Raw genomic sequence first — 54306 nt, 5'->3', positions numbered from 1 at the left:
CACAGCGCCGCCCGCCGTGCTCCCCGCTCGCGCGTCGCCACCTGCCCCATGCGCCCATCATCCTCGCGCCCGCCCCGCCGCGCACGCGACGACCTCCACCCTCGCGCCCGCGCCCCAGCCTCCGCCCCCTCGCGGCGCTGGTCGCGCGGTCTGCGGGGTGTCGAGTTATGACGAAGGCCGGATGCCCCTCGCGGGCATCCGGCCTTCGTCATTGTCTGAGCTGAGGAGCAGACCGCGCGACCAGCGCGCTACCCCCTCACTCCCATTCGATCGTCCCCGGCGGCTTCGACGTCACATCGAGCACGACGCGGTTGACCTCCGCCACCTCGTTGGTGATGCGGTTCGAGATGCGTGCGAGCACGTCGTAGGGCAGGCGCGTCCAGTCGGCCGTCATGGCGTCCTCGGAGGAGACGGGGCGCAGCACGATCGGGTGGCCGTAGGTGCGCCCGTCGCCCTGCACGCCCACCGAGCGCACATCGGCGAGCAGCACCACGGGGCACTGCCAGATCTCATCATCGAGGCCGGCGGCGGTGAGCTCGGCGCGCGCGATCGCGTCCGCGCGGCGCAGGGTGTCGAGGCGCTCCTCGGTGACCTCGCCGATGATGCGGATGCCGAGGCCCGGCCCGGGGAAGGGCTGGCGGCCGACGATCGCCTCGGGCAGGCCCAGCTCGCGACCGATCGCGCGCACCTCGTCCTTGAACAGCGCCCGCAGCGGCTCGATGAGCTGGAACTGCAGGTCGTCGGGCAGGCCGCCGACGTTGTGGTGGCTCTTGATGTTGGCGGTGCCGGTGCCGCCGCCCGACTCGACGACGTCGGGGTAGAGCGTGCCCTGCACGAGCCAGCGGATCGGCTCGCCCTCGCTCGCGGCCTCTGCGGCGAGGTCGCGCTCGGCCTGCTCGAAGACGCGGATGAACTCGCGACCGATGATCTTGCGCTTCTGCTCCGGGTCGGTGACGCCCGCGAGCGCCTGCATGAACCGCTCGCGCGCGTCGACGGTCACGAGCCGCACACCGGTCGAGGCGACGTAGTCCTCCTCGACCTGCCGGCGCTCGTCCTGCCGCAGCAGGCCGTGGTCGACGAAGACGCACACGAGCTGGTCGCCGACCGCCTCGTGCACGAGTGCGGCGGCGACGGCGGAGTCGACGCCGCCCGAGAGCGCGCACAGCACCTTGTCGCTGCCGACGGTCTCACGGATGCGCGCGACCTGCTCCTCGATGATGTTCCCCGAGTCCCAGTCGCCCGGGAGCCCCGCGATGCCGTGCAGGAACGACTCGAGCACCTTCTGGCCGTGCTCGGAGTGCTTGACCTCCGGGTGCCACTGCACGCCGGCCATCCGCCGCTCGCGGTCCTCGAAGGCCGCGACCGGGGTGTCGGCGGTCGTCGCGAGCACGGTGAAGCCCTCCGGCGCTTCCGAGACCGAGTCGCCGTGGCTCATCCACACCGTCTGCGCGCCCGGCTGGCCCTCGAGCAGCGCGCCCGAGGCATCCACCGACATCGCCGTGGAGCCGTACTCGCGGCGGCCGGTGCGGGCGACGGTGCCGCCGAAGTGCGACGCCATGACCTGGAAGCCGTAGCAGATGCCGAGCGTGGGGATGCCGAGGTCGAGGATGCCCTCGTCGAGCCGCGGGGCGCCCGGCTCGTACACGCTCGAGGGGCCGCCCGAGAGCACGATCGCCGCGGGGTCCTTGGCGCGCACCTCGTCGGCGGTGATGGTCGAGGGCACGATCTCGCTGTAGACGTCGGCCTCGCGCACGCGTCGCGCGATGAGCTGCGCGTACTGCGCGCCGAAGTCGATCACGAGCACGGGCCGCTGAGCGGTGTCGGACATCAGGCCTCCTGGGGCGTGGATGCGGCGGCGGTGGCGGATGCGTCGTCGCGCCGGGCCCTCTCGGCCTCCAGGCGCGCGAGGTCGTCGAGCGCGACGCGGTGCATGCGGTGCTCGACGATGAACGACAGGAAGGGCACGACGCCGCCGAGCGCCATGGCCAGCAGACGGCCGAAGGGCCAGCGCAGCTTCGACCAGAGGCGGAAGCACGCGAGCAGGTAGACGACGTAGATCCAGCCGTGCACGATGAGGATCGCGAGCGAGACGTTGAAGCCGTCGCCGAGCGAGGCGATCTCGCAGCCCATGCCGCCGGGCACGAAGAGCGAGTACCACTGGCAGCCCTCGGCGGGCACGACGGGCGCGAGGGCGAGCGGCCCGCGCGAGCCGCCGGCGAAGACCTCGACGTGCGTCGGCGAGTACTTGAGCACCATCTCGGCGACGAGCAGCAGCAGGAAGACGCCCGTCACCCACGACATCACGCGGTAGAAGCCGACGGCCGAGCGGATCTGGGGCAGCTGTTCGATGGGGCGGGGCACGGGTGCCAGTCTATCGGCGCGGGCGATCGCCATCGGCGGGCCCGGCGACGGCGCCGGGGCCGGGGCCGGCTTCGGCCGCCGCTTGCGCATCCTCGATCGCCTCGACCTCGCGCTCGACCGCATCCTTCACGAGGCGGTACCAGAGGTAGAAGGCGAAGAGCATGAAGGCGACCCACTCGATCGCGTAGAAGATGTTGAGCGCGTTGAGCTGCGTGTCGACCTCGGGCCGCATCGAGACGATCGGCTCGGCGTCGCCCTCGAGGGCCCCGGATGCGGCTGCCGACGGCTCGTCGAGGATCGCGTACGACCCGTAGACGAGCCCGTTCCAGTCGCTCCACTGGTTGATGAGCGCCGCGACGCTCATGGCCTCGCGCGTGCCGTCCCTGAGGTCGCCCATCGTGGGCGCCTCGGGCGGCATGAGCCGTCCGACGAGGTCTGCGGGCGCATCCGCCGCGTGCGTCTCGGCGAGCACGGCCGCCGCCCGCTCGGCCTCACCGGCGTCGGGGTACCAGGCGAGCGCGACCGGGAGCGAGGCGGGCTCGCCCTGCGGCTGCTCGACGAGCACCCGGCCGATGACCCAGGTGCCGGTGTCGCCGTGCTGGTCGCGGCCCGCGATCGTGTCGAAGTCCTCGGGCACCCACGCGCCGCGGAAGGCGACCATGCGGCCGCCCGCCTCGGTCGTGAGCGTCGACGCGGGCTCGGCGACGGTCTCGAGCGGCACGGCGGTCTCGGTGTCGCGGTCGTCGGCGCGGCCCTGCTCGACGGCCCGCTCGATCTGCCACTGGCCGAGCAGCGCGAACACGCCCGCGACGGCGATGCACAGCACGAGCACGCCGATCCACCGCGGGCGCCGCGCGACGTCCTTGAAGGTGGGGGTGGGGGTGCTCATGTGCCCCCTCAGTCTATCGGCGCGAGGCGCCCCGGCGGCGGCCGCTCGACGACCGCCGCGGCAGGCGGACCGTCGCCGAGGGGCAGCGCGCTACCGCGCGGCCGGCTCGGGGCGCGTGCCCACGGTGTCGCCCGTCGGCAGGGCGCTCAGCGGCACGATGTCGGGCGCCTCGAGGCGGGCGCGGTCGGCGGAGGCGTCGTCGGGCAGCTCCTGGCTCGCGAGCTCGGCGGCCACCCGCTTGTTGTAGTGGTTGACCTCCTTCTCGATCCGCGCCTCGTCCCAGCCGAGCGCATCCGCCATGATCCGCGCGGCGACCGGCGCGGCCTTGACGCCGCGGTCCCACGACTCGATCGAGATGCGCGTGCGCCGCGTGAGCACGTCGTCGAGGTGCAGCGCGCCCTCGTGGGTGCACGCGTAGCGCACCTCGACGCCGAGGTAGTCATCGGCGCCCGGCAGCGGCTCGGCGAGCGACGGGTCGGCCCGCAGCATGTCGAGCAGCTCGTCGGTGAGCACGCCGTAGCGGTTCAGCAGGTGCTCGACGCGAGCCTTGTGCACCCCGAAGGCGCGGGCGATCTTCGCGCGCTTGTTCCACGCGGCGCGGTAGCCCGTGGCTCCGAGCAGCGGGATCTGGTCGGTGCACGACTCGGGCACCTTGCCGTCCATCGCGCTCACGGCCTCGTCGATCGCATCCTTCGCCATCACGCGGTAGGTGGTCCACTTGCCGCCCGCGACGAGCACGAGGCCCGGCACGGTGTGCGAGACGTGGTGCTCGCGCGAGAGGTTGGCGGTCGACGAGCCGTCGCCGGCGGCGAGCAGCGGCCGCAGTCCCGCGTAGACGCCCTCGACGTCGGCGCGCGTGAGCTTGGTCGCGAGCACCGAGTTGACGTGGTCGAGGATGTAGTCGATGTCGGCGGCGGTCGCCGCGGGATGCGCCTTGTCGAGATCCCAGTCGGTGTCGGTCGTGCCGATGATCCAGTGGCGCCCCCACGGGATGACGAAGAGCACGCTCTTCTCGGTGCGCAGGATGAGGCCCATCTCGGAGTGGAAGCGGTCGCGCGGCACCACGAGGTGCACGCCCTTCGACGCGCGCACCTTGAACTCGCCGCGCTCGCCGACCATCGCCTGCGTCTCGCCCGTCCACACGCCCGTCGCGTTCACGACCTGCTTCGCGCGGATCTCGAACTGCTCGCCGGTCTCGTAGTCGTGCGCCTGCACGCCGACGACGCGCTCGCCCACCTTGAGGAAGCCCTCCGCGCGCACGCGGCTCGCGACGTGCGCGCCGTAGAAGGATGCGGTGCGCGCGAGCTCGGCGACGTAGCGGGCGTCGTCGACCTGGGCGTCGTAGTAGGTGAGTCCGCCGACGAAGGCGTCGGGGTCGAGCGACGGGATCTGCTTGAGCACCTGCTTCTTGGTGAGGTGCCGGTGCAGCGGCACGCCCGGCTTCATGAAGCCCGTGTAGCTGAAGACGTCGTAGAGCGCCATGCCCGCGCCGATGTAGGCGCGCTCGACGAGCGGCGTCTCGAGCGGGTAGAGGAAGCGCACGGGCTTCGCGAGGTGCGGGGCGATGCGCTGCAGCAGCAGGCCGCGCTCGATGAGCGCCTCGCGCACGAGCCCGAAGTTGAGCTGCTCGAGGTAGCGGATGCCGCCGTGGATGAGCTTCGACGAGCGGCTCGACGTGCCCGAGGCGAAGTCGCGCGCCTCGATGAGCCCGACGCGCAGGCCGCGCGTCACGGCGTCGAGCGCGGCGCCCGTGCCGACGATGCCGCCGCCGATCACGAGCACGTCGACCTCGCGCTCGCGCATCGAGCGCAGCGCGGCGGCGCGCTCCTCGGGGCCGAGCTTCCTCGACCGACTCACACTGTTGGTGGTCTCAGCCATGGATCCTCCTTCGGTGCGCCGCCCGGCGGGCGGCCTAGCGCGGTGGGTTGGCCTCCACGACCACGTCGATCCGCTGGAACTCCTTGAGGTCCTTGTATCCCGTGGTCGACATGGCCTTGCGCAGCGCTCCCATGATGTTCGCCGTCCCGTCGGCGACGGGCGACGGGCCGTTCAGCACCACGTCGAGCGGGCCGACCTGGTCGACCTGCACGCGGTTGCCGCGCGGCAGCTTCTGGTTGTGCGCCTCCGGGCCCCAGTGCCAGCCGCGACCGGGCGCATCCGTGGCCCGTGCGAGCGCCGTGCCGAGCATGACGGCGTCGGCGCCGCACGCGAGCGACTTGACGACCTGGCCGGAGGTGCCGAGCGAGCCGTCGGCGATGACGTGCACGTAGCGCCCGCCCGATTCGTCGAGGTAGTCGCGGCGTGCCGCGGCCACGTCGCTCACGGCGGTCGCCATGGGCGCCGCGACGCCGAGCACCTTCTCGCTCGTCGACGCCGCTCCCCCGCCGAAGCCCACGAGCACGCCGGCCGCGCCGGTGCGCATGAGGTGCAGCGCCGCCGTATAGGTCACGACGCCGCCGACCACGACGGGCACGTCGAGCTCGTAGATGAACTGCTTGAGGTTGAGGGGGGCGGATGCGTCGGCCGAGACGTGCTCGGCGCTCACGGTCGCGCCCCGGATGACCATGAGGTCGACGCCCGCGGCGAGCACCGTCTCGTAGTGCTCCTGCACCGCCTGGGGGCTCAGGCTGCCGGAGACCACGACGCCCGCGTCGCGCACCTGTGCGAGCCGGTCGCGGATGAGCTCGGGCTTGATCGGCTCGGCGTAGATCTCGCGCATGCGGCTCGTCGCGAGGTCGGCCGGCAGGCCCGCGATCTCGGCGAGCAACGGCTCGGGGTCGTCGTAGCGCGTCCACACGCCCTCGAGGTTGAGCACGCCGAGGCCGCCAGCGCGCCCGAGCGCGATCGCCGTCGCGGGGCTCATCACCGAGTCGGTGGGCGCGCCGATGACGGGGATGTCGAACTTGAAGGCGTCGATCTGCCACTGGAGCGAGACCAGGTCGCTGTCGCGCGTGCGGCGGGAGGGCACGATGCTGATGTCGTCGAACCCGTACCCCGTGCGCGCCCGCTTGCCGCGGCCGATCTCGATCTCCGTCACGCTGCCAGCCTATCGCCGCCTTCCCACGAGACCGCCCAGGGCGGCGCGGGCAGCTCCTGCGAGGGGCTCGGGCGCGAGCGCGGCGCCGCCGCTGCCGCGCGGACGTCGCGCGGGCGACGGCGCCGGGCTCACCCGCCGAGCACGCTCTTGATCCGCAGGAGCGCGGCCTCGAGCTCGTCGCGCACGGTCGCGGCCTTCGCCGTCGTCATGTGCTCGCCGCCGGATGCGCGCGCCGCCTCGCGCACGCGCTGCCGGAAGTCGGTCAGCGCGAGGTCGATGTCGTGGACCGCCATGCGCGCCGCGGCCCGCTCGCCCGGATGCCGCGCATCCGCCCCCGTGCTGTCGTGCGAGCGCCACGGGGCCTCGGCGTGCGGCCACGGCTCGGCCGGAGGCACCGCGGCCCCGGACGTCGCGCTCGGCCGCGCGGCGTCGGGCGCCGACGGCGTCGGCGTCGACGGCGTCGATGGCCGGGGCGGATGCGGCGCCGACGCGGGCGTGCGCCGCGCGTCGCGCTCGGCCGCCGCGAGGTCGGCCCGCAGCGCCTGCATGGCGCTCCGCACCCCCGCGCGCACGTCCGAGGCCATCCGCCGCACCGAGTCGGTGATCTCGCTCTCGAGGTCGCGCAGCTCACCCTCGCGCCCCGCGAGCTCGGCCCGGCCGGCGTCGGTGATCGCGTACGTCGCCTTGCGGCCCTCGACGGCCTTCGTGACGAGCCCCTCCTCCTCGAGCTTCGCGAGCCGCGGGTAGATCGTGCCCGCGCTCGGCGAGTACGTGCCGCCGAAGCGCTGCTCGAGCGCCTGCATGAGCTCGTAGCCGTGGCGCGGCGCCTCGGCGAGCAGGCTCAGGAGGTAGAGGCGCAGCGCGCCGTGGCCGAACACGGGCGTCATGACTCGCCCCGTCGCACGACCGTGACGTCGCCCGAGACGGTGTTGGCCGAGAGCGCGAACGCGTTCGTGCCGTCGATCGTCTCGCTGCCGCCGCGCTTGGGCATCGCCCGGCCGGCGATCGTGCCGCGGCCCGAGACGGTGCGCGTCGTCGCCCGCACGCCCTGCCCGGCATCGAGCCGCACGGTGATGTCGCCCGAGACCGAGTTGGCCGAGAGCGCGCGCGGCGAGCCGTGCACGTCGAGCAGCACCTCGCCGCTCACGGTGTCGATGCCGATCTCGCGCAGCTCGCCCGACGCGGTCACGCTCGCCGAGACGCCGTGGACCGAGAGCCGGCCGGCGCCGCCGGAGACCTCCACGTCGCCCGAGACGGTGTTGAGGTCGAGGTCGCCGCGGTGCGACTCGATCTGCAGCGGCCCCGAGACGGTGCTCAGGCTGCTGCTCGCGCTCAGGCCCGACACGAGGGCGGATGCGCTCACCTGGCCGAGCGACAGGGCGACCTGCCGGGGCACGACGATGCTCAGCTCGACGCGGGCGCGGACGCCCACGAGGGCCTTCACCGACTCCCACACGTCGTCCCAGCTCACCCTCGGATGCGCGATCGAGAGGCGCCCGCGCTCGAGCGTGACCGTGAGGTCGCGGCCCTCGACGCGGTGCACCTCGACGCGCGCGGTCGGCTCGTCGTGGCCGACGATGTCGACCGAGCCCCCGACGATGCCGACGCGCAGCGCCGTCACCGCATCCAGGTCGATGACCCGGCTCTCGCCCTCGCGCACCGTCCACCGCTCGGTGATGCTGTCGGCGCCCGAGGCGCTCGCCCCGGATGCGCTGCGGGGCGTCTCGTCGCCCGGCCACCCCTCGCCGCGCGCGCCGTAGCCCGCGCCGCCGTCCCGCTGCTGGTCCATGCTGGCTCCCTCGCCTCCTGCCGGGACGCCCCGGCGGCGCCCTCTCGCGATATATCGCGTCTGTGGCACTCACGATATATCGCGTCTTCGCGTCCCGCAACACCCAGTTCCCCGCCCCTTCCAGCCGAGAGGTAGCGCTCCGCCCAAGGGGTAGCTGCGCGCCGCTCCCCCTCGGGCGCGCGGCTACCCCTCGCCGACGCGACGAGCCGCTCGGCGCGCGCCCGCCTGGCCGTCCACAGCGCGTCGGGTGCTGCGCGCGATCGCGCCCGGCTATCGCCGATCATGCGCGCATGGCCCTCGACCTGATCCCCGCGAGCGACGCCGACCCGGCACGCGCCCGGCACGACCCGTCGCTGCTGCGCGTCCGCCGTGGCATCTACGTCGATCGCGCGGCGGCCGAGGCACTCACGCACGAGGCCCGCCACGTGCTGCGGGTGCGGGCGGTCGCGGCCGCGCGGCCGGACGCGATCTTCGCCCGCGAGTCCGCGCTCGCCCTCGCGGGCGCACCGCACGGGCGCCCCTCCGACGTCTTCACGATCGGCGACCCCAACATGCCGGGCGTGCTCGCCGGCGTGCGCAACTCCCACGTGGCCGTCGCCGACGCCGACATCGTGCGCGAGGACGGGATCGCGCGCTGCACCCCGGCGTACGCGCTCGCGCACCTGGCGCGCGTCGGGCGGCAGGTCGACGCGGTCAGCGCCCTCGACTGGGCGCTGCGGCTCGAGGTCGTCACGAAGGACGAGGTGACGGATGCGCTCGGTCGCCAGGGCCCGCGCGGCCGGCGACGCGCGGCGTGGGCGATCGGCTTCGCCGACCCGCTCGCCGGGTCGGTCGGCGAGTCGTGGAGCCGGGTCGCGATCCATCGGGTGGGCGCGCCGCCGCCGCAGTTGCAGGTGCGGGTGCTGACGCGCCTCGGCGCGCGCTTCCCCGACTTCCTCTGGGAGCGGCCGGGGCGACGGCCACTGGGCGGGGAGTTCGACGGCGCGTGGAAGTACGGCGTGATCGCCGACGCGAACGGCGTGCAGCCGGTCGACGCCGTCATCGAGGAGAAGCGCCGCGACGACGCGCTCCGCGAGCACATCGACACGCTCCACTGGATGTGGGATGCCGCGCAGCGTCCGCTGATGCTCGGCCGGCTGCTCGCCGCGCACGACGTGCCTGTGCGCTCCGCGCTGCTGCCCGGCTGGTGAGCGAGCGCGCGCCGCCGATCGCCGCACGCCCGGCAAGCGCGGCGAGGGGTAGCGGAGCGCCCGTCAGGGAACCGCGCGCCGCTACCCCTCGGGCGCACGGTTACCCCTCAGCGAAGCGCACGCGAGCGCGCGACGCGACGCGCCCGCGGGGCGCGAGCGGTCAGCGGCGGTAGTTCGGCGCCTCGACGACCATCTGGATGTCGTGCGGGTGCGACTCCTTGAGCCCGGCGGCCGTGATCTGCACGAAGCGGCCCTTCGCGCGCAGCTCCTCGATCGTGCGCGCGCCTGTGTAGAACATCGACTGCCGCAGCCCGCCGACGAGCTGGTAGGCGACGGTGCCGAGCGGGCCGCGGTAGGGCACCTTGCCCTCGATGCCCTCGGCGATGAGCTGCTCGTCGCTCGGCACGTCGGCCTGGAAGTAGCGGTCGCGCGAGTAGGAGGTCTTCTTGCCGCGCGTCTGCATCGCACCGAGCGAGCCCATCCCGCGGTAGGACTTGAACTGCTTGCCGTTGACGAGCACGAGGTCGCCCGGGCTCTCGTTGGTGCCGGCGAGCAGCGAGCCGAGCATGACGGACTCGGCGCCGGCGACGAGCGCCTTCGCGATGTCGCCCGAGTACTGCAGCCCGCCGTCGGCGATGATCGGGATGTCGGTGCCGGCGTCGTGCGCGGCCCGCGCGGCGTCCCAGATGGCCGTCACCTGCGGCACGCCCACGCCCGAGACGACGCGGGTGGTGCAGATCGAGCCCGGTCCGACGCCGACCTTCACCGCATCCACGCCCGCCTCGATGAGCGCGGCGGCGCCCTCGTAGGTCGCGACGTTGCCGCCGATGATGTCGACGTCGTCGAACCGCGCGTCGCCCTTGAGCTTCGCGACCATGTCGAGCACGCCCTGGCTCTCGCCGTTGGCGGTGTCGACGATGATGACGTCGACGCCGGCCTCCGCGAGCGCCACCGCGCGATCGAAGGCGTCGCCGAAGAAGCCGATCGCCGCGCCGACGCGGAGGCGCCCCTGCGGGTCCTTCGTGGCGTTCGGGTACTGCTCGACCTTGTCGAAGTCCTTGACGGTGATGAGTCCGCCGAGCCTGCCCTCGTCATCCACGAGCGGCAGCTTCTCGAGCTTCGTCTGCTCGAAGATCTTGAAGGCGTCCTCGCGCGAGATCCCGATCGGCGCCGTCTTGAGCGGCGACGGCGTCATGATGTCGCGCACGAGCGTCGTGGCGAACTCGCTGCGGGGCACGAAGCGCATGTCGCGGTTGGTGACGATGCCGACGAGCACACCGGACTCGTCGACGACGGGCAGGCCCGAGACCTTGAACTCGCCGCAGACGCGGTCGACCTCCTCGATCGTCGCTTCGGGGCGGGTCGTGACGGGGTCGGTGATCATGCCCGACTCCGACCGCTTCACGCGGTCGACCATCATGGCCTGGTCCTCGATCGAGAGGTTGCGGTGGATGATGCCGATGCCGCCCTGGCGCGCCATCGCGATCGCCATGCTGTCCTCAGTCACGGTGTCCATCGCGCTCGAGACGAGCGGGATCGACAGCCGGATGCGGCGGGACAGGCGGGTGCCGGTGTCGGCCTCCGAGGGGATGACGTCGGTGCGGCCCGGGAGCAGCATCACGTCGTCGTAGGTCAGGCCCACAGGACCGAAGGGGTTGCGCATCTCCATCGCTCTCCATCGTATCTATTCGGTAACGGTCCCGCGGCATCCTGGCGTTCTCGCCACCGCTGGCATCGAATTGGACGCGAGCGGGCGTGAGCGGCCGCTACTGTGTCACCACCGATGTAACGGGCAACCTGCACACGGCATTCCCAGGGCAACGATGCCCGCCGACATGGAGGACATGTGAAGACGTCCAGCAGACCTCGACGGAGAGGGCTGCGGCGCGCCATCGCCGTCGCTCTCGCCGCGATCGCGTTGGCCGCCGGAGGGGCGGCCTCGGCAGCGGCGACCCCCCTGCCACAGACCGACCCCAGCGGCTACGGGTTCAACGGCGTCGTGCGCGACGGCCAGACCCCGCTCGAGGGCGTCGAGATCACGGTGAGCGGCGAAGGGGTCGACGAGACCGTCGCCACGGGCGCCGACGGCCGCTGGGCCGTCGAGGTGCCGGGCGCCGGCACGTACACCGTCTCGATCGACACCGCGACGCTCCCCGAGGGGGTCTCGCTGCGCGATGCCTCCTTCGAGAGCCGCGAGCTCGAGCTCACGCGCGCGACGTCGCAGGGCGTGCTCTTCCCGCTCGGCGCGGGCGGCGGCGGGTCGGGCGGCACCGGCGGCGGCACCGGCGGCAACACCGGCACGGGCGGCGAGGGCGGCACCGGCGGCACCGGCGGCACCGACCCCGGTACGGGCGGCGGCGGCTCGACCGAGCCCGGCGCCGACACCGGCGCCCGGTCGAACGACCTCGGCTCGCAGGTGCTCGCCCGCATCATCTCGGGCCTCAACTTCGGCCTGCTGCTCGCGCTCGCCGCGATCGGCATCACGCTGATCTTCGGCACCACGGGCGTCAACAACTTCGCGCACGGCGAGATGCTGACCTTCGGCGGCATCGTCTTCTACGCCTTCACGACGCTGCTCGCGTGGCCCGTGTGGATCGCGGCGACGCTGACCCTCGTCGCGGCCGCGGTCTTCGGCTGGTTCCACGACGCGGCGATCTTCAAGCCGCTGCGTCGCCGGCGCGTGGGCCTCGTGCAGGTGCTCATCGTCACGATCGGCCTCTCGATCGCGCTGCGGTACTTCTACCAGTTCCTCATCGGCGGCGGCACCGAGCAGCTCGCCGTGAGCCGCGGCGCCATCGTGCAGGTCGGGCCGGTCAACATGACCGTCTCGAACCTCGTCTCGACCGGCATCGCGATCGTGGTGCTGCTGGGCGTGGGCTACTTCCTCACCCGCACCCGCATCGGCAAGGCCACGCGCGCCGTGAGCGACAACGCGGGCCTCGCCGCCGCATCCGGCATCGACGTCGACCGCGTCATCCGCATCGTCTGGGTGCTCGCGGGCATCCTCACCGGCGGCGCCGGCATCCTCTACACCTACTTCATCGGCGCGAACATCAAGTGGGACGTCGGCTTCACGATCCTGCTGCTGCTGTTCGCGGGCGTGACGCTCGGCGGCCTCGGCAGCGCGTTCGGCGCGCTCGTCGGCGCCGTGCTCATCGGCCTCACGACCGAGCTGTCGACGCTCTTCCTCGCACCCGACCTCCGCTACGCGGTGGCGCTGCTGGTGCTCATCCTGGTGCTGCTGTTCCGACCGCAGGGCATCCTCGGACGTGCGGAAAGGATCGGCTGACATGGACTTCCTCAGCGTGCTCAACTCCTCGGCAGCGGAGATCCTCTCGCCGACGACCGCCGCGTTCGCGCTCGCGACCATCGGCCTCAACGTGCACTTCGGCTACTCGGGCCTGCTCAACTTCGGGCAGGCGGCCTTCATGGCCGTGGGCGCCTACGCGTTCGCGATCTTCACCATGCAGGCCGACCCGACGGCGACGCTCGGCTGGCCGGCGTGGCTGTCGTTCCTCGTCGCGATCCTCGTCGCGGTCGCGGCCGCGGTCGCCTTCGGCCTCGTGCTCGGCATCCCGACCCTGCGCCTGCGGGGCGACTACCTCGCGATCGTGACGATCGCGGCGGCGGAGATCATCCGCTTCACGGTGCGCACGCAGGATCTCACGGCCGTCACGGGCGGATCGCAGGGCCTGCGAGGGCAGGACTTCAAGGGCGACTTCACCGCGATGAACCCGCTCTCGGGCGGCACGTACGGCTTCGGCCCGTGGACGGCGACAGCGTACGACACGTGGGTGCGCATCGTCGCGTGGTCGCTCGTGATCGTCGCGCTCCTGCTCGTCTGGCTCCTCATGCGCAGCCCGTGGGGGCGCGTCATCAAGGGCATCCGCGAGGACGAGGACGCGGTGCGCTCGCTCGGCAAGAACGTCTACGGCTACAAGATGCAGGCGCTCGTGCTCGGCGGCGTCATGGGCGGACTCGCCGGCGTGATGTTCGTGCTCCCCCGCGCGGTGCAGCCCGACAACTTCGCCACCACGATGACCTTCTACATCTGGACGGCGCTGCTGCTCGGCGGCGCGGCGACGGTCTTCGGCCCGCTGCTCGGCTCGGTGCTCTTCTGGGTGCTGCTCGCCTTCACCGGCGGCATCATCAACCTGCTGCACCAGACCGGCATCTTCGGCGACATGTCCGGGTCGCAGGCGGGGCAGATCCGCTTCGTGCTCGTCGGCCTCGCCCTCATGGCCCTCGTGATCTTCAGACCACAGGGCATCCTCGGCAACAAGAAGGAGCTGTCGTTCAATGTCTGAGACGACCACGCCTCCCCAGACGCACCCGCTCGTCGACGGCACCGTCGGCCCCGGCTGCAAGAAGGTCGACCCGATCGTCGTGGCCGACGGCGTCGTGCGGCAGTTCGGCGGCCTCACGGCCGTCGACGTCGAGCACGTCGAGATCCCGCGCGGTGCGATCACGGCCCTCATCGGCCCGAACGGCGCCGGCAAGACGACGTTCTTCAACCTGCTCACCGGCTTCGACCGGCCCAACAAGGGCCGCTGGTCGTTCGAGGGGCAGTCGCTCGCCCACATGCCGAGCCACAAGGTGGCCCGCCGCGGCATGGTGCGCACGTTCCAGCTGACGAAGTCGCTCGGCCGCCTCACCGTGCTGCAGAACATGCTGCTCGGCGCCCGCGATCAGCGCGGCGAGGGCATCTTCGCCGCGATCCTCAGGCCGCTGTGGAAGGCCCAGGAGGAGGCGAACACCGTCAAGGCCGACACCCTGCTCGCGCGCTTCAAGCTCGATGCGAAGCGCGAGGACTACGCGGCCTCGCTCTCGGGCGGCCAGCGCAAGCTGCTCGAGATGGCGCGCGCGCTCATGAGCGACCCCACGCTCGTGATGCTCGACGAGCCGATGGCCGGCGTCAACCCGGCGCTCACGCAGTCGCTGCTCGACCACGTGCTCGGCCTCAAGGAGGAGGGCATGACGGTGCTCTTCGTCGAGCACGACATGCACATGGTGCGCCACATCTCCGACTGGGTGATCGTCATGGCCGAGGGCCGCATCGTCGCCGAGGGCCCGCCCGAGACGATCATGCAGAACCAGGCCGTCGTCGACGCCTACCTCGGCGCCCACCACGACACCGACCTCGGCACGCTCACGGGCCAGCAGGTCGCGCAGATCCACGAGGAGGCCGCGTCCGAGGTCGAGCCCGAGCCTTCCGACGCTCAGGGCACGACGACGGATGCGTCGGCCGACGCCCGCACGGACGCCGACCGGGAGGGCGAGCGATGACCGACACCACGACGGCCACCACGGTGCTCGAGACGACGGATCTCGTCGCGGGCTACCTGCCGGGGGTCAACATCCTCAACGGCTGCTCGATCGTCGCGCGGCAGGGCGACCTGATCGGCATCATCGGTCCGAACGGCGCCGGCAAGTCGACGCTGCTGAAGGCCGTCTTCGGCCAGGTGAACATCCGCGGCGGCGGCGTGCAGCTGCGCGGCGAGGACATCACCGGCCTGAAGGCCGACAGGCTCGTCGCCAAGGGCGTCGGCATGGTGCCGCAGAACAACAACGTGTTCCCCTCGCTCACGATCGAGGAGAACCTCGAGATGGGGCTCTTCCAGCAGCCCAAGATGTTCAAGGAGCGCTTCGAGTTCGTCGCCGCGCTCTTCCCCGAGCTCGTGAAGCGCCGCCGGCAGCGCGCCGGCAGCCTCTCGGGCGGCGAGCGGCAGATGGTCGCCATGGGACGCGCGCTCATGATGGACCCCGCGGTGCTGCTGCTCGACGAGCCGAGCGCTGGCCTGAGCCCCGTGCGCCAGGACGAGACGTTCCTGCGCGTGGCCGAGATCAACAGCCACGGCGTGACCATCGTGATGGTCGAGCAGAACGCGCGCCGCTGCCTGCAGATCGCCCACCGCGCGTACGTGCTCGACCAGGGCAAGGATGCGTACACGGGCACGGGCCGCGAGATGCTCAACGACCCGAAGGTCATCCAGCTCTACCTCGGCACGCTCGCGACGGACGTCGAGGAGAAGGCGCGTACGGCCTCGCAGCCGGTGGCGGAGCCCGGTGCGGCGCGCGCTGCGGAGCCTCGGGCCGAGCAGCCGTAGGCGACCAGCATCAGAGCACGGGGCCGTCCCGCGAGAGCGCGGGGCGGCCCTTCGCTGTGTCGGCGGATGGTCTCGTGACGCGTGCGGCCGGAGGCCGCGCGCTCCTCGACCAGCGAGGGAACGGCTGGGTCTCGTGACGCGAGCGGCCGGAGGCCGCGCGCTCCTCGACCAGCGAGGGGACGGCGGGTCTCGTGACGCGAGCGGCCGGAGGCCGCGCGCTCCTCGACCAGCGAGGGGACGGCTGGTCTCGTGACGCGAGCGGCCGGAGGCCGCGCGCTCCTCGACCAGCGAGGGGACAGCGCGGAGGCGCCGCGCGCTCCTCGACCGGCGAGGGGGCGGTGCGCGGACACAGCACGAGGGCCCCGCCGCAGCGGGGCCCTCGCGGTGGGAGTCAGGTCACTCGTTGAGCGAGCCGAACTCCGCGTTGAGGAAGGTGTACTGGTTGTCGGCACCGTACTGGTAGATGCCCACGTACGCCTCGGTCGGGTCGCCGTTCTCATCGAACGTGATCGGGCCGGAGGGACCGTCGTAGTCGATGTCCTCGCCGTCGGCGATCAGCTGCAGGCACTCGGCGACCTCGGTGCACTTCGTGCCGCCCTCGGAGACCGACTGCAGGTTGTCGCGGATCGTCACGGCGTCGGGGCTGCCGCCCTGGGCCGCGGCGAGCGCCGCGAGGATGACCGCGTCGTACGACTCGGGGCCGTACGAGAAGTCGCCGAGGTCGGGGTCGATCTCGAGCAGGCGATCCTGGAACGTGTCGTCGGCGGGGTTGCCGGGCAGCGTGCCCTTCGCGCCCTCGAGGGTGCCCTCGGGGAACTCGTACGAGTTCGAGAGGTTGCCGTCGACGAAGTACATGCCGGTGGCCGGGAAGCCGTTCGTCACGAGCTCGGGCACGATCTGGGCGGTCTCGGCGAAGGCGATGATGCCGATCGCGTCGGGGCTGCCCTGCAGGATCTCCTGCACCTGGGTGCTGAAGTTCGTGTCGCCCGGGTTGTAGAGCACGTTGCCGGTGACCGTGCCGCCGGCGGCCTCGACCGCCATCGCCGCGTTCTCCTGCAGGCCCGTGCCGTACGGGTCGTTGATCGTGATGAAGCCGACCGAGGCGGCGCCGTCCGAGACCATCAGGTTGCCGAGCACGCGGCCCTGGAGCACGTCGCTGGGGGCGGTGCGCCAGTAGAAGCCGTCGTCCTCGTAGTCCGAGAAGTCGGGCGACGTGTTGGCCGGCGAGATCTGCACGACCTGCGCGTCGATGAGCTGGTCGATGAAGGTGAACGACACACCCGACGACGCGGCGCCGATGACGACGTCGGCTCCAGCGGAGACGAGCTCGCCCGCCGACTGGGTCGCGATGTCGGTCGTCGTGTCACCGGAGTCGCGGTGCTGCACGTCGACCGTCCACTCGTAGCCGGCGTCCTCGAGGTCGGCCTTGGCCAGGTCGACGCCCGCGAACTCGGGCGGCCCGAGGAACTCGAGGTTGCCGGTCTGGGGCAGGATCGTGCCGACGAGCAGGGTGTCGTCGGACGGAGCGGCGCCGGGGTCGGCGCCCTCCGAGCCGGACGGCGCTGGGCTGCCGCCACCGGCACAGGCTGCGAGCAGCAGCACGCCCGCGGTCGCGGCGCCGAGCGCTGCGTACCGGCGGGGGCTGCGCCCCTGGGTGCGAAGGAAGGACTTCATCGTGCTCCTCAATGACATGGAGTCGCCCGTGTGGGCGTTGGTGCAACAGTAGGCGAGATCCGGCCGTTCTTCCGCCGTCGCGCGTCACGACCTTGTAACGGTCTTGGCGACTGTGTACCCCACTTCGAAGGCCGCCGACGCTAGCCGAGCGGCGGGGCGGGCTGCACGCGTCGCACGCGGCGGCCGAGGAGATCCGCCGAGAACAGCACGAGCGAGAGCCACACGAGGATGAACCCGACCCAGCGCCCCGACGGCATCGGCTCGTGCATCACGAAGGCGCCGAACAGGAAGGTGAGCGTCGGCGTGAGGTACTGCGCGAAGGCGATCCACGACAGCGGGATGCGTCGGGTCGCGGCCGCGAACGCGAGGAGCGGCACGGCGGTCACGACGCCGAATCCCGCGGCGCCCAGCACGCTCGCGGCGCCGTTCGCGGCCACGGTCAGGCCGCCGGTGACGAGGGCGAAGGCGAGCATCGCCATCGACGCGGGGAGCGCCGCGACGGTCTCGATCGTGAAGCCCGAGAGCGCATCCACCGACCCCCCGACGCGCTTCTTGATGAGCCCGTAGGTGCCGAACGAGAGCGCGATGATGAGGCCGATCCACGGCACCTCGCCGTAGGCGACGACCATGACGCCGACCCCGACGGCGCCGAGCACGACGGCGACCCACTGGAGGGGCCGCAGCCGCTCCCCCAGGAAGAGCACCGCGAACACGACGCTCACGAGCGGGTTGAGGAAGTAGCCGAGGCTCGTCTCGAGCACGCGGTCGGTGAGCACGCCGATGACGAACGTCGTCCAGTTGATGAGCACCGCGTGGCCGGCGAGCACGAGCGTCCACGTGTCGCGGCGGCTGCGCAGCACCGTGCGGAGGCGCAGCCAGCCGCGCGTCATCGCCACGAGCGCGAGTGCGACGACGATCGAGGAGAGCACGCGCCAGCCGATGAGCTCGAAGCCGTCGACGCCCTTCGTCAGCTGCAGGTACACCGGCACGAACGCCCAGAAGACGTACGCGAAGAGCGCGTACCACAGCCCCGCTCTGGCCTGGTCGGCCATCAGCCCCTCACCTCCCCGAGAAGACGCGAAGGCGGCTCCCCCGCAGGGGAGCCGCCGCAGCGGATGCGCTGAGCGTCAGCGCTCGACGATCGCGAGCACGTCGCGCGCCGAGAGCACCAGGTACTCGTCGGCGCCGTACTTGACCTCGGTGCCGCCGTACTTCGAGTACAGCACGCGGTCGCCCACGGAGACGTCCATCGGGACGCGGTTGCCGTTGTCGTCGATGCGGCCGGGGCCCACGGCGACGACCTCGCCCTCCTGGGGCTTCTCCTTGGCGGTGTCAGGGATGACGAGACCGCTCGCAGTGGTCGTCTCTGCCTCGACCTGCTGGATGACGATGCGGTCCTCGAGCGGCTTGATGGAAACCGACACGGTTGCCTCTTTCTTGTCAGACTCTGGGGTCTGTCCGGACTCGCCGGACAACGCTCCAAGCCTAAGCCGTCGATTGGCACTCGGTCAACATGAGTGCCAATCGCGCGGGCACGGGCGGCGCCGTGGCAGTGCTTGACTGAAGGCATGGAGGCCGAGGAGCTGCGACTGCTGCTGTCGCGCGAGGGGCTCGCCCTGCTCGAGCGCACCGAGGCGACGCTCGAAGCGCGCGGCGAGCGCCGCGACGATCTCGTGCAGGAGGTCGCCCGGCTGCGCGGCGAGGGGCACGACCGGCGGCTCGTCGCCGCGGTGCTCACGCAGGCGCGGCTGCGCCGGCGCGCACGGGCGAAGTTCGGCGAGTTCGCACGCGCGATGCTCTTCACCGAGGCGGGGCTCGAGCAGGCCACGCGGCTGCGCGTCGCCGCGCACCACGCGGGGCGGATGCGCTCGGCCGGCATCGTGTCGGTCGCCGACCTCGGGTGCGGCATCGGTGCCGACTCGCTCGCGTTCGCGACGCTCGGCCTCGAGGTCACGGCGGTCGAGCGCGACGAGGTGACCGCCGCGGTCGCGACCTACAACCTCGCCGACTGGCACGCATCCGTCGTGCACGGCGACGCCCTCGAGACCCCCGTCGACGCGGAGGCGCTGTGGTTCGACCCCGCCCGCCGCGACGACCGGCGTCGCTTGAGCGACCCGGCCGACTGGTCACCCGCGCTCGACGCCGTCTTCGCGCGCGCCGCCGAGCGTCCCGCGGGCGTCAAGCTCGCACCCGGGATCGACCGCGCCCTGCTGCCGGCGGATGCGGAGCACCAGTGGGTGACCGACGGGCTCGAGACCGTCGAGGCGGTCGTGTGGACCGGCGCGCTCGCGCGCCCGGGCGTCGCCCGCAGCGCCCTCGTGCTCGGCGACGGCGCTGCCGCGGAGCTCACGGGCGACGCGTCGCACCCCGAGCCGGGCGAGCTGCAGGAGTGGCTCTACGAGCCGGCGGGCGCGGTCATCCGGGCCGAGCTCATCGGGGCGCTCGCAGAGGGGCTCGGCGCGGCCGCCGTGAGCCCGGGCATCGCGTACCTCTCCGGCCCGTCGGAGGTGCGGACGCCGCTCGCGCAGGCGTTCCGGGTGCGGGAGACCATGCCGCTCGACGAGCGCCGCATCGGCCAGCGGCTGCGCGAGCTCGGCATCGGCGAGCTCGAGATCAAGAAGCGCGGCGCCGACATCGACCCGCATGCGCTGCGCAAGCGCCTGAAGCTCGCGGGCGACGAGCGCGCGACGCTCTTCGCGACGCGCGTGGGCGGGCGCCACCGCGCGATCCTCGCCGACCGCGCGTAGCGCTCAGCCGAAGAGCATCCCCGGCACGAGCGGCGCCCACACGGCCGTCGCGATCACCACGAGCACCGCGCCGATGAGCGCACCGACGATGCCGACGAGCATCGCCACGAGCGGCCACGGGCGCGCCCCGGGATCGCGCCGGAGCGCGAGACCGCCGCAGATGGCGCCTGCGAGCGCGAGCGGCAGGCCGATGCCGCTCGCGAACGCGAAGACCGCGCCGAGGGCGGAGAGCAGCACCGCCGAAGCGGTGAGCGTGCTCCAGCGCCTCGTGCCGGGCGCATCCGCCGCGGGCGGCCTGCCCGTGCCGGTCATGCGATCAGACCCCGTAGTACTGCATCCAGGCGATCAGGCTCGAGACGTTGAAGATGAACAGCGCGAGCGACGCGATCGCGGCGATCGCGCCCACGATGCCCATCACGAGCGGCCACGGCTTCGCCTCGGGGTTCTTGCGCATCGCGACGAACCCGAGGATCGAGCCGATCGCGGCCGGCAGGAAGCCGAGACCGAACAGGAACGTGAACAGCACGCCGACGCCGACGAGCACGATCGACCAGACGGTGATGGGCTGCAGCCGCTTGGCCGCGGGCTGGCCGTACGACTGCTGCCCGAAGCCCGGCTGGCCGTACGCCGCAGCTGCGGCCGGGTCGCCGTAGCCGGTCTGCCCGTAGGTGCTCTGCTGGCCGTACCCGGTCTGCTGGTCGTACCCGGCCTGCTGGCCGTAGGCCGCCTGATCCGAGCCGGGCTGCCCGTAGCCGGTCTGCTGGCCGTAGCCGGCGTCGCCGTACGACGGCTGCTGCTGCGCGTAGCCCTGGTCGTGCGCGGGCGCGCTCTGGCCGTACTGCGGCTGGCCGTACTGCTCCTGGCCGAACTGATCCTGGCCGTACGGCTGCTGCCCGTACGGCTGCTGCCCATACGGCTGCTGCCCGTGCGCGGGAGCGCTCTGCCCGTACGCGGGGGCGCTCTGCCCATAGCCGGGGGCGCTCTGGCCGTACTGCTCCTGGCCGTACTGCTCCTGGCCCTGCGGCTGCTGACCGTAGGGCTGCTGGCCGTAGGTCGGCGCGCTCGCACCGTAGCCCGGTGCCTCGGCAGGCTGCTGGCCGTAGGCGGCGGGCTCGGCCTGCTCGCCATAGGCGGGCGCCGCCGGCTGGCCGTACGCGGGCGCCTCGGCTTGCTGGCCGTACGCGGGTGCCTCCGGCTGCTGGCCGGGGGCGGGCGCCGACTGCTGGCCGAAGTCGGCGGCGGGCGCGCCCGCCTGCTCGGCGTCCTGGTCGGGTCGACGGAAGCGGTCGTCGGCCGGGGGGAGCTGGTCGCTCACGGGAACCTCCTCAGCAGTGGCGCGATCGCGCGTGCATACCGTATCGCTCCCGCCGCGGGTCGACCTGCGCTCAGAAGCTCGGCATCTGCTCCACGAGCGAGACCACCATGCCGATGCCGACGATCGTGGCGATCGTCAGCGCCACGAGCGTCACGGCGCCGAGCACGATGGCCCAGATCGCCAGCAGCCTGCCGTCCTCGCCGGTGCGGCGGATCTGCGAGAGCGCGATCGCGCCGAGCACGATCGCCGCGACCGAGCCGAGCCCGACGAGCACCGTCGTGCCGGCCGCTGCGGCGAGGATCGCCATGACGGCCATCGTGCTCGTGCGGGGGCCCGGATGCGTCGGCGCACTCCACGCCGCCGGCGCGGGCGGAGCGGGCGGTGCGGCGGGCGCGCCCCAGCCCTGCTGGGTCCAGCCTGTCGCGCTCATCGCCTGCCTCCCGTCGCCATCGCGCCCACGGACGCCCTCCGATCCTGCCAGCCCGACCTGGGCATCCGCCTCACCGCTCGGCCTCGGCGCCGGCCTGCCGGGCACCGGCCTGCACGCCGACCTCCACGCCGCCGACCTGCACCGTGCTCGCGTCGAGGGTCGACTCCGCGGCGAAGCCCGGCTCGCTCGGCGCATCGCCGCGCGCGACGAGCATCGCGCCCACCGCCGCGATCATCGCGCCGTTGTCGGTGCAGAGGTCGAGCGGCGGGATGCGCAGGGTCACGCCGGCTGCGGCGCAGCGCTCCAAGGCGACCTCGCGCAGCCGGCGGTTGGCGACGACGCCCCCGCCGAGGAGGAGCCGCGGGATGCCGTGCTCCGCGCACGCATCGAGCGCCTTCGCGACGAGCACGTCGACGACGGCCTCGCGGAAGCTCGCCGCGACGTCCGCGATCGGGAGCGTCTCGCCCGCCGCCTCGGCGCGCTCGACGTGCCGCGCCACGGCGGTCTTGAGTCCCGAGAACGAGAAGTTCCAGCGGTGCCGCTCGCGGTCCTTCGGCGCCGTCAGCCCGCGGGGGAAGGCGATGGCCGCCGGGTCGCCGCCGACGGCGGCCGCGTCGATCGAGGGGCCGCCGGGGTAGCTGAGCCCCAGCAGCCGCGCCGTCTTGTCGAACGCCTCGCCCGCGGCGTCGTCGATCGTCTCGCCGAGCAGCTCGACGTCGCCCGCGAGGTCGCGCACGAGCAGCAGCGACGTGTGGCCGCCCGAGACGAGGAGCGCGACCGTCGGCAGCTCGAGCGGCTCGCCCGAGAGCACGTCGGCGGCGACATGGCCGACGAGGTGGTTGACCCCGTAGAGCGGCAGCTCGCGCGCGGTCGCGAGGCCCTTCGCGGCGCCGATGCCGACCATGAGCGCACCCGCGAGGCCGGGGCCGGCGGTCACGGCGATCGCGTCGACGTCGTCGAGCGTGAGCGATGCGTCGTCGAGCGCCGCGCGAATCGTCGGCTCCATCGCCTCGAGGTGGGCGCGCGCGGCGATCTCGGGCACGACGCCGCCGAAGCGGGCGTGCAGCTCCATCGACGAAGCGATGCGGTTCGCGAGCAGCTCGGTGCCGCGCACGATGCCGACGCCCGTCTCGTCGCAGCTCGTCTCGATCCCGAGCACCACGGGCGCGCTCATCGCTCCTCCTCGCGCTTCATCACCACGGCGTCCACGTCCTCCGGCTGGTAGTAGCGCGGCCGCACGCCGATCTCGCGGAACCCGACCGACGCGTAGAGCGCTCGCGCGACGGGGTTGTCGGCGCGCACCTCGAGGAAGAGCTCGCGCACGCCGCGCCGCGCGGCCTCGGCGAGCAGCTCGGCGAGCAAGGCGCGGCCGATGCCGCGGCCGCGGGCGCCCGCATCGACCGCGATCGTCTGCACGTCGCCCTCGACGCCGACGGCGCGCAGGCCCGCGTAGCCGACCGCGCGGCCGGCCTCGTCCTCGGCGAGGACGTAGCGGCCCCACTCGCTGGCGACCTCGGCCTGCATCGTGGCGCGCTCCCACGCGCTCGCGCCGAACGACGCGTGCTCGATCGCCATGATCGCGTCGAGGTCGGATGCGGTGGCGGTGCGGATGCGGGCGCCGCCGGTGGGCGCGACCGCGTCGCCCGTCACTGCGTCGCCCCTCACTGGCTCACCCGCTTCGGCCCGGCCGACGGCGTCGCGTCGGCCTCCCGCAGGTAGAGCGCCTCGCGCACCTCCGCGGCGCCGCGCGCGACCGCGAGCGCGAGGAGCGCCGCATCGATCCCCTCGGCGTCGATGCGGCGCAGGGCCGCGTGCTCCCCTGTCGGCGCGGGCACCGCATCCGCCGGCGCGAGGTGCGGGCCGTCGGCGACGAGGCCGTCGACGACGACGCTCCAGGCGCGCTCCCGCCGGCGCACGTCGGTCGTGACCTGGGCGCTGCCGTCGGTGACGCCGGCGTGGCTCGCGACGCCGCGGCACGGCACGCCGAGCCCGAGCGCGGTCGCGCGCGCCGCGGCGATGCCGACGCGGAGGCCCGTGAAGGCGCCCGGCCCCATGCCGGCGACGACGAGCTCGATCGCGCCGCGCCTGCCGTCGAGCGCGCGGGCGAGCATGCCGCCGAGGTGCTCGGCGTGCCGGCGGGTGTCGGCGGCCTGCTCGCGGAAGACGACGCGGTCGCCGTCGACGACGGCCACCGAGGTGCCGAGCGAGGTGTCGATCGCGAGGATCATGCGGTGCCTCCGGTCTCGTCGCGCCGCTCCTCGGCGCGCCCCTCGACGCCGTCGCAGTCGCGCGCGACGATCGCGCGCAGCCGCGCCGAGGGCCACGCGGGGCCGTGGCCGCTGATGCGCACCGCGCGCGGCGCGCTGCCGTCGTCGTCGTCGCGCTCGTCGGCGACCGCGGGGCGCGCGATCTCGACGCGCAGCCACGACTCGAGCGCGTGCTCGAGCGGCGCGCCCCACTCGGCGACGGTGATCGCGCCCTCGAGGTCGAGGTCGAGGTCATCGAGCTCGGCCGCCTCGTCGGCGTCGCCGAGCAGGCGGTAGGCGTCGACGTGCTGCAGGTCGGGCCCGGCGGCCGTGCGGTGGGTGCGGGCGAGCACGAACGTCGGGCTCTGCACGGTGCCGCGCGCGCCGAGCGCCCGGCCGATGCCGCGCGTGAGGGTCGTCTTGCCCGCGCCGAGCGGCCCGATGAGCAGCACCGCGTCGCCCGCGCGCAGCTGCGCGCCGAGCCGCTCGCCGAACGCCTCCATCGCGTCGGCGTCGGGCACGGCTCCGGCGAGCTCGACCGCGACGCGGGGACCGACCATGCCGGTGAGCTCGGGGGCGGATGCGTGGGGCAGCGCGGCGACGTCGCCGAGCGCCACAGCGCGGTCGCCCACGTCGAGCACCACCTGATCCATCGCGACGCGGCCGCGGATCGGGTGCGCGACGCCCGGCATCCCCGGGGCGGGCGTGCTCGCCGCGAGCACCACGGGGCGTCCGGTCGCGGCGCGCGTGACGCCGTCGGCGTAGCCGAGGCCGACGAGCGCAAGGGTCGTCTCGCGCTCGGTGACGTACTCGCCGCCGTAGGAGATGCCGAGTCCCGGTTCGGCGCGCTTCACCCCGACGACCTCGCCCACGAGGCGGTGCGGCTCGCCGTCGAGGCCGAGCTCGAGCACGCGCCGCGGCGCGAGCCCCGCGTCGGCGTCGACGGCGGCGTGCGGCGTCGCGGCCGCCATGCGGGTGACGACCTCGTAGCCGATCGTGCCCGCCGCCGCGGCCCACGCGTCGGCGCTCGGCTCGCCGAGGGCCGGGTCTCCCCACAGCACCGCCTCACCGCTCAGCGCGGGCTCGCTCCGCATCCGGCACGGGCCGATCGCGGCGACCCGAGCGGGCTCGCCCCCGACCAGCACGGGCGCGCCGAGCGCAGGCAGCAGGCCGTCGTCGAGGCCGACCGCGGCGACGCCGTCGACGACGTCGGCGACGACGCGCATCGCGGGCACGAGGCCGAGCGCTGCGGCTCCCGCGCCGTCGCCCGCCGCGGGCCCATCGGGGTCTATGCCGTAGGCGGCCATGCCGATGCGTACCATGTCAAGCCGCGCCTCGGGCAGCGCGAGCGCGCCCTGCGAGTTCGCGAGGTGGCGCACCTCGATCGGCAGCGCCGCGGCGTCGGCGCACGCTGCCTCGAAGTCGGCGAGCTGCGCGAGGTCGGCCTCGCGGCTCGTGCCCGCGAGGTGCGACATGAGGCCGCGGATGCGCGCGCCGCCCTGCGCGAGCTCGACCGCCCGAGCGATCGCGGCCGCGCGGTCGCCGCGCGCGATGCCGTTGCGCCCGAGCCCGGTGTCGAGCTTCAGGTGGATCGTGGCACCCGCGGCCGCGGCGGCCTCGAGCTGCGCGATCGAGGAGACCGCGACCTCGACGTCGTGCGCGGCGGCGCGCGCGAAGTCGGCGCCGGGCGCGTGCAGCCAGGCGAGGACCGGCGCGTCGATGCCCGCCGCGCGGAGCGCGAGCGCCTCGGCGAGGTCGACGACGCCGAGCATGGTCGCGCCGCCCGCGAGCATCGCGCGCGCCGCGAGCTCGGCCCCGTGCCCGTAGCCGTCGGCCTTCACGACGCCGCACACGGGCACGCCGACGCGCGTCGCGAGCACCCGGGTGTTGGCGGTGATCGCCGCCGCGTCGATCTCGACGCGCATCACGACTCCGCGATCACGGTCGCGGTCGCGATGCCCGCGTCGTGGCTCATCGAGACGTGCAGGCTCGCCGCTCCGATCGCGCGCGCGTGCTCGGCCGCGGCGCCGCGCAGCTCCAGCCGCGGCTTGCCGTCGGGCGCCTGGAGCACGACGTAGTCGGTCCAGCGGGCCCCGCTCGTCGTGCCGATCGCCTTCTGCGCCGCCTCCTTCGCCGCGAAGCGCGCGGCGAGCGACGGCAGCGAGCGCGGCTCGCCGTCGGCGAGCAGCTCCTCGGGCGCGAAGAGCCGCTCGCGCAGGCGCGGGGTGCGGCTGACCGCGCGCTCGAAGCGCGCGAGGTCGACCACGTCGACGCCGAGCCCGAGGATCACGAGCGGAACCCGAACCTCAGCGGCTCACTCGACCGTGACCGACTTCGCGAGGTTGCGCGGCTGGTCGACGTCGAGGCCCTTGGCGGTGGCGAGCTCGAGCGCGAAGATGTGCAGCGGCACGACCTGCAGCACCGGCTCGAGCATCGGCAGCGTGAGCGGCACGCGCAGCACGACATCCGCGTACGGCAGCACCGCCGCGTCGCCGGCCTCGGCGACCGCGATCACGCGGGCGCCGCGGGCGCGGATCTCCTGGATGTTGGAGATGATCTTCGAGTGCAGGAGCGCCTGGTTGCGCGGGCTCGGCACGACGACGAAGACGACCTGGCCGGGCTCGATGAGCGCGATCGGGCCGTGCTTGAGCTCGCCGCCGGCGAAGCCCTCGGCGTGGATGTAGCTGATCTCCTTGAGCTTGAGCGCGCCCTCCATCGCCACGGGGTAGCCCACGTGGCGGCCGAGGAAGAGCACCGAGCGGGTGTCGCTCATCCAGTGCGCGAGCTCGTGCACGCTCTCCTGCTCGGCGAGCACCTGGCGCAGCTCGTCCGGCAGCTCGCGCAGCTCCTCGACGACCTCGGCGATCGCCTCGTCGGTCATCGTGCCGCGCACCTTCGCGAGGTGCAGGCCGAAGAGCAGCTGGCCGATGACCTGCGCGAGGAACGCCTTCGTCGATGCGACCGCGACCTCGGGGCCCGCGTGCGTGTAGAGCACGGCCTCCGACTGGCGCGGGATCGTCGCGCCCTGGGTGTTGCAGATCGAGAGGGTGCGGGCGCCGGCGGCAGCCGCGTGCTCGACGGCCATCTTCGTGTCCATCGTCTCGCCCGACTGCGAGATCGAGATGACGAGCGTGCGCTCGTCGAGCACCGGGTCGCGGTAGCGGAACTCGTGCGCGAGGTCGACCTCGACGGGCACGCGCGACCACGTCTCGATCGCGTACTTGCCGACGAGGCCCGAGTAGGCGGCGGTGCCGCACGCGACGATGACGATGCGGTCGATGCCGCGGAGCGCCTCGTCGTCGAGCACGCCGAGCTCGCCGAGGTCGACGCCGTGGTCGGTGAGGCGGCCGCGGAGCGTGTTGGCGACGGCCTCGGGGCCCTCCGAGACCTCCTTCGCCATGAACGACGGCCAGCCGCCCTTCTCGGCGGCCGACGCATCCCAGTCGACCTCGAAGCGCTTGGGCTCGACGGGGTTGCCGTCGAAGTCGATGACGGATGCGCTGCCCTCGGTGATCGTCACGATCTGGTCGTTGTCGAGGGCCGCGGCGCTCGGCGTGAACTTCACGAACGCGCTCACGTCGCTGCCGAGGAAGTGCTCGCCGTCGCCGTAGCCGACGAGCAGCGGCGAGTTGTGGCACGCGCCGACGACGACGCCCGGCTGCTCGGCGTGCACCGCGAGCAGCGTGAACTGGCCCTCGAGCCGCGCGACGACCTGCTGCATGGCCTTCGTGAGGTCGCCCGTGGCGCGGTAGGCGCGGCCGACGAGCTTCGCGGCGGCCTCGGTGTCGGTCTCGCTCAGGAACACCTCGCCGGCGGCCTCGAGCTCGGCGCGCAGCTCGGCGAAGTTCTCGATGATGCCGTTGTGGATGAGCGAGAGGCGCCCCTCGTCACCGAGGTGCGGGTGGGCGTTCTCGTCCGTCGGGCCGCCGTGCGTCGCCCAGCGGGTGTGGCCGATGCCGGCGCCCTCGTCGGGCAGCGGCGCGTGCTCGAGGCTGTCGCGCAGCACCGCGAGCTTGCCGCCCTTCTTGCGCAGCGCGACCGCGTCGCCGTCGAGCACCGAGACGCCGGCGCTGTCGTAGCCGCGGTACTCGAGACGGCTGAGCCCCTCGAGCAGCACCCCGACCGTGCCGCGCTGACCCGTGTACCCGACGATTCCACACATGCCCTCGATCCTACCGGCGGTAGGCTCGCCGACGTGTCGCACCCCCTGCAGTCGCCGTTCGTCGAGATCGAGCGACCCGACTGGGCGAGGCTCGCACCGCGCACCCCGAACCCGCTGACCGAGGCCGAGGTGCGGCGCCTGCGCGGCCTCGGCGACCGGCTCGAGCTGCGCGAGGTCGCCGAGGTCTACCTGCCGCTCTCGCGCCTCGTGAGCCTCTACCAGGAGTCGGCCGCGCGCCTGCACCGCGAGACCTCGGCCTTCCTCGGCAGCACCGCGCATCCGACCCCCTTCGTCATCGGCGTCGCGGGTTCGGTCGCGGTCGGCAAGTCGACGACCGCGCGCCTGCTCGAGGAGCTGCTGCGGCGCTGGCAGGGCTCGCCGAGCGTGCAGCTCATCACGACCGACGGCTTCCTGCACCCCAACCGCGTGCTCGAGGAGCGAGGGCTCATGCAGCGCAAGGGCTTCCCCGAGTCGTACGACCGGCGGGCGCTGCTCAACTTCGTCTCGCGCGTGAAGTCGGGCGAGGACGAGGTGCGCGCCCCCGTCTACTCGCACCTCACCTACGACATCGTGCCGGGCGAGGAGATCGTGGTGCGGCGGCCCGACATCCTCATCGTCGAGGGCCTCAACGTGCTGCAGCCGCCGCCCTCGGGCTCGCACCTCGCCGTCAGCGACCTCTTCGACTTCTCGATCTACGTGGATGCGCGCACGAGCGCGATCCGCGAGTGGTACATCGACCGCTTCTGGCAGCTCAAGGAGAGCGCGTTCCAGGATCCGGTCTCGTACTTCCACCGCTTCGCCGACATGACGCGCGCGCAGGCGCGCATCCACTCGGAGGACCTGTGGGACTCGATCAACGGCCCCAACCTCGTCGAGCACATCCTGCCGACGCGGCCGCGCGCCGACCTCGTGCTGCGGAAGGCCGACGACCACACGATCCGCTCGGTGCTGCTGCGGAAGGTCTGAGCGCGGAGGACGCAATGCGCGAAGCGCGTTGCGCCCGGAGCGCTCAGGGTCGAGGAGCGCGCGGCCGAAGGCCGCACGCGTCACGAGACCTGTTCCACGAAGCGCCAGGCGCGACGCGAAGCGCGGCCGAAGGCCGCACGCGTCGCGAGACCCGCTTCACGATCAGGTCGAAGAGCGCGCCCCTACGGCGCCGGGATCCCCTCGACGATCGCCGGTCCCCTCGTCGGCCGCGGCCGGCGCGCCTGCCCGAGTCGCACGAGCACGACGCCCGCGATGATCGCGGCCGCGCCGAGCCACTGCATCCCGGTCGGCAGGATCCACAGCAGCAGCGCCGTCCAGAGGATGCCGAACATCGGCTCGGAGTACCCGACGAAGCTCGCGAGCGTCGCGCCGAGGCGCCGCGCGCCGAGGATGCCGAGCACGTAGGAGGCGGCGGTCGCGATGAGGATGAGCATGCCCATCGCCGCCCACCACGGCACCGTCTCGCCCGCGAGCACGACCGGGGCGGCGGATGCGGCGACGGGCAGGAGCCCGGTGGCCGCCGCGATCCCCAGCACGACGGCGCCGACGACGAGCCCGAGGCCCGCGAGCGCGATCGGCGGCAGCTCGGAGTCGGCCTTCGACGCCGCGGCCCAGTAGCCGGCGTTGCCGACGGCGGCCGCGAGCGCGAGCAGCACGCCGAGCGGGTGGAGCGCGTCGCCGCCGATGCCCGAGATGAGGCCGAGCCCCACGAGCGCGACGCCCGCCCCCACGAGCGTGAGCGCCGCGGGTGCCCGCCGCGAGCGCGCCCACGTGTAGAGCACGAGCAGCACCGGCCCCAGGAACTCGATCAGCAGCGCGAGCGACGGGTCGATGAACGCCACCGCGCTGAAGAACGCGAGCTGGCACACCGCGACGGCGAGCACGCCGAGCACGAGCACCTCGCGCCACGACCGCACCACCGCATCCCATCGGCCCCGCAGCAGCCACAGCGTCGGCGCGAGCAGCACGAGCGCGCCGCCGCCGATGCGCACGAGCGTGACCGCCCCGGCGCTCCATCCGCCGCCGAGCAGCGCGGCGGCGAAGATGCCGGAGAGGCCGAACATCGCGGAGCTCGCGAGGGCCAGGACGAGGCCGATCGGGCGACGGGTCTGCATGACGGCTCGCAGGGGTCAGGTGGGGCTACGATCGTGCTCACGCGGTGTGGCTCGAGTCACGGCCGTGCGCCGCGACAGCCGAGCCTAACCCGAGGAAGCCCGTGACCCTGCACCACCCGCGCGAGCTCATGCACACGCTCGGCTTCATCGCGGAGGTCTGCAACCTGCGGCGGGAGGGGCAGCTCGACAGCGCCGCGAGCCTGCGGCGCATCTGCGCCGAGTGGGGCTTCCCCGGCGCGAGCCAGGCGACGAAGGCGGATGCCGAGGCGACGTGGGCGAGGCTCGGCACGATCGAGCAGCTCTGGGACGCCGACCGCGACCGAGCCGCCGAGCTCGCGAACCGCATCTTCCGCGACTGCGACGCCCGACCGCACCTCGTGCGGCACGGCGGCTTCGACTGGCACCTGCACGGCATGCCGGCCGGCGCCCCCATCGCCGACTCGCTCGCCGTGCAGGCCGCGATGGGGTTCGTCGACCTCGTGCGCACCGACGACACGTCGCGCGCGAAGCGCTGCGCCGACGGGCGCTGCGACCGCATGTTCGTCGACGTCTCGCGCAACCGCTCGCGCCGCTTCTGCTCGACCACGTGCCAGTCGCGCACGAACGTCGCCGCGTTCCGCGCCCGCGCGCAGCAGCCGCAGCACGCGTAGCCGAGCGACCGCTTCCGCGAGCCAGCGCCCGGCCCGTGGTCAGGAACCCCGACGGCGACGCGTGGCACCCTTGGCGACCATGTCGCAGACGACCACGGCACGATCGACCACGACCACGACGAAGCTGAAGCGCGGGATCACGACCCTGCTGCTGTTCTTCTTCATCGTCGGCGACACCCTCGGCGCGGGCATCTACACGCTCGTCGGCACGATGGCGCAGGACGTCGGCGGCGTGCTCTGGCTGCCGCTCTCCCTCGCCCTCGTGCTGGCCCTGCTCACCGCGGGCACGTACGCCGAGCTCATCACCAAGTACCCGCACGCGGGCGGCGCGGCCCGGTTCGCCGAGCGCGCGTTCGACAAGCCCTACGTCACGTTCCTCATCGGCTTCCTGATGCTCGCATCCGGCATCACGACCGCCGCCGCGCTCGCGAACGCGTTCGCGGGCGACTACCTGCAGGCGCTCGTACCCGACATCCCGGCGGTGCCCGTGACGCTCGGGTTCATCGCGCTGCTGATCGCCGTCGCCCTGCGCGGCGTGCGCGAGTCGCTCATCGCCAACGTCGCGGCGACCGTGATCGAGATGACGGGCCTCATCATCATCATCGTCGTCGCCGCGATCGTGATCGGCTCGGGCGGCGGCGACGCGTCGCGGCTGACGACCTTCGCCGAGGACGTGCCGCCGATCTCGGGCGCGCTCGCGGCGAGCATCACCGCGTTCTTCTCGTTCCTCGGCTTCGAGGCGGCCGCCAACATGGCCGAGGAGGTCAAGGACCCGAGCCGCTCGTACCCGCGCGCGCTCTTCGGCGCGATCCTCACCGCCGCGGTCGTCTACCTGCTCATCGCGCTCGGCGCGTCGATCGTGGTGCCCACCGACCAGCTCGCGACCTCCGAGGGGCCGCTGCTCGAGGTGATCCTCGCCTCGGGCGTGCAGTTCCCCTCGTGGCTGTTCGCGATCATCGCGCTCGTCGCGATCGGCAACGGCGCGCTGCTGTTCATGCTCATGGCCTCGCGCGCGACCTACGGCCTCGCCGAGGCCAAGCTGCTGCCGCGCGCCTTCGGCGCCGTGCTCACGCGCCGCCGCACACCGTGGGTGGCGATCGTCGCGGTCGGGGCGGTGACCATGGGGATGTCGTTCATCGGCGACGTCGGCACGCTCGCCGACACCACGGTGCTGCTGCTCGTGCTCGTGTTCATCTCGGCGAACGTCTCGGTGCTCGTGCTCAAGAAGGACGTCGTGCCGCACAAGCACTTCACGGCGCCCCGCATCGTGTCGGTGCTCGCGCTCGTCGCCTCGGTCGCGCTGCTGACGCAGCAGAGCCCGCAGACCTGGCTCATCGCTGCCGGCTACGTCGTCGTCGGCACGATCCTGTTCGTCATCGCCCGCGCCGCGCGGCGCCGCGAGGTGCGCGCCGGCACGAACGAGCCGACCCGCAGCATCCCGCTCGAGTGAGCGGTGGAGCGCCGAGGCGGAGGTCCTTCCGGACCTCCGCTTCGAGGGTCTACGCGCTGACCGTCAGCTCACTGCGCACGAGGTCGGCGAGCTCGTCGGCGATCGTCTGCGCGACGTGGTGCTCGTCGGCCTCGACCATGACGCGCACGATCTTCTCGGTGCCCGAGGGGCGCAGCAGCACGCGGCCGCGGTCGCCGAGCTCGGCCTCGGCACGCGCGACGGCGTCGGCGATCGGCTGGTTGCCGCGGAGCCCTAGGCGGTCGACGCCCGTGACGTTGATGAGCACCTGCGGGTAGACCTGCATGACCGAGGCGAGCTCGCCGAGGCCCTTGCCCGTGCGCACCATCTCGGCCGCGAGCTGGAGGCCCGTGAGGATGCCGTCGCCGGTCGTGGCGTGGTCGGAGAAGATGATGTGCCCCGACTGCTCGCCGCCGAGCGAGAGCCCGTACTCGCCGAGCGCCTCGAGCACGTAGCGATCGCCCACCTTCGTCTGCACGAGGTGGATGCCGTGCGCATCCATCGCGACCTTGAGGCCGAGGTTCGACATGACCGTCGCGACGAGCGTGTCGTCGGCGAGCAGGCCGCGGCGCTTCGTGGCGAGCGCGAGGATCGCCATGATCTGGTCGCCGTCGACGACGTTGCCCTCGGCGTCGATCGCGAGGCAGCGGTCGGCGTCGCCGTCGTGGGCGATGCCGAGGTCGGCGCCCGAGGAGACGACGAGCGCGCGCAGCTGCTCGAGATGGGTCGAGCCGACCTCGCGGTTGATGTTGACGCCGTCGGGGTCGTTGCCCATGACGGTGACCTTCGCGCCGGCGTCGGCGAAGGCCCGCGGGCTCGGGCCGGCGGCGGCGCCGTGCGCGCAGTCGAGCGCGACGTGCAGCCCGGCGAGGCTGACGTCGAGCGTGCCGAGCAGGTGCACGAGGTAGCGGTCCTCGGCGTCGGAGAAGCGCCGCACCGTGCCGACCTCGGCGCCGATCGGGCGCAGCGGGGCGCCGCCGAGCGCGGCCTCGATCTCGTCCTCGACCGCGTCGGGCAGCTTGCGCCCGCCTGCGGCGAAGAACTTGATGCCGTTGTCGGGTGCGGGGTTGTGCGACGCCGAGATCATCACGCCGAAGTCGGCACCGATGCTCGCGACGAGGTAGGCGGCCGCCGGCGTCGGGATCACGCCGGCGTCGAGCACGTCGACGCCGCTCGAGGCGAGCCCCGCGGAGACCGCGGCGGTGATGAACTCACCCGAGATGCGCGGATCTCGCGCCACGACGGCGACAGGGCGCCGCGCCTCCTGCCGGGCTGATCGCCCGAGCACGAGTGCGGCGCCCTGTGCCAGCGCCAGTGCCGATTCCGCCGTGATGTCGAGGCCAGCGAGGCCCCGCACTCCATCCGTGCCGAACAGGCGCGACATCGATCAGCGCTTCGAGTACTGGGGCGCCTTGCGGGCCTTCTTGAGACCGGCCTTCTTGCGCTCGATGATGCGAGCGTCGCGCGAGAGGAAGCCGGCCTTCTTGAGCTCGGGGCGGTTGTTCTCGACGTCGATCTCGTTGAGCGCACGCGCGATGCCGAGGCGCAGCGCGCCGGCCTGGCCCGAGGGGCCGCCGCCCGAGATGCGGGCGATCACGTCGTAGCTGCCCGCGAGCTCGAGGAGCGTGAACGGGTCGTTGATGAGCTGCTGGTGCAGCTTGTTCGGGAAGTAGTCCTCGAGGGTGCGGCCGTTCACGCTGAACGAGCCGGAGCCGGGGACGAGGCGCACGCGGGCGATGGCCTGCTTGCGGCGACCGACGGCCTGGCCGCCGATGTTGACGACGCGGGGGGCCTTGGGAGCCTCAGCCGCCGGCGTCTCGGTCGAGAAGCTCTCCGGAGCCTCGATGGAGTCTGCGATCTTCGCCATGTCTGGTGTCTCCTCGCGCCCTACTGGGCGACCTGGTCGAACGTGTAGGGGGTCGGCTGCTGCGCCGCGTGCGGGTGCTCGGGGCCGGCGTAGACCTTGAGCTTCTTGATCTGGGCGCGGCCGAGGGCGTTCTTCGGCAGCATGCCGCGGATCGCCTTCTCGACGGTGCGGACCGGGTAGCGGTCGAGCATCTCCTCGTAGCCGGTGGCCTTGAGGCCGCCCGGGTAGCCCGAGTGGCGGTAGGCGACCTTCTTGGCGAGCTTCTGGCCCGTGAGCGCGACCTTGTCGGCGTTCACGACGATGACGAAGTCGCCCATGTCCATGTGGGGGGCGAACGTCGGCTTGTGCTTGCCGCGGAGGATCGCGGCGGCGTGGCTGGCCAGGCGGCCGAGCACGACGTCGGTGGCGTCGATGACGACCCAGTCGTGCTGGACGTCCGCCGCCTTGGGCGAATACGTGCGAGTCATTGGTGCCTCACTGTCGAATGGATGGTCGTGAATCCCACTCCGAGGTGTTCCTGCCGAGCGGCGCGGAACGATCCGGTGGAGGGCTCATTCGGGTGGGCACAGGCTGTGCGCACCAAGGATCGAGCATAGCCGCCCGGATCCCGGGCGGTCAAGCCGCGATCGCGTCGATCAGCGGTCGATCGACGGGTCGTACTCCTCTTCCTCGTGCCACACGACGTCGACGACGCGCTCGCTCGTCTCGGGCTCCGCGGCCTCGTCGTCCTCGACCGGCTCCGCCTCGAGCGCGATGTCCTCGAGCACGTCGGGCTCGGGGGCGGATGCGGTGAAGGCGTCGGGCACGACCGCGCGGTCCTCGGCGGCGACCGTGCCGATCGCGTCGCCCGACGCATCCGCCGCATCCGCCGCCGTGCCGGTCGCGAGCGCCGCGCCGCCGGCCTCGGCGCCCGCCGCGCTCCACGTGCGGGGGTCGGCCGCGTCGGCGACGCGCATGAGGGACTGCACCTCGGCCATGAAGCCGTTGAGCTGCTGCTGCTGCCAGCGCAGGCTGCGCGAGCGGTCCTCGGCGTCGCGCAGCACGTCCTTCGTGTGCTTGGAGACGGCGTCGACGATCGTCTGCGCGCGCTGGCGCGCCTCGTCGAGCATCGCGGACGCGCGCGCCTTCGCGCTCGCCTCGACCTGCGCGCCCTGCGCCTTCGAGAGCTGCTCGTACGCCTCCGACTGCTCGGCGACGTGCTTCGCGTGGGCGAGCGCCGAGGCGACCTTCTCGTTCGCGTCGGCCGTGATGCGCTCGGCGTGCGCGACGGCCTGGTTGTGGAGGCGCAGGAACTCCTGCTGCGCGTCGTCCTGGCGGCGGGTGATGGCGGCGTCGAGCTCGGCGCGGCGCGCCTTCGCCTCGCGCACGACGCGGTCGGCGTCGAGCTTGAGGTCGTCGGTCTCGCGCTGCACCTGCGCGCGCATCGCCGCTGCGGCGCGCTCGGCCTCGCCGAGGAGCACCTGCGCCTCGCGGTCGGCCTGCGCGACCTTCTCGCCGAGCGAGCCGAGCTCCTGCTCGATGCGCGCGCGGTGGGCGGTCTGCTCGGTCTCGCTGCGGCGGCGCACGAGCTCGGCCTCGTGCTGCGCCTCCTGCAGCACGCGCGCGGCCTCCTCCTGCGCCTCCTTGCGGATGCGGTCGCGCTCGGCGGTCGCATCCTCGAGCACGCGCTGCGCCGAGTTCGACGCGTTGTTCACGAGCGTCGTCGCCTGGTCCTCGGCGACGCGCAGGATCTCGGCGAAGCGCACGCGCGTCTGCCGCCCCTCCTCGGCGTCGACCTCGTCGGTGTCGTCCGAGGCGGCGTCGTCGTCGAGGGTCTGCACCTGCTGCGCGAGGCGCAGCATCCGCGCCTCGGCCTGGTCGGCGCGCGCGATCGCGGCGTCGAGGTCCTCGGTGAGGTGCTGGATGCGCGCGCTCGCGTCGAGCGACGACGACTCGGTCGTCGAGCGCACGGCTTCGAGCTCGCGGCGGAGCTCGGCGATCGCGCTGTCGACCTGCTCGCGGTCGTACCCGCGGAACGCCTGGTCGAACGCTGGCTGCTGCTCGCTCATCATGTGCCTCCGGCTCTCGTGCCGCACCTCACGTCGGCCGCGATCCATCCTAAGCCGCGGGCGAACGCCCGGCCAGCCGATCAGACATCTGGGACGATGGGAGGACATGACTCCCCGCGGCATCATCTTCGACCTCGACGGCACGCTCACCGACTCCAAGCCGGGCCTGCTCGCGGGCCTCCGGCACATGCACCGCACGCTCGGCTGGGAGGTGCCCCCGGACGACGAGCTCGAGCGCTGGCTCGGACCGCCGACGGTGACGATCCTGGCCGAGGCGGGGCATCCGCAGCCCGTGATCGACCGCGCGATCGCCGCCTTCCGCGCGGCGCTCGACGCCGGCGCGCTGCTCGAGAGCAGGCTCTACCCCGGCATCGCGCCGCTGCTCGCGCGGCTGCACGACGCGCGGCGCCCCATGGGCGTCGCGACGCACAAGATCCAGCGGGATGCGGTAGCGGTCGTCGAGCACTACGGCTTGAGCGAGCGCTTCCGCGGCGTCCACGGCCGCATGCCCGACGAGGTCGGGCACTCGAAGGCGCCCGTCATCGCACGGGCCGTCGCCTCGATCGGGCTGCCGCCGGGCGAGCTCGTGATGGTGGGCGACCGCGTCAACGACATCGCCTCCGCCCACGAGCTCGGCATGCCGTCGATCGGGGTCGCCTACGGCTACGGCGGCCGCGACGAGCTGGCCGCCGCGGGCGCGACCCGCATCGTCGACTCGGTCGACGAGCTCGCCGACCTGCTCGGCTGAACCGCGGCGCGCGCCGCGGAGCTGCAGCGATGGGCGCGCGACGGGCGCAGCGTTGCAGCGATCGGCGCGCGCAGGTGGCGGGCGAGCGCCAATCGCTGCAGCCCTGCCGCGCGGCCCCTCAGCCGTCGAGGTCGTCGGCGCTGCGCCGCGCCCGCGCGCGCTCGGCCTGCGCCGCGAGCTCGTCGTCGGGCGGGTAGCCGACCGCGACGAGCGTGAGCCCGTGCGCGGGCATGAGCCCGGTGAGCGCCGAGCGCCTCCGCTCCTCGAGCAGCGCCGCGGCGCGGGCGAGCGGCAGCCGCCCCTCCCCCACGCGCACGCACGCCGCGACGAGCGCGCGCACCATCGAGTGGCAGAACGCATCCGCGGTGAGCGACGCCGTCAGCAGCGCGCCCTCCTGCCGCCACGAGAAGTCGCGCAGCTCGCGGATGGTCGTCGCCCCCTCGCGCGGCCGGCAGAAGGCGGCGAAGTCGCGCAGCCCGACGAGCAGGTCGGCGCAGCGGCGCATGGCGTCGACGTCGAGCGGCCGGGCGACGTGGGCGGCCGTGCGTCGCTCGAGCGGATCGGATGCCTCGCTCGCGACGATGCGGTAGCGGTACGACCGCGAGACGGCCGAGAAGCGCGCGTCGAAGCCCTCGGGCGCGAGCGAGAGTCGGCGCACGACGAGGTCGCCCTCGGGCGCGGCGAGCCGCGAGATGCGGTGCGCGAGCCGCGGCGCGCGCTCGGCGAGGTCGGCGGCGAGCGCCTCGGGCACGTCGGCGTGCGCGACCTGCCCGCTCGCGTGCACCCCCGCGTCGGTGCGGCCGGCGACCGTGACGCGCACGGGCTCGCGCGCGATCGTCGCCAGGGCCCGCTCGAGCTCGCCCTGGCACGTGCGCAGGCCCGGCTGGGCCGCCCAGCCCGAGAACCCGCCCCCGTCGTAGGCGAGGTCGAGGCGCATGCGGGGCATGCCGCCAGCCTACGGCCGCGCCCGTCGGCGCGGCGCGGCTGCGCGCTGGGCCCCTTCGCAGCATCCGGCCGCTCATGCAAGCCGCCCGGATCGGCTCCTCAGGGCCCGCGGGTAGCCTCGCGGCATGCCGCACCACGAGCGAACCCCGATCGAGGACTACGCGCTCATCGGCGATCGCACGACCGCGGCGCTCGTCTCGCGCGACGGCTCCATCGACTGGCTCTGCCTGCCGCACTTCGACTCCCCCGCGTGCTTCGCGGCGCTGCTCGGCGGCCCCGAGCACGGGCACTGGCGCATCGGGCCGACCGCGCCCGCGCGCTCCACGCGGCGCTACCTGCCCGGCAGCCTCGTGCTCGAGACGACGCACGAGACCGAGGGCGGCACGGTCACGGTGACGGATGCGATGCCGACCGGCGACGACCGCGCCGACGTCGTGCGCATCATCGAGGGCGTGCACGGCGACGTCGAGCTCGAGCAGGAGCTCGTCGTGCGGTTCGGCTACGGGCGCATCCCGCCCTGGTTCCGGCGGATGCGCCTGGACGGCGAGGAGGCGCTCGTCGCGATCGCGGGCCCCGACCGCCTCGTGCTGCGCGGCTCGCGGCTGCCGCGCGCCGACCACCACCGCCACCGGGGCGCCTTCACGGTGCGCGAGGGCGAGCGCGTCGTGCTCGACCTGTGCTGGCGGCACTCGTGGCAGCCGTACGCCGAGCCCGTCGGCGAACCCGAGGTGGTCGCGACGACGGTGGCCGAGTCGGTCGAGTGGCTGCGCGAGCTCGACTACACCGGCCCCTACCTCGAGGCCGTGCAGACGAGCGTGCTCGTGCTGCGCTCGCTCACCGACGAGGCGACCGGCGGCATCCTCGCCGCACCCACCACATCGCTCCCCGAGGATCCCGGGGGCGAGCGCAACTGGGACTACCGCTTCACGTGGCTGCGCGACGCATCCCTCACCGTCGACGCCGTGCTCGCGGCGGGCCTCGGCGAGAAGGCGACCCTGTGGCGCGACTGGCTGCTGCGGGCGATCGCCGGGGACCCGGAGGACATGCGCATCATGTACCGCCGCGACGGCGGTCGCGACCTGCTCGAGCGCACGCTCGACCACCTGCCGGGCTACGGCGGCGCGGCACCCGTGCGCATCGGCAACGCGGCGGTCGAGCAGCGCCAGCACGACGTGCTCGGTCAGGTGATGCTCACGCTGCGGCGGCTGCGCGAGCGGGGGCTCGACGACACGCACGACTCCTGGCACATGCAGCGCGCGCTGCTCGACGACCTCGCGACCCACTGGCGGGAGCCCGACCAGGGGCTGTGGGAGATGCGCGGCGAGCCCCAGTGGTTCACCCACTCGCGGGCGATGATGTGGGCGGCGTTCGACTGCGGCGTCCGTGCGATCGAGGCGGGGGCCGACGGCGACCCGACGCGCTGGATCGCGCTCCGGGATGCGCTGCGCGAGGAGGTGCTCACGCGCGGCTTCGACCCCGAGACCGGCTCGTTCCGCCAGCACTACGGCACGAGCGAGGTCGACGCCTCGCTCCTGCAGCTGCCGACGATCGGCATCGTCGATGCGACCGATCCGCGCTTCCTCGGCACGATCGCCCGCATCGAGCGCGACCTCCTCGTGGAGGGCATCCCGCTGCGGTACCGCACGACGGGGGTCGACGGACTCGCCGGCGACGAGCATCCGTTCGTGCTGTGCGGCTTCTGGCTCGTCACGGCGTACGCGCAGGCCGGACGGCTGGGCGATGCGCGGGCGCTCATGGATCGGCTCGTCGCGCTCCGCAACGACGTGGGTCTCCTGGCCGAGGAGGTCGATCCGGCGACGGGCCACCATTGGGGCAACTTCCCCCAGGCGTTCTCGCACCTCGGCCTCGTGCTCGCCGCGACCGAGATCGCGCGCGCGGAGGCCGGCGCCTGACGGGCGATCGCCGAGCGACCGCCGAGCGAGCACCGAGCGAGCACCCCGGGGCGACGACGAAGGGGCCCCGCGATCGCGGGACCCCTTCGTGCGTCAGCGGCGGGACTACTGCTTGTCGTCCTCGGCGGGCGCTTCGGCGGCCTCGTCGGCTGCGGGCTCCTCGGCGGGGGCCTCCTCAGCCTGCTCGACCTCGGCCGCGGCCTCGGCGGCCTTGGCCTCCTCGGCCTTCGCCTCGGCGGCCTCCTGGTCGGCGGCGGCCGACTGCGCGGCAGCGGCGGCCTTCGACTTCGACGCCTTCTTCTGCACCGGCTCGAGCACGAGCTCGATCTGCGCCATCGGGGCGTTGTCGCCCTTGCGGAAGCCGAGCTTCGTGATGCGCGTGTAGCCGCCCTCGCGCTCCGCGACGAGCGGGGCGATCTCGGTGAACAGCTCGTGCACGACGCCCTTGTCGCCGATCACGCCGAGCACGCGGCGGCGCGCGTGCAGGTCGCCGCGCTTCGCGAACGTGATGAGGCGCTCAGCGACGGGACGCAGGCGCTTGGCCTTGGTCTCGGTCGTCTTGATCGACTTGTGCGTGAAGAGCGCAGCCGCGAGGTTCGCGAGCAGCAGGCGCTCGTGCGCAGGACCGCCTCCGAGGCGGGGACCCTTGGTGGGCTTGGGCATGGTTCGTATCCCTCTAGTTCCTCAGTCAGCCCGCGGTCAGCGAGCGTCCTCGTCGTAGCCGCTGTAGAAGTGCGCGCCGTCGAAGCCGGGCACCGCGTCCTTGAGCGACAGGCCGAGCTCGGCGAGCTTGTCCTTGACCTCGTCGACCGACTTCTGGCCGAAGTTGCGGATGTTCATCAGCTGCGTCTCGCTGAGCGCCACGAGCTCCGAGACCGTGTTGATGCCCTCGCGCTTGAGGCAGTTGTACGAGCGCACCGACAGGTCGAGCTCCTCGATCGGCGTCGCGAGCTCGCCCGAGCCGATGGCCTCGGCGGGCGCCTGCCCGATCTCGATGCCCTCGGCCTCGGCGTTCAGGTCGCGCGTGAGGCCGAAGAGCTCGACGAGCGTGCGGCCGGCCGACGCGATGGCGTCGCGCGGCGAGATCGCCGGCTTCGACTCGACGTCGACGACGAGCGAGTCGAAGTCGGTGCGCTCACCCGCACGCGTCGCGTCGACGCGGTAGGTGACCTTGAGCACCGGCGAGTAGATCGAGTCGACCGGGATGACCCCGGCCTCGGCGAACTCGTCGCGGTTCTGCGCGGCCGAGACGTAGCCGCGGCCGCGCTCGATCGTGAGCTCGAGCTGCAGCTTCGCCGAGTCGTTCAGCGTCGCGAGCACGAGCTCGGGGTTGTGGATCTCGACGCCGGCGGGCGCCGTGATGTCGGCAGCCGTCACCGTGCCCGCGCCCTGGCGCGAGAGGTAGGCGACGACGGGCTCGTCGTGCTCCGACGAGACCACGAGCTGCTTGATGTTGAGGATGATCTCGGTGACATCCTCCTTCACGCCCGCGATCGTCGAGAACTCGTGCAGCACGCCGTCCAGGCGGATGCTGGTGACGGCGGCGCCGGGGATCGACGACAGGAGCGTGCGGCGGAGGGAGTTGCCGAGGGTGTAGCCGAAGCCCGGCTCGAGCGGCTCGATCGTGAACCGCGAGCGGTGCTCGGCGATGATCTCCTCGGTGACAGTGGGGCGCTGGGCGATCAGCACGTGTCGGTTCCTTTCGGTCGCGAGTCCGCTATATGACTCGCGTGTTCAGTGACGGCGGAAGGCCGGGCAGGCGAGGATCGCCTGCCCGGCAGGAGCGACTAGTTGCGGCGCGGCTTCGGCGGGCGGACGCCGTTGTGCGCCTGCGGCGTCACGTCGTGGATCGCGCCGATCTCGAGGCCGGCGGCCTGGAGCGAGCGGATCGCGGTCTCACGACCGCTGCCTGCGCCCTTGACGAAGACGTCGACCTTCTTCATGCCGTGGTCCTGCGCCTGGCGCGCAGCCGACTCGGCGGCGAGCTGCGCGGCGTAGGGCGTCGACTTGCGCGAGCCCTTCATGCCGACGCCGCCACCCGAGACCTGCGAGACGACGGCCCCGGTGGTGTCGGTGATCGAGACGATCGTGTTGTTGAACGTCGACTTGATGTGGGCGTGGCCCACCGCGATGTTCTTCTTGTCCTTCTTGCGCGGCTTGCGGACCGCGGACTTGGGAGCTGCCATGTTCCTCTACCTCCACGCGGCCTTAGCGGCCGGCCTTCTTCTTGCCGGCGACCGTCTGCTTCTTGCCCTTGCGGGTGCGCGCGTTCGTCTTGGTGCGCTGACCGCGCACGGGGAGACCGCGACGGTGGCGGAGGCCCTCGTACGAGCCGATCTCGACCTTGCGGCGGATGTCGGCGGTCACCTCGCGGCGGAGGTCGCCCTCCACCTTGAACGTGCCCTCGATGTGGTCGCGGAGCGCGACGAGCTGGTCGTCGGTGAGGTCCTTGACGCGCGTGTTGCGGTCGATGCCGGTGGCCTCGAGCGTCTGGATCGACCGGGTGCGGCCGACGCCGAAGATGTACGTCAGTGCGATCTCCACGCGCTTCTCGCGCGGGATGTCGACACCTGCGATGCGTGCCATCGTGTGTCTCCTAGGAGTGGTGAGAGGTATGGAGCAGCGGAGGTGCCTGGGCCTCTCCCCAAGGTGTCGCCCTCGGGATGAGGGCTCTTACCGCTGCTGGGATGTGTTCGCCTTCGCCCGGTGGTCGAGGAGCCGCCGCAGGCAGCGTATCGAGACCGAGGTCTGGTTCATATTGAGTTGTGCTCGTGCTGCGATGCAGCGCTTGGGTCTCGGTACGGCCGCCTTCGGCGACCTACTCGACCTTGAGTCCTGCGCGCGCAACGCGACGTCGTCGCATTGCGCGCTCCGGACTCAACCTTGACGCTGCTTGTGGCGCGGGTTCTCGCAGATCACCATCACACGACCGTGCCGGCGGATGACCTTGCACTTGTCGCAGATGGGCTTGACGCTGGGGTGGACCTTCATGTTCTCTTCCTCGCTGGCCTCGTGCTCGCGCGGTGCGCGAGCCGTTCCTTATCCAGCAGCCGTCACTTGTAGCGGTAGACGATCCGGCCGCGGCTCAGGTCGTAGGGGCTGAGCTCCACGATGACGCGGTCCTCCTGGAGGATGCGGATGTAGTTCTGCCGCATCTTGCCGGAGATGTGCGCGAGCACCACGTGTCCGTTCGAGAGCTCGACGCGGAACATCGCGTTCGGGAGCGCCTCGATCACCGTGCCTTCGATCTCGATGACGCCGTCTTTTTTGGCCATAGCCTTCTTCTGCAAGTGTTGGATGCCGGTCATGCGAGTGGCATGCGCAAGCGGGCGCATGACACCAACGATCAACTCTACGCGGAGTCTCCGCTGCACTGCAACCCGGGCGTGTCGCCGGTCACGTCGAGCGGTGCACCACGACCGAGCCCCACAGCATCGCCCGGTCGCGGCGCGCGCGCTTCGCCGCGTCGTCGTCCATGGTCGTCGCGAACGACCGCGCGATGACCGGCCCGCCCGGAGCGGTCGCCCGCACCGCGGCCTTGCGCAGGTCGCGCACCCAGCGCTCGTCGGCCCCGTCGACGACGTTCGAGAGGCTGATCGCGTCGTAGGAGCCCGGCTCGACGGACTCGAGGTGCTCGAGCAGCGGCGCCTCGATCCAGGTGATCGCGCCCGGCTCGACGTGCGGTGGGCGGAGTCCCGGCAGGTCCTCCCCCAGCAGCAGCCGCCACGCGAAGGGGTTGTCGCGCGGCGCGTGCTTCCGGAGCGCGCGCCCGATGCGGCCGCGGATCGCCTCGTCGAAGTGCGGCGGGATGGGGGTCGAGAAGTCGCGCAGCACGAGCGCCGAGAGCGCACCGGCGGGGCCGAGCATCGTCTTGAGGATCGAGGCGAGCGAGCGGTTGTCGAGCTTCGCCTTCCACGCCGCGGCCGCGCGCAGCGGCTCGTCCTCCTGCAGGAACTGCCGCATGCGCCGGCGGCTCCACGCGGGGCTCACCGCGCGCACCATGCCCCGGCCGAGGTCGAACAGCCGCTCGGCCGCCCCCGGCTCGAAGGGGGCGCCCGCGACCCGGCGGCGCGCGTAGTCGAGCTGATGCCGGTTCGACGCGACGGCGCTCACCCGGTGGCCGGCGGCGGCGAGCGCCCCGACGAGCTCGCCGGCGCCCGCGACCGCGAGCACGCGGCTGCCCGGCGCGAGCTCCTCGAGCTCGATGCGCGGGTCCACCCAGTCCCAGCCGTGCAGCAGGCGCTGGCGCGGGTTGGCGCTCGAGCGCCCGATGCGCCGCGAGCCGCGCGTCAGCACGCGCACCGTCCTCGTCCCATGCCTCGATCCTGCCGCACCCGGCATCCGGCGCGCGCCTCGGCCGGCCGCGCCGACGCGGCGGACCGCCCCGTCAGCGTCGCGCGGCGGCGACCTGGTCGACGAGCGCGGGCTGCAGCGGATGCGCCCCGTCGATGCCGCTGACCTGCGCGACGAAGGCGGCGGGCTCGAGCTCGGTCAGCAGGCGCTGGAGCTCGGCGGCCTGCTCGTCCCCGGGCGCGTCGAACCGGAGGGCCGTGCCGTAGGCGGCGATGAGGCCGTCGGCGCGGTCGCCGCGCTCGAGCAGCTCGGCGGCGGGCTGCACGAAGCGCTCGTGGCGCGAGAGCTTGCGCAGCGGCTGGCGGCCGATGCGCTCGCACGTGTCGGGCAGCGCCGGGTTCTGGAAGCGCTCGATCGCGCGCGCCGCGTAGGCCGCGTGGGCATCGGGGTCGAAGCCGAACTTCGCCACGAGGAGCCGGGAGGTGTCGGCGAGCGCCGCGTCGACGGCGGCGCGGATCGCGGGCTCCTGCAGCGCGTGCGCGATCGTGTCGGCTCCCGCGATCCAGCCCGCGTACGCGGTCGCGGCGTGCCCCGTGTTGACGGTGAAGAGCTTCCGCTCGATCGAGGGCGCGAGGTCGTCGACGAAGTGCGCGTCGGGGATCGCGGGCTCGGCGCCGGCGAACGGCGTGCGATCGATCGACCACTCGAAGAAGTCCTCGACGACCACGTCGAGCCCTGCGGGGTCCTGCGGCGGGATGATGCGGTCGACGGCCGTGTTGGCGAACACCGCGCGCGCCGCGAGCGCCTCGGCGCCGTCGAGCACGAGGTCGCGCAGGGTGTCGGTCGCGCCGATGGCGTTCTCGCACGCCATCACCGCGACCGGCGCCGCCGACTCGGGCCGTCGCTCGAGCCCCGCCCGGATGACGGGCGCGATGAACCGCAGCACGGTCGGCCCGACCGCGCACGTGACGACGTCCGCATCCGCCACCGCTCGCGCCGCGGCCTCGGGGTCGGCGCTCGAGTCGATGCCCGTGAAGCCCGTGACGGTGTGGACGGCAGCGTCGGCGCCGACCTCGCGCACCTCGTACGCATCCGCCGCCCGCAGCATCGCGATGAGCTCGGCGTTGACGTCGACGAACGTCACCTCGTAGCCGGCGCGGTGCAGCAGCAGCCCGACGAAGCCGCGCCCGATGTTGCCGGCGCCGAAGTGGACGGCCCGCATCACTCGTTGACGTCGCCGAGCAGCTCGAGGATGGCCGCCGCGTCGGGCGCCGCCTCGAGCTTCGCCACCTCGTCCTCGTCGGCGAAGACGATCGCGATCTTCGACAGGATCTCGAGGTGGCCGCCGTCCTTGCCCGCGATGCCGATCACGAACTTCACCGGGTTCCCGTCCCAGTCGAGCGGCGTCTCGTAGCGCGCGACCGAGAGCCCGGAGTCGAGGATCGAGTCCTTCGACTCGTTCGTGCCGTGCGGGATCGCCAGCAGGTTGCCCATGTAGGTCGACACGCTCGCCTCGCGCTCGCGCATCGCGTCGGCGTAGTCCGGCGTCACGGCCCCCGCTGCGACGAGCATGTCCGCCGCCTCCTGGATGGCCTCCTCCTTCGTGGTCGCGGTGGGCGAGGTCGTGATCTGCTCGAGGGCGAGGACGGGCATGCGTGCTCCTATTCCGTGCGGTTCGACTCGGCGACGAGGCTGACGACCTCGTCGTACTTGGGGCTGTTCATGAAGTTCTCGACCGACACGTGCGTCGCGCGGTCGTTGTGGTGCCTGGCGCGGGCCGTGAGGTCCTGGTGCGTGACGACGAGATCCTCGCTGCCGTCGAGGTTCGCGATCGAGACGTTCGTGACCTCGACGCCCTCGATGCCCGCCTTCTTGATCTTGTTGCGCAGCACGCTCGCGCCCATCGCGCTCGAGCCCATGCCCGCGTCGCACGCGAACACGATCTTGCGGATGGGTGCGCTCGCGACCGCGGGCGCGCCCCCGGCGGTCGAGGCGGCCGCCGCCGCGCCGCCCGCCGATGCGCTCGCGGCCAGGCCGCTCAGCGCATCCGACGCCTTGCCCTTGTTCGCCGTGGTCTGCGCCACGGCGGCCGAGAGCGCGTCCTCCCCGGCGGCCTCGCGCTCGAGGTCGCGCTTGCGGCTCGCCCGCAGGATGACCGCGGCGACCACGAAGGTCACGGCCGCGGCGATGACGACCGAGAGCAGCACGCCCAGCAGGTTGCCGCCCCCGACGAGCCCGGCCTGCGTCGCCACGGCGAAGATCGAGCCCGGCGCCGCGGGGCCGGCGAGGCCGGTGCCGAGCAGCATGTTCGTGGCCACGCCGGATGCGCCGCCGGCGACGAGGGCGACGATGAGCACCGGCTTCATGAGCGCGTAGGGGAAGTAGACCTCGTGGATGCCGCCGAGGAACTGGATGATCGCCGCGCCGGGAGCGGTCGCGCGGGCCGCGCCGACCCCGAAGACGGAGAAGGCCAGCAGCAGGCCGAGGCCCGGCCCCGGGTTGGCCTCGAGCAGGAACAGGATCGACTGGCCGTCGGTCGCCACCTCGCTCGACCCGAGCGGCGTGAGCACGCCGTGGTTGATGGCGTTGTTGAGGAAGAAGACCTTCGCCGGCTCGATGAGGAACGAGGCGAGCCACAGCAGGCCCGTGTCGACGAGCCAGCCGACGGCGCCGCCCACGACGGACATGATCCAGTTGACGATCGGGGCGACGGCGAAGAAGCCGACGAGCGCCATGACGAAGGCGACGATGCCCGCCGAGAACATGTTGACGAGCATCTCGAAGCCCGCCTTGACCTTGCCGTCCCACAGCTTGTCGAGCTGCTTCATGACCCACGCCGAGAGCGGGCCGAGGATCATCGCGCCGATGAACATGTGCACGTAGCCGAGGCCGGATCCGCCCTCCGCCGGCGGGTTCGCGGCGTTGAAGGCGTCGATGAGCACGTCGGATCCGACGATCGCGCCCATGACGGCGAACGCGCCGACGACGGCGCCGCGCGTGTCGTAGACCATCCGGCCGCCCGTGCCGGCGATGAGGATCGGCAGCAGGAAGTGGATCGTCGGCCCGACGATCTGCGCCAGGTCGGCGTTCGGCAGCCAGCCGACGTCGATGAAGAGGGCGGTGAGGATGCCCCACGCGATGAGCGCGGGGATGTTCGGCATGATCATGCCGGAGAGGAAGGTGCCGAAGCGCTGGACCGCGACGCGAGCGCCGCCTCCCTGCCTCGGGGTTGCGGTGCTGGTCATCGTCGACTCCTGCTGCGCTGGATGCCTGGACTAGGCGTCGTGGTCGGTGCTGAGCAGCTGCTCGAGCTCGTCGAGCGCCGCCTCGTCGTCGGAGGCGATCGTCACGGCGTCGCCCTTGTTCACCCCGAGGGAGATGACCGAGAGGATGCTCGCCGCGTTCACCTGCTTGTCGCCCTTGGCGACGGTGACGGGGCTCGACGCCCGGGCTGCGGCCTGCGCGAACAGGGAAGCCGGGCGGGCGTGCAGCCCGTGGGACGACTCGACGGTGACGGTGCGCTCGGCCATGCTGCTCCTCGAGGGTTCAGGGCCGGGGCGGCCCGGGGTGCCCGTCACGCTACCACCGCTCGGCCGCTGTTCCGACACCCGGGACGGGCGTCGGCGCTGCGGTCGCGGCGAGGCCCCGAGAGGGCGCCGCCGTGGACCTCCGCCGCGCGGGTCAGCGGTCGGCGATGGGCTGCGGCACGATCCCGAAGGGCGCGAGGCCCGCGGCGCCGCCGTCGAGGGCGGTGAGCACCCAGATGCCGCCCGTGTGCACGGCGACCGAGTGCTCCCACTGGCACGCGTCGGAGCCGTCGTCGGTCCGCACGGTCCAGCCGTCCGCATCCGTCGTCGTCGAGGTCGAGCCGGCGTGGATGATCGGCTCGATCGCGACGCACAGGCCCGGCTTGACGGCCGGCCCCATGACGCGCGTGCGGTAGTTGAAGACCGGCGGCTCCTCGTGCATCGCGCGGCCGATGCCGTGCCCGATGTAGTCGTCGCTGATGCCGTAGTCGCTCGCCGCGTCGATGTGGTCCTCGACCGCGGCACCGACCTCGCCGAGCTGCTTCGCGCGCGCGAGCGCCGCGATGCCGTGCCAGAGCGCGTCGCGGGTCGTGTCGCTGAGGTGCTGGCGCTCGGCCGTGCGCTCGGGGTCGCCGCCGGGCACGACGACCGTGATCGCCGCGTCGCCGTGGAACCCCCCGATCGTCGCGCCGCAGTCGACCGTGACGAGGTCGCCGGGGTGCAGCGGCCGGTCATCGGGGATGCCGTGCACGACGACGTCGTTGACGCCGACGCACAGCGTGTGGTCGTAGCCGGGCTCCATCGCGAAGTTCGGCTCGGCGCCGTGCTCGCGGATCACGCGCTCCGCGATCGCGTCGAGCTCGAGCGGCGTGACGCCCGCGCGGATCGCGCGCTCGACCGCCTCGAGCGCGAGGGCGGTGATGCGGCCGGGCTCGCGCATGGCCGCGAGCTCGCGCCGCGACTTGTAGTGCCCGCGCCCCCGCATCAGGCGGCGACGCCTCGCGCGGCGAGCCCTGCGAGGATGCGCTCGGTCACCTCGTCGACCGCGCCGATGCCGTCGACCTCGACGACGAGGCCGCGCTCGGCGAAGATCGCGATGAGCGGCGCCGTCTCGCGCTCGTAGACCTCGAGCCGGTGGCGGATGACCGCTTCGGTGTCGTCGCTGCGGCCCTGGTCGGCCGCGCGCGCGAGCAGCCGGCGCACGACCTCGTCGGTGTCGGCGACCAGGCGCACGACCGCGTCGAGCTCCTCGCCGCGGCGCAGGTTGACGCCGTCGAGGAACTCCACCTGGCCCGCCGTGCGCGGGTAGCCGTCGAGCAGGTAGCCGCCGGCGGCGTCGTCCTGCGCGAGCCTGTCGTCGATCAGCTCGTTCGTGAGCGAGTCGGGCACGTACTCGCCCGCGTCAAGGATCGCGGAGACGCGCTGACCGAGCTCGGTCTGCTCCTTGATGTTCTGCCGGAAGATGTCGCCGGTCGAGACGGCGGGCACCCCCAGCGCCTCGGCGATGCGCACGGCCTGCGTGCCCTTGCCCGCCCCGGGCGGTCCGACGATGAGGAGGTTCGGCATCTAGCGGATGAGCCCTTCGTAGTGGCGCTGCTGCAGCTGCGCGTCGATCTGGCGGACCGTCTCGAGGCCGACGCCGACGATGATGAGGATCGAGGCGCCGCCGAACGGGAAGTTCTGGTTCGCGCCGACGGTCGACAGCGCGATGAGCGGGATGAGCGCAACGATGCCGAGGTAGAGCGAGCCGGGCAGCGTGATGCGCGTCAGCACGTAGTCGAGGTACTCGGCCGTCGGGCGGCCCGCGCGGATGCCGGGGATGAAGCCGCCGTACTTCTTCATGTTGTCGGCCACCTCCTCGGGGTTGAAGGTGATCGCCACGTAGAAGTAGGTGAAGCCCACCACGAGCAGGAAGAACACCAGCATGTAGAGCGGTGCGTCGCCCGAGACGAGGTTCGCCTGCACCCACAGCACCCACTCGGGCGGCGCGGTGCCGTCGGTCGGGGTCGAGAACTGCGCGATGAGCATCGGCAGGTACAGCAGCGACGAGGCGAAGATGACCGGGATGACGCCCGCCATGTTGACCTTGATGGGGATGTAGGTGGACTGGCCGCCGTACATCCGTCGGCCGACCATGCGCTTCGCGTACTGCACGGGCACGCGACGCTGCGACTGCTCGACGAAGACGACGAGGCCCATGATGATGACGCCCACGACGAGCACCATGATGAACGTGTTCACGCCCTGCGTCTCGAAGATCATGCCGAGCGCGCCGGGGAAGGTCGCGGCGATCGACGTGAAGATGAGCAGCGACATGCCGTTGCCGACGCCGCGCTCGGTGATGAGCTCGCCGAGCCACATGATGAGGCCGGTGCCGGCGGTCATCGTGAAGATCATGAGCGTGATCGACCACCACGAGTCGTTCGTCAGCAGGTTCTGGCACTGCGGCAGCGCGGGGCCGCCGGTCTGCGAGAAGAGCGCACCCGAGCGCGCGACGGTGATGAGCGTCGTCGACTGCAGCACGGCGAGCGCGATCGTCATGTAGCGCGTGTACTGCGTGAGCTTCGCCTGGCCCTGCTGGCCCTCCTTGTAGAGGGCCTCGAAGTGCGGGATGACCACGCGCAGCAGCTGCGTGATGATCGCGGCGGTGATGTAGGGCATGATGCCCAGCGCGAAGATGCTCAGCTGGAGCAGCGCACCGCCGGAGAAGAGGTTGACGAGCTGGTAGAGGCCCGTCGCGGTCTGGTTGGCCGCGATGCACTCCTGCACGTTGCCGTAGTCGACGAACGGCGCGGGGATGAACGACCCGAGCCGGAACACCGCCACCAAGGCGAGCGTGAAGAGGATCTTCCGACGCAGGTCGCGCGTCTTGAAGATGCGTGCGATGGCACTGAACACGTGCAGCCTTCCGGGAAACGGCGATCGGGGCGGTCCGCGCACGGACCGCCCCTCAGCCTACTTACTTGACCGAGCCGCCTGCGGCCACGATCTTCTGCTCAGCGGCAGCCGACACCTTGTCGACGTCCACCGTGAGCGCGACCGAGAGCTCGCCGCCGGCGAGCACCTTGACCAGCTCGTTCTTGCGCACCGCGCCCTTGGCGACCAGATCGGCCACCGTGACCTCGCCGCCGGCGGGGAACAGCTCGGCGAGCTGGCCCACGTTGACGACCTGGTACTCGGTGCGGAACGGGTTCTTGAAGCCGCGCAGCTTGGGAGCGCGCATGACGCTGTTCAGCTGGCCGCCCTCGAACCCGGCGCGCACCTGGTAGCGGGCCTTGGTGCCCTTCGTGCCTCGACCGGCCGTCTTGCCCTTCGACGCCTCACCGCGACCCACGCGCGTGCGGGCGGTCTTCGCGCCCGGCGCGGGCCGGAGGTGGTGCACCTTGAGCGACGGCAGCTCGGCCGACTCGTTCTTGTCAGTCATTCTCGATCTCCTCGACCTCGACGAGGTGGCGCACCGTGTTGACGTAGCCGCGGTTCTGCTGGGTGTCCTCGCGCTCGACCGACTGGCCGATGCGCTTGAGGCCCAGCGAGCGCAGCGTGTCACGCTGGTACTGCTTCTCGCTGATCACGGACTTCGTCTGCGTGATCTTCAGCTTGCTCACTTGGATGCCGCCTTCGCGATCTCAGCCTCGTGCTTCGTGTGGGCCGCCTCGGCGCGGAGCAGGCGCTCCGGCACGACGCGGTCGACGTCGAGGCCGCGACGGGCGGCGACGGCGCGGGGCTCCTCGAGCATCCGCAGCGCCTCCACCGTCGCGTGGACGATGTTGATGGAGTTCGACGAGCCGAGCGACTTGCTCAGGACGTCGTGGATGCCGGCGCACTCGAGGACGGCGCGCACGGGGCCGCCCGCGATGACGCCGGTACCGGCGGCGGCGGGGCGCAGCAGCACGACGCCGGCAGCGGCCTCGCCCTGCACGGGGTGCGGGATCGTCTTGGCGATGCGGGGCACGCGGAAGAAGTTCTTCTTCGCCTCCTCAACGCCCTTCGAGATGGCCGTCGGGACCTCGCGGGCCTTGCCGTAGCCGACGCCGACCATGCCGTCGCCGTCACCCACGACGACGAGCGCCGTGAAGCTGAAGCGGCGGCCGCCCTTGACGACCTTCGAGACGCGGTTGATGGTCACGACGCGCTCGAGGAACTGGTTCTCCGAGCGGTCGTCGCGACGGCCGCGCTCGTTGCGGGTGCCGCGGTCGCGGCTGCCGCGACGCTGCTCGCGGGGCTCGTCGCGGTGGTCCGTCGACGCGGCCTCAGCGGCGGGTGCGCCGGCCGCGGCCGGCTGCGTGGTGTCCGTCACCTGCGTGTCCTTGTTCTCTTCGCTCACAGTCCCAGCCCTGCCTCTCGTGCGCCATCGGCGATCGCGGCGACGCGGCCGGCGTAGCGGTTGCCGCCGCGGTCGAACACGACCGTCTCGACGCCCGCTGCCTTGGCGCGCTCGGCGATCAGCTCGCCGACGCGCTTGGCCTTCGCCGTCTTGTCGCCGTCGAGACCGCGGAGGTCGGCCTCCATGGTCGACGCCGAGGCGACGGTGATGCCCTTCGAGTCGTCGACGACCTGCACGAACACGTGGCGTGCCGAACGGGTGACGACCATGCGCGGCACCGACGCGGTGCCGACGATCTTCTTGCGGAGGCGCGCGTGACGACGGCCGCGGGCAGCCGACTTGCTCTTGCCTCGGGTACCGATGCCCATCACTTACCAGCCTTTCCAGCCTTGCGGCGGATCTGCTCGCCCGCGTAGCGCACACCCTTGCCCTTGTAGGGCTCGGGCTTGCGCAGCTTGCGGAGGTTCGCAGCCACCTCGCCGACGGCCTGCTTCGAGATGCCGCTGACGGTGACCTTGTTGTTGCCCTCGACCGAGAACGTGATGCCGGCGGGCGGCTCGACGCTCACGGGGTGCGAGAAGCCGAGCGCGAACTCGAGGCCCGTGCCCTTCGCCTGCACGCGGTAGCCGGTGCCGACGACCTCGAGCGACTTGGAGTAGCCCTCGGTCACGCCGACGATGTCGTTGGCGATCAGCGTGCGGGTGAGGCCGTGCAGCGAGCGCGACTCGCGCTCGTCGTCGGGCCGGGTGACCTGCACCTGGCCGTCGACGACCTCGACCTCGATCGGGGAGGCGACGGGGATGGTCAGCTCGCCCTTGGGGCCCTTGACGGTGACGACGCCGTCGTTCACCGTGATGTCGACACCCGACGGGATGTCGATGGGGAGACGTCCGATTCGTGACATGTCAGCTCACCACACGTAGGCGAGGACTTCCCCGCCGACGCCCTTCTGCTCGGCCTCACGGTCCGTGAGGAGCCCCGAGCTCGTGGACAGGATGGCGACGCCGAGGCCGCCGTGCACCTGGGGGATCTCGGTCGATCGCGCGTAGACGCGCAGACCGGGCTTCGAGACCCGCTTCAGGCCGGCGAGCGCGCGCTCGCGGTTCGGGCCGTACTTGAGGCTGAGGGTCAGCGTCTTGCCGACGCGGGCGTCCTCGACCTTCCACGCCGAGATGAAGCCCTCGCGCTCGAGGATCTCGGCGATGCTCGCCTTGAGGTTCGACGACGGCAGCGTGACCTCGTCGTGCATCGCCGTGTTGGCGTTGCGCAGACGCGTCAGCATGTCGGCGACCGGATCGGTCATCGTCATGGGGTGTCTCCGTTCTGGTTTCGCAGCCCGTTCCGCGGACTGCGACCTTGACGTCAGCTCGGCGCCGGCGGCGCCGATGGGATCAGGACTTGAAGGGGAAGCCGAGCGCCTTGAGCAGCGCGCGACCCTCGTCGTCCGACTTCGCCGTCGTGACGACGGTGATGTCGAAGCCGCGGACGCGGTCGATCTTGTCCTGGTCGATCTCGTGGAACACCGACTGCTCCGTGAGGCCGAACGTGTAGTTGCCGTTGCCGTCGAACTGGTCGGGGCTCAGGCCGCGGAAGTCGCGGATGCGGGGCAGCGCGAGCGTCAGCAGGCGGTCGAGGAACTCCCACATGCGGTCGCCGCGGAGCGTCACGTGCGCACCGATCGGCATGCCGTCGCGCAGCTTGAACTGCGCGATCGACTTGCGAGCGGCGGTCACCTTCGGCTTCTGGCCCGTGATGAGGGTGAGGTCGCGGATCGCGCCGTCGATCACCTTCGAGTCGCGTGCGGCGTCGCCGACGCCCGTGTTCACGACGATCTTGGTGAGGCCCGGCACCTGCATGACGTTCGAGAAGCCGAACTCCTCCTGGAGCTGCTTCACGATCGTCGCGCGGTACTGCTGCTTGAGGCGGGGCAGGCGCACAGCGGTGTCAGTCATTGCTCTTGATCTCCTTGCCCGACTTCGTCGCGACGCGGATCTTCTGCGGGATGGACGCGCCGTTCTTCTCGACGGTCTTCACCTCGCTGCGCACGCGGGTGGGCTTCTTGGTCTCGGGGTCGACGAGCGCGACGTTCGACACGTGGATCGGGGCCTCGTGGGTCTCGATGCCGCCCGTGCGGGTGCCGCGGCCGGTCTGGCCGACCTTGATGTGCTTGGTCACGAGGTTGATGCCCTCGACGATCACGCGGTTCTGCTCGGGCAGGACCTCGATCACGCGACCCGTCTTGCCGCGGTCACCGCCGCGCGACTGGCGCGCGCCGGCGATCACCTGGACGAGGTCGCCCTTCTTGATGCTGGCCATGGGTCAGATCACCTCCGGTGCGAGCGAGACGATCTTCATGAAGCGCTTGTCGCGGAGCTCGCGACCGACGGGCCCGAAGATGCGGGTGCCGCGGGGGTCGCCGTCCGTCTTCAGGATGACCGCTGCGTTCTCGTCGAACTTGATGTACGAGCCGTCGG

At 72.5% G+C, this 54306-nt stretch carries 61 protein-coding genes (2 of these 61 running past the window's edge); 11 read left to right on the top strand and 50 right to left on the bottom strand.

The features are described from left to right. The 8 genes from BLT67_RS09725 to BLT67_RS09690 all read right to left on the bottom strand — a co-directional run. A protein-coding gene (locus BLT67_RS09725; protein ID WP_092666833.1) for a hypothetical protein crosses the window boundary here: on the bottom strand, positions 1–50 show its 5' end (the start). Its footprint begins 631 nt before the window's first position; only the first 50 of its 681 coding nucleotides appear in the window; the start codon lies at positions 48–50; its stop codon lies off the left edge, out of view. Positions 51–256: 206 nt separating this feature from the next. Beyond that, complete coding sequence (gene guaA / locus BLT67_RS09720; RefSeq protein ID WP_092666832.1) at positions 257–1828, bottom strand: glutamine-hydrolyzing GMP synthase; 1572 nt, start codon at positions 1826–1828, stop codon at positions 257–259. Beyond that, positions 1828–2361: a DUF3817 domain-containing protein gene (locus BLT67_RS09715; protein WP_231945461.1), complete on the bottom strand. Its 534-nt coding sequence runs from the start codon at positions 2359–2361 to the stop codon at positions 1828–1830. Before BLT67_RS09715 ends, guaA begins: the two co-directional genes overlap by 1 nt. A gap of 10 nt (positions 2362–2371) precedes the next feature. Then, positions 2372–3250, bottom strand: coding sequence for an SURF1 family cytochrome oxidase biogenesis protein (locus BLT67_RS09710; protein ID WP_092666831.1), 879 nt, complete (start codon positions 3248–3250; stop codon positions 2372–2374). A 90-nt stretch (positions 3251–3340) separates the two neighbouring features. Next, positions 3341–5128: a glycerol-3-phosphate dehydrogenase/oxidase gene (locus BLT67_RS09705; protein WP_092666830.1), complete on the bottom strand. Its 1788-nt coding sequence runs from the start codon at positions 5126–5128 to the stop codon at positions 3341–3343. Positions 5129–5162: 34 nt separating this feature from the next. Further along, complete coding sequence (locus tag BLT67_RS09700; protein ID WP_092666829.1) at positions 5163–6287, bottom strand: GuaB3 family IMP dehydrogenase-related protein; 1125 nt, start codon at positions 6285–6287, stop codon at positions 5163–5165. A gap of 128 nt (positions 6288–6415) precedes the next feature. Next, positions 6416–7174, bottom strand: coding sequence for a PadR family transcriptional regulator (locus BLT67_RS09695; protein ID WP_092666828.1), 759 nt, complete (start codon positions 7172–7174; stop codon positions 6416–6418). Continuing rightward, positions 7171–8076: a DUF4097 family beta strand repeat-containing protein gene (locus tag BLT67_RS09690; RefSeq protein ID WP_092666827.1), complete on the bottom strand. Its 906-nt coding sequence runs from the start codon at positions 8074–8076 to the stop codon at positions 7171–7173. Before BLT67_RS09690 ends, BLT67_RS09695 begins: the two co-directional genes overlap by 4 nt. A 290-nt stretch (positions 8077–8366) precedes the next feature. On the opposite strand from BLT67_RS09690, the gene BLT67_RS09685 reads away from it, so the two are divergent. Beyond that, entirely contained in the window at positions 8367–9266 is a 900-nt protein-coding gene (locus tag BLT67_RS09685; RefSeq protein ID WP_092666826.1) for a hypothetical protein, read from the top strand. Positions 9267–9426: 160 nt separating this feature from the next. On the opposite strand, the gene guaB is transcribed toward BLT67_RS09685, so the two are convergent. After that, positions 9427–10935, bottom strand: coding sequence for an IMP dehydrogenase (gene guaB / locus BLT67_RS09680; RefSeq protein WP_092666825.1), 1509 nt, complete (start codon positions 10933–10935; stop codon positions 9427–9429). A gap of 330 nt (positions 10936–11265) precedes the next feature. Here guaB and BLT67_RS09675 point away from each other — a divergent pair, with 330 nt between their 5' ends. From BLT67_RS09675 to BLT67_RS09660, 4 genes are read left to right on the top strand one after another with little or no spacing between them, the layout of a single operon-like run. Next, positions 11266–12555 carry a branched-chain amino acid ABC transporter permease gene (locus BLT67_RS09675; RefSeq protein WP_092666824.1) on the top strand — a complete coding sequence of 430 codons (1290 nt, stop codon included), beginning with the start codon at positions 11266–11268 and terminating at the stop codon, positions 12553–12555. A gap of 1 nt (position 12556) precedes the next feature. After that, positions 12557–13573, top strand: a complete 1017-nt coding sequence (locus BLT67_RS09670; protein ID WP_092666823.1) for a branched-chain amino acid ABC transporter permease — start codon at positions 12557–12559, stop codon at positions 13571–13573. Beyond that, positions 13566–14552: an ABC transporter ATP-binding protein gene (locus BLT67_RS09665; RefSeq protein ID WP_092666822.1), complete on the top strand. Its 987-nt coding sequence runs from the start codon at positions 13566–13568 to the stop codon at positions 14550–14552. The genes BLT67_RS09670 and BLT67_RS09665 overlap by 8 nt, the downstream gene beginning before the upstream one ends. Then, on the top strand, positions 14549–15373 hold the full coding sequence (locus BLT67_RS09660) for an ABC transporter ATP-binding protein (protein ID WP_092666821.1): 825 nt from the start codon (positions 14549–14551) through the stop codon (positions 15371–15373). Before BLT67_RS09665 ends, BLT67_RS09660 begins: the two co-directional genes overlap by 4 nt. A gap of 396 nt (positions 15374–15769) precedes the next feature. Here the strand turns inward: BLT67_RS09660 and BLT67_RS09655 are convergent, their stop codons facing one another. The 3 genes from BLT67_RS09655 to groES form a co-directional block, all read right to left on the bottom strand. Beyond that, the gene (locus BLT67_RS09655; protein WP_092666820.1) at positions 15770–17047 is read right to left on the bottom strand and encodes an ABC transporter substrate-binding protein; all 1278 of its coding nucleotides are present in this window, start codon (positions 17045–17047) and stop codon (positions 15770–15772) included. 140 nt (positions 17048–17187) lie between these two features. Next, the gene (gene rarD, locus BLT67_RS09650) at positions 17188–18099 is read right to left on the bottom strand and encodes an EamA family transporter RarD (RefSeq protein ID WP_092666819.1); all 912 of its coding nucleotides are present in this window, start codon (positions 18097–18099) and stop codon (positions 17188–17190) included. A gap of 75 nt (positions 18100–18174) precedes the next feature. Further along, positions 18175–18471 (bottom strand): co-chaperone GroES, encoded by a 297-nt coding sequence (groES, locus tag BLT67_RS09645; protein ID WP_092666818.1) that lies wholly within the window; start codon positions 18469–18471, stop codon positions 18175–18177. Between the two features lie 144 nt (positions 18472–18615). Between groES and BLT67_RS09640 the strand changes: the two genes are divergently transcribed. Further along, the gene (locus BLT67_RS09640; protein WP_092666817.1) at positions 18616–19794 is read left to right on the top strand and encodes a class I SAM-dependent methyltransferase; all 1179 of its coding nucleotides are present in this window, start codon (positions 18616–18618) and stop codon (positions 19792–19794) included. Between the two features lie 3 nt (positions 19795–19797). Here BLT67_RS09640 and BLT67_RS09635 read toward each other — a convergent pair whose 3' ends face one another. The 9 genes from BLT67_RS09635 to glmS form a co-directional block, all read right to left on the bottom strand. Then, positions 19798–20106, bottom strand: coding sequence for a hypothetical protein (locus BLT67_RS09635; RefSeq protein ID WP_092666816.1), 309 nt, complete (start codon positions 20104–20106; stop codon positions 19798–19800). 4 nt (positions 20107–20110) lie between these two features. After that, on the bottom strand, positions 20111–21109 hold the full coding sequence (locus BLT67_RS09630; protein WP_092666815.1) for a hypothetical protein: 999 nt from the start codon (positions 21107–21109) through the stop codon (positions 20111–20113). A gap of 70 nt (positions 21110–21179) precedes the next feature. After that, a complete protein-coding gene (locus BLT67_RS13440) occupies positions 21180–21539 on the bottom strand; it encodes a DUF4190 domain-containing protein (RefSeq protein ID WP_157674309.1) in 360 nt (119 codons plus the stop codon). Positions 21540–21609: 70 nt separating this feature from the next. Beyond that, the gene (tsaD, locus tag BLT67_RS09620) at positions 21610–22713 is read right to left on the bottom strand and encodes a tRNA (adenosine(37)-N6)-threonylcarbamoyltransferase complex transferase subunit TsaD (RefSeq protein ID WP_092666813.1); all 1104 of its coding nucleotides are present in this window, start codon (positions 22711–22713) and stop codon (positions 21610–21612) included. Next, on the bottom strand, positions 22710–23204 hold the full coding sequence (rimI, locus tag BLT67_RS09615; protein WP_407922504.1) for a ribosomal protein S18-alanine N-acetyltransferase: 495 nt from the start codon (positions 23202–23204) through the stop codon (positions 22710–22712). The genes tsaD and rimI overlap by 4 nt, the downstream gene beginning before the upstream one ends. Next, entirely contained in the window at positions 23201–23767 is a 567-nt protein-coding gene (gene tsaB, locus BLT67_RS09610) for a tRNA (adenosine(37)-N6)-threonylcarbamoyltransferase complex dimerization subunit type 1 TsaB (RefSeq protein WP_092666812.1), read from the bottom strand. Before tsaB ends, rimI begins: the two co-directional genes overlap by 4 nt. Beyond that, on the bottom strand, positions 23764–25710 hold the full coding sequence (tsaE, locus tag BLT67_RS13745) for a tRNA (adenosine(37)-N6)-threonylcarbamoyltransferase complex ATPase subunit type 1 TsaE (RefSeq protein ID WP_157674308.1): 1947 nt from the start codon (positions 25708–25710) through the stop codon (positions 23764–23766). The genes tsaB and tsaE overlap by 4 nt, the downstream gene beginning before the upstream one ends. Continuing rightward, positions 25710–26075, bottom strand: coding sequence for a holo-ACP synthase (locus BLT67_RS09600; RefSeq protein ID WP_092666811.1), 366 nt, complete (start codon positions 26073–26075; stop codon positions 25710–25712). Before BLT67_RS09600 ends, tsaE begins: the two co-directional genes overlap by 1 nt. Before the next feature lie 24 nt (positions 26076–26099). Next, positions 26100–27947, bottom strand: coding sequence for a glutamine--fructose-6-phosphate transaminase (isomerizing) (gene glmS / locus BLT67_RS09595; RefSeq protein WP_092666810.1), 1848 nt, complete (start codon positions 27945–27947; stop codon positions 26100–26102). 33 nt (positions 27948–27980) lie between these two features. Between glmS and coaA the strand changes: the two genes are divergently transcribed. Further along, positions 27981–28913 carry a type I pantothenate kinase gene (coaA, locus tag BLT67_RS09590; RefSeq protein ID WP_092666809.1) on the top strand — a complete coding sequence of 311 codons (933 nt, stop codon included), beginning with the start codon at positions 27981–27983 and terminating at the stop codon, positions 28911–28913. A gap of 182 nt (positions 28914–29095) precedes the next feature. On the opposite strand, the gene BLT67_RS09585 is transcribed toward coaA, so the two are convergent. Continuing rightward, the gene (locus tag BLT67_RS09585) at positions 29096–30049 is read right to left on the bottom strand and encodes an EamA family transporter (protein ID WP_092666808.1); all 954 of its coding nucleotides are present in this window, start codon (positions 30047–30049) and stop codon (positions 29096–29098) included. A 101-nt stretch (positions 30050–30150) separates the two neighbouring features. On the opposite strand from BLT67_RS09585, the gene BLT67_RS09580 reads away from it, so the two are divergent. Together BLT67_RS09580 and BLT67_RS09575 are read left to right on the top strand one after the other, a co-directional pair. Continuing rightward, positions 30151–30699: a CGNR zinc finger domain-containing protein gene (locus BLT67_RS09580; protein WP_092666807.1), complete on the top strand. Its 549-nt coding sequence runs from the start codon at positions 30151–30153 to the stop codon at positions 30697–30699. Between the two features lie 79 nt (positions 30700–30778). Next, complete coding sequence (locus tag BLT67_RS09575) at positions 30779–32149, top strand: APC family permease (protein ID WP_092666806.1); 1371 nt, start codon at positions 30779–30781, stop codon at positions 32147–32149. A gap of 49 nt (positions 32150–32198) precedes the next feature. Here BLT67_RS09575 and glmM read toward each other — a convergent pair whose 3' ends face one another. The 4 genes from glmM to BLT67_RS13430 form a co-directional block, all read right to left on the bottom strand. Further along, positions 32199–33551: a phosphoglucosamine mutase gene (gene glmM / locus BLT67_RS09570; RefSeq protein WP_092666805.1), complete on the bottom strand. Its 1353-nt coding sequence runs from the start codon at positions 33549–33551 to the stop codon at positions 32199–32201. Positions 33552–33554: 3 nt separating this feature from the next. Continuing rightward, positions 33555–34034, bottom strand: coding sequence for a 30S ribosomal protein S9 (gene rpsI, locus BLT67_RS09565; RefSeq protein WP_092666804.1), 480 nt, complete (start codon positions 34032–34034; stop codon positions 33555–33557). Positions 34035–34054: 20 nt separating this feature from the next. Beyond that, entirely contained in the window at positions 34055–34501 is a 447-nt protein-coding gene (gene rplM, locus BLT67_RS09560) for a 50S ribosomal protein L13 (protein WP_092666803.1), read from the bottom strand. 168 nt (positions 34502–34669) lie between these two features. Further along, on the bottom strand, positions 34670–36082 hold the full coding sequence (locus BLT67_RS13430) for a coiled-coil domain-containing protein (RefSeq protein WP_157674307.1): 1413 nt from the start codon (positions 36080–36082) through the stop codon (positions 34670–34672). Between the two features lie 106 nt (positions 36083–36188). On the opposite strand from BLT67_RS13430, the gene BLT67_RS13425 reads away from it, so the two are divergent. Further along, positions 36189–36830 carry an HAD hydrolase-like protein gene (locus BLT67_RS13425; protein ID WP_157674306.1) on the top strand — a complete coding sequence of 214 codons (642 nt, stop codon included), beginning with the start codon at positions 36189–36191 and terminating at the stop codon, positions 36828–36830. A 118-nt stretch (positions 36831–36948) separates the two neighbouring features. Here the strand turns inward: BLT67_RS13425 and truA are convergent, their stop codons facing one another. Then, the gene (gene truA / locus BLT67_RS09545; RefSeq protein WP_092666800.1) at positions 36949–37776 is read right to left on the bottom strand and encodes a tRNA pseudouridine(38-40) synthase TruA; all 828 of its coding nucleotides are present in this window, start codon (positions 37774–37776) and stop codon (positions 36949–36951) included. Positions 37777–37900: 124 nt separating this feature from the next. Between truA and BLT67_RS09540 the strand changes: the two genes are divergently transcribed. Further along, complete coding sequence (locus tag BLT67_RS09540) at positions 37901–39688, top strand: glycoside hydrolase family 15 protein (protein WP_092666799.1); 1788 nt, start codon at positions 37901–37903, stop codon at positions 39686–39688. A 105-nt stretch (positions 39689–39793) separates the two neighbouring features. On the opposite strand, the gene rplQ is transcribed toward BLT67_RS09540, so the two are convergent. From rplQ to rplN, 23 genes are all read right to left on the bottom strand, one after another. Next, a complete protein-coding gene (gene rplQ / locus BLT67_RS09535; RefSeq protein WP_092666798.1) occupies positions 39794–40351 on the bottom strand; it encodes a 50S ribosomal protein L17 in 558 nt (185 codons plus the stop codon). A 36-nt stretch (positions 40352–40387) separates the two neighbouring features. Next, on the bottom strand, positions 40388–41377 hold the full coding sequence (locus BLT67_RS09530; RefSeq protein ID WP_092666797.1) for a DNA-directed RNA polymerase subunit alpha: 990 nt from the start codon (positions 41375–41377) through the stop codon (positions 40388–40390). Positions 41378–41475: 98 nt separating this feature from the next. Beyond that, positions 41476–41874 (bottom strand): 30S ribosomal protein S11, encoded by a 399-nt coding sequence (gene rpsK, locus BLT67_RS09525; protein ID WP_072312767.1) that lies wholly within the window; start codon positions 41872–41874, stop codon positions 41476–41478. Between the two features lie 22 nt (positions 41875–41896). Next, entirely contained in the window at positions 41897–42274 is a 378-nt protein-coding gene (rpsM, locus tag BLT67_RS09520) for a 30S ribosomal protein S13 (RefSeq protein WP_092666796.1), read from the bottom strand. A gap of 291 nt (positions 42275–42565) precedes the next feature. Continuing rightward, positions 42566–42679, bottom strand: a complete 114-nt coding sequence (rpmJ, locus tag BLT67_RS09515; RefSeq protein ID WP_092666795.1) for a 50S ribosomal protein L36 — start codon at positions 42677–42679, stop codon at positions 42566–42568. A 62-nt stretch (positions 42680–42741) separates the two neighbouring features. Continuing rightward, positions 42742–42963 (bottom strand): translation initiation factor IF-1, encoded by a 222-nt coding sequence (gene infA / locus BLT67_RS09510; protein WP_072312769.1) that lies wholly within the window; start codon positions 42961–42963, stop codon positions 42742–42744. Between the two features lie 121 nt (positions 42964–43084). Next, positions 43085–43990, bottom strand: a complete 906-nt coding sequence (locus BLT67_RS09505) for a hypothetical protein (protein ID WP_092666794.1) — start codon at positions 43988–43990, stop codon at positions 43085–43087. Positions 43991–44075: 85 nt separating this feature from the next. Beyond that, positions 44076–45203 carry a mannitol-1-phosphate 5-dehydrogenase gene (locus BLT67_RS09500; RefSeq protein WP_092666793.1) on the bottom strand — a complete coding sequence of 376 codons (1128 nt, stop codon included), beginning with the start codon at positions 45201–45203 and terminating at the stop codon, positions 44076–44078. Next, a complete protein-coding gene (locus BLT67_RS09495; protein WP_092666792.1) occupies positions 45203–45634 on the bottom strand; it encodes a PTS sugar transporter subunit IIA in 432 nt (143 codons plus the stop codon). Before BLT67_RS09495 ends, BLT67_RS09500 begins: the two co-directional genes overlap by 1 nt. 8 nt (positions 45635–45642) lie before the next feature. Continuing rightward, a complete protein-coding gene (locus BLT67_RS09490; protein ID WP_157674305.1) occupies positions 45643–47226 on the bottom strand; it encodes a PTS mannitol transporter subunit IICB in 1584 nt (527 codons plus the stop codon). 30 nt (positions 47227–47256) lie between these two features. Then, a complete protein-coding gene (locus BLT67_RS09485; protein ID WP_092666791.1) occupies positions 47257–47511 on the bottom strand; it encodes an HPr family phosphocarrier protein in 255 nt (84 codons plus the stop codon). Between the two features lie 151 nt (positions 47512–47662). Then, positions 47663–48493, bottom strand: coding sequence for a type I methionyl aminopeptidase (gene map / locus BLT67_RS09480; RefSeq protein WP_092666790.1), 831 nt, complete (start codon positions 48491–48493; stop codon positions 47663–47665). Beyond that, positions 48493–49074: an adenylate kinase gene (locus BLT67_RS09475; RefSeq protein ID WP_092666789.1), complete on the bottom strand. Its 582-nt coding sequence runs from the start codon at positions 49072–49074 to the stop codon at positions 48493–48495. The genes map and BLT67_RS09475 overlap by 1 nt, the downstream gene beginning before the upstream one ends. Then, a complete protein-coding gene (gene secY / locus BLT67_RS09470; RefSeq protein WP_092666788.1) occupies positions 49075–50406 on the bottom strand; it encodes a preprotein translocase subunit SecY in 1332 nt (443 codons plus the stop codon). 61 nt (positions 50407–50467) lie between these two features. Next, the gene (gene rplO, locus BLT67_RS09465; RefSeq protein WP_092666787.1) at positions 50468–50932 is read right to left on the bottom strand and encodes a 50S ribosomal protein L15; all 465 of its coding nucleotides are present in this window, start codon (positions 50930–50932) and stop codon (positions 50468–50470) included. After that, positions 50925–51113: a 50S ribosomal protein L30 gene (gene rpmD, locus BLT67_RS09460; protein WP_092666786.1), complete on the bottom strand. Its 189-nt coding sequence runs from the start codon at positions 51111–51113 to the stop codon at positions 50925–50927. Before rpmD ends, rplO begins: the two co-directional genes overlap by 8 nt. Next, entirely contained in the window at positions 51110–51832 is a 723-nt protein-coding gene (gene rpsE, locus BLT67_RS09455) for a 30S ribosomal protein S5 (protein WP_092666785.1), read from the bottom strand. Before rpsE ends, rpmD begins: the two co-directional genes overlap by 4 nt. Beyond that, positions 51829–52200, bottom strand: a complete 372-nt coding sequence (rplR, locus tag BLT67_RS09450; protein ID WP_092666784.1) for a 50S ribosomal protein L18 — start codon at positions 52198–52200, stop codon at positions 51829–51831. The genes rpsE and rplR overlap by 4 nt, the downstream gene beginning before the upstream one ends. After that, positions 52200–52736, bottom strand: coding sequence for a 50S ribosomal protein L6 (gene rplF, locus BLT67_RS09445; protein WP_092666783.1), 537 nt, complete (start codon positions 52734–52736; stop codon positions 52200–52202). The genes rplR and rplF overlap by 1 nt, the downstream gene beginning before the upstream one ends. A gap of 6 nt (positions 52737–52742) precedes the next feature. Further along, complete coding sequence (gene rpsH, locus BLT67_RS09440; RefSeq protein ID WP_092666782.1) at positions 52743–53141, bottom strand: 30S ribosomal protein S8; 399 nt, start codon at positions 53139–53141, stop codon at positions 52743–52745. Between the two features lie 82 nt (positions 53142–53223). Further along, a complete protein-coding gene (gene rplE / locus BLT67_RS09435) occupies positions 53224–53784 on the bottom strand; it encodes a 50S ribosomal protein L5 (RefSeq protein ID WP_092666781.1) in 561 nt (186 codons plus the stop codon). Beyond that, positions 53777–54148, bottom strand: coding sequence for a 50S ribosomal protein L24 (gene rplX / locus BLT67_RS09430; RefSeq protein WP_092666780.1), 372 nt, complete (start codon positions 54146–54148; stop codon positions 53777–53779). The genes rplE and rplX overlap by 8 nt, the downstream gene beginning before the upstream one ends. A gap of 3 nt (positions 54149–54151) precedes the next feature. Beyond that, positions 54152–54306, bottom strand: partial view of a 50S ribosomal protein L14 gene (gene rplN, locus BLT67_RS09425; protein ID WP_092666779.1) — the 3' portion only. The gene runs 214 nt beyond the window's last position; the window shows 155 of its 369 coding nt (coding positions 215–369); its start codon lies off the right edge, out of view — the gene reads right to left on this strand; the stop codon is at positions 54152–54154.

Source organism: Agrococcus carbonis (genome assembly GCF_900104705.1).
In the GTDB taxonomy this organism is placed as follows: domain Bacteria; phylum Actinomycetota; class Actinomycetes; order Actinomycetales; family Microbacteriaceae; genus Agrococcus; species Agrococcus carbonis.
The sequence above is the reverse complement of the archived record's forward strand: the minus strand, read 5'-3'. Positions and strand labels throughout refer to the sequence as shown.

Excerpts from the sequence above, each read along its gene's own strand:
- guaA (WP_092666832.1), bottom strand. The coding sequence starts at position 1,828 with ATGTCCGACACCGCTCAGCGGCCCGTGCTCGTGATCGACTTCGGCGCG.
- BLT67_RS09710 (WP_092666831.1), bottom strand. The coding sequence starts at position 3,250 with ATGAGCACCCCCACCCCCACCTTCAAGGACGTCGCGCGGCGCCCGCGG.
- BLT67_RS09705 (WP_092666830.1), bottom strand. The coding sequence starts at position 5,128 with ATGGCTGAGACCACCAACAGTGTGAGTCGGTCGAGGAAGCTCGGCCCC.
- BLT67_RS09695 (WP_092666828.1), bottom strand. The coding sequence starts at position 7,174 with ATGACGCCCGTGTTCGGCCACGGCGCGCTGCGCCTCTACCTCCTGAGC.
- BLT67_RS09690 (WP_092666827.1), bottom strand. The coding sequence starts at position 8,076 with ATGGACCAGCAGCGGGACGGCGGCGCGGGCTACGGCGCGCGCGGCGAG.
- BLT67_RS09685 (WP_092666826.1), top strand. The coding sequence starts at position 8,367 with ATGGCCCTCGACCTGATCCCCGCGAGCGACGCCGACCCGGCACGCGCC.
- guaB (WP_092666825.1), bottom strand. The coding sequence starts at position 10,935 with ATGGAGATGCGCAACCCCTTCGGTCCTGTGGGCCTGACCTACGACGAC.
- BLT67_RS09670 (WP_092666823.1), top strand. The coding sequence starts at position 12,557 with ATGGACTTCCTCAGCGTGCTCAACTCCTCGGCAGCGGAGATCCTCTCG.
- BLT67_RS09665 (WP_092666822.1), top strand. The coding sequence starts at position 13,566 with ATGTCTGAGACGACCACGCCTCCCCAGACGCACCCGCTCGTCGACGGC.
- BLT67_RS09660 (WP_092666821.1), top strand. The coding sequence starts at position 14,549 with ATGACCGACACCACGACGGCCACCACGGTGCTCGAGACGACGGATCTC.
- BLT67_RS09655 (WP_092666820.1), bottom strand. The coding sequence starts at position 17,047 with ATGAAGTCCTTCCTTCGCACCCAGGGGCGCAGCCCCCGCCGGTACGCA.
- rarD (WP_092666819.1), bottom strand. The coding sequence starts at position 18,099 with ATGGCCGACCAGGCCAGAGCGGGGCTGTGGTACGCGCTCTTCGCGTAC.
- BLT67_RS09640 (WP_092666817.1), top strand. The coding sequence starts at position 18,616 with ATGGAGGCCGAGGAGCTGCGACTGCTGCTGTCGCGCGAGGGGCTCGCC.
- BLT67_RS09635 (WP_092666816.1), bottom strand. The coding sequence starts at position 20,106 with ATGACCGGCACGGGCAGGCCGCCCGCGGCGGATGCGCCCGGCACGAGG.
- BLT67_RS13440 (WP_157674309.1), bottom strand. The coding sequence starts at position 21,539 with ATGAGCGCGACAGGCTGGACCCAGCAGGGCTGGGGCGCGCCCGCCGCA.
- tsaD (WP_092666813.1), bottom strand. The coding sequence starts at position 22,713 with ATGAGCGCGCCCGTGGTGCTCGGGATCGAGACGAGCTGCGACGAGACG.
- tsaB (WP_092666812.1), bottom strand. The coding sequence starts at position 23,767 with ATGATCCTCGCGATCGACACCTCGCTCGGCACCTCGGTGGCCGTCGTC.
- tsaE (WP_157674308.1), bottom strand. The coding sequence starts at position 25,710 with ATGCGCGTCGAGATCGACGCGGCGGCGATCACCGCCAACACCCGGGTG.
- glmS (WP_092666810.1), bottom strand. The coding sequence starts at position 27,947 with ATGTGTGGAATCGTCGGGTACACGGGTCAGCGCGGCACGGTCGGGGTG.
- BLT67_RS09585 (WP_092666808.1), bottom strand. The coding sequence starts at position 30,049 with ATGCAGACCCGTCGCCCGATCGGCCTCGTCCTGGCCCTCGCGAGCTCC.
- BLT67_RS09575 (WP_092666806.1), top strand. The coding sequence starts at position 30,779 with ATGTCGCAGACGACCACGGCACGATCGACCACGACCACGACGAAGCTG.
- glmM (WP_092666805.1), bottom strand. The coding sequence starts at position 33,551 with ATGTCGCGCCTGTTCGGCACGGATGGAGTGCGGGGCCTCGCTGGCCTC.
- rpsI (WP_092666804.1), bottom strand. The coding sequence starts at position 34,034 with ATGGCGAAGATCGCAGACTCCATCGAGGCTCCGGAGAGCTTCTCGACC.
- rplM (WP_092666803.1), bottom strand. The coding sequence starts at position 34,501 with ATGACTCGCACGTATTCGCCCAAGGCGGCGGACGTCCAGCACGACTGG.
- BLT67_RS13430 (WP_157674307.1), bottom strand. The coding sequence starts at position 36,082 with ATGAGCGAGCAGCAGCCAGCGTTCGACCAGGCGTTCCGCGGGTACGAC.
- BLT67_RS13425 (WP_157674306.1), top strand. The coding sequence starts at position 36,189 with ATGACTCCCCGCGGCATCATCTTCGACCTCGACGGCACGCTCACCGAC.
- truA (WP_092666800.1), bottom strand. The coding sequence starts at position 37,776 with ATGCCCCGCATGCGCCTCGACCTCGCCTACGACGGGGGCGGGTTCTCG.
- BLT67_RS09540 (WP_092666799.1), top strand. The coding sequence starts at position 37,901 with ATGCCGCACCACGAGCGAACCCCGATCGAGGACTACGCGCTCATCGGC.
- rplQ (WP_092666798.1), bottom strand. The coding sequence starts at position 40,351 with ATGCCCAAGCCCACCAAGGGTCCCCGCCTCGGAGGCGGTCCTGCGCAC.
- rpsK (WP_072312767.1), bottom strand. The coding sequence starts at position 41,874 with ATGGCAGCTCCCAAGTCCGCGGTCCGCAAGCCGCGCAAGAAGGACAAG.
- rpsM (WP_092666796.1), bottom strand. The coding sequence starts at position 42,274 with ATGGCACGCATCGCAGGTGTCGACATCCCGCGCGAGAAGCGCGTGGAG.
- rpmJ (WP_092666795.1), bottom strand. The coding sequence starts at position 42,679 with ATGAAGGTCCACCCCAGCGTCAAGCCCATCTGCGACAAGTGCAAGGTC.
- infA (WP_072312769.1), bottom strand. The coding sequence starts at position 42,963 with ATGGCCAAAAAAGACGGCGTCATCGAGATCGAAGGCACGGTGATCGAG.
- BLT67_RS09500 (WP_092666793.1), bottom strand. The coding sequence starts at position 45,203 with ATGCGGGCCGTCCACTTCGGCGCCGGCAACATCGGGCGCGGCTTCGTC.
- BLT67_RS09495 (WP_092666792.1), bottom strand. The coding sequence starts at position 45,634 with ATGCCCGTCCTCGCCCTCGAGCAGATCACGACCTCGCCCACCGCGACC.
- BLT67_RS09490 (WP_157674305.1), bottom strand. The coding sequence starts at position 47,226 with ATGACCAGCACCGCAACCCCGAGGCAGGGAGGCGGCGCTCGCGTCGCG.
- BLT67_RS09485 (WP_092666791.1), bottom strand. The coding sequence starts at position 47,511 with ATGGCCGAGCGCACCGTCACCGTCGAGTCGTCCCACGGGCTGCACGCC.
- map (WP_092666790.1), bottom strand. The coding sequence starts at position 48,493 with ATGCGGGGGCGCGGGCACTACAAGTCGCGGCGCGAGCTCGCGGCCATG.
- BLT67_RS09475 (WP_092666789.1), bottom strand. The coding sequence starts at position 49,074 with ATGCCGAACCTCCTCATCGTCGGACCGCCCGGGGCGGGCAAGGGCACG.
- rplO (WP_092666787.1), bottom strand. The coding sequence starts at position 50,932 with ATGACTGACAAGAACGAGTCGGCCGAGCTGCCGTCGCTCAAGGTGCAC.
- rplR (WP_092666784.1), bottom strand. The coding sequence starts at position 52,200 with ATGGGCATCGGTACCCGAGGCAAGAGCAAGTCGGCTGCCCGCGGCCGT.
- rplF (WP_092666783.1), bottom strand. The coding sequence starts at position 52,736 with ATGTCACGAATCGGACGTCTCCCCATCGACATCCCGTCGGGTGTCGAC.
- rpsH (WP_092666782.1), bottom strand. The coding sequence starts at position 53,141 with ATGACGATGACCGATCCGGTCGCCGACATGCTGACGCGTCTGCGCAAC.
- rplE (WP_092666781.1), bottom strand. The coding sequence starts at position 53,784 with ATGACTGACACCGCTGTGCGCCTGCCCCGCCTCAAGCAGCAGTACCGC.
- rplX (WP_092666780.1), bottom strand. The coding sequence starts at position 54,148 with ATGGCCAGCATCAAGAAGGGCGACCTCGTCCAGGTGATCGCCGGCGCG.